Source organism: Eubacterium sp. (assembly GCF_057858645.1).
In genome coordinates, this window is the sequence record NZ_DBLZZO010000012.1 from 1 (window position 1) to 57,671 (window position 57,671).

Consider the following 57,671-nt stretch of genomic DNA (forward strand, 5'->3'; position numbering starts at 1 on the left):
GCAAATGTATGATGGCACGCCGTATGAGGCGAAAGTCTCACGTACGGTGTAGAGCAGGGGAAAAGGTGGAGATAATATCAAATCCTTACCTATTGCTATAGTATACACTTTATCGGCATCTATGTAATTATATGTGCTTTCTCCCAATAACGTTTTCAAAGCATTATCATCATTTGCTTTAGATCTTAACACAACATCTAAAATTTCCAGATACGTCACTTGGTCATCATTCAAAACAAATTGATTAGCGCCATCACTTATCATCGCCTTAGCATACGTAGCTATATTAGTAATTGTATTCTTAATATCCCTATATGTTGTTGTCATACCATATAAGACTTTCAATTGCTTACAAGCCAAATCTATCGATTGTGTAAATATATATCTATCCTTAAATGATTTAAACGGTTTATATTGCTCTAATATAAACCTCATAATTGTGGCCTTTTGTAAATCATTTCGTGCAGAAACCAGCAAATGTGATAGTAATGAATCACTTTTATACGATTGTGAAATACTATCAAAATACAAGAGTTCCATATTAACAGCCATTTTTATCGCATTCTGTGCCTGTTGTTCTGATATATCTGCGAATTCACTAATATATTGTATATCACAAATATCTTTTCCTGCCAAAGCAGCGTCAACAACACTAACAATATCCTCAGCTGTGGTAAGAACTATTTCATATTGCATAATTCCACCTACTCTCTATTCATTGATTGAATTTAATAATTGCTTGATTTTTTCACTAAGTTCATCTAACTGATCAACCGATGCATCGATATTTATATTTATATTTACAACAGTGCCATTTTTTATCTTCTTATCATCATATATTTTTACAATTTGCTCGGTGTCTTTAATTTGATTATTTTGTTCTATTTCTTCATTTGTATCAATAACATTTTCTTTTTCAACGGCCAAGATTTTTCCATCTTCTTCCCTAACCATTCCTGCATCCTTAAAAATTTCTATAATTGTATTTGCACCAACTTTTGATGCACTTGTAGTCGACCCCGCTGAATACAAAATATGATTAATGAGTGCTGTCTTATCCATACCATTTCTAATCTTAATAGCAGACATCATTCTTGTGAGAAACTCATTATTTTCAATCAACATTTTCCATATTTTTTGTACTTCTTCTCTTATATTTAGAGAATATGCCCTTCCTAAAGAAAAGCACTCACTAGTAGGTGTTTTCTTAGCGCCCTCCATCAACAATTGCATTTGTAATAAGAAGCCATTATTTCGGCTAACAATTGTCCTATCAATTCCTGATGCTTGGGCAATTGCATCTAATGGTTGAGCTTGCCCTTCTTTTCCACTTGAATATGCCTTAATTATTTTTATTATTTCTTCATATGAAGAACCTGGTAACTTAAAATTATCTGCCATCTTTTATCTTCCTTTCATAACACAATTTAATATTTATTGCTTTAACATTAATTTTACTACCGACTTTATACTTCAATTCTATTATTTATCTCATATATCCATCCGACATCACCTCCTTCAAACAACTCTATAAACCTTCCGAAATTGCTACCTCCTGTAATTGTATCGATTGTCTCCAATTTTTTCACTCGTCGACTCATATCTTTGTAATTCTCCGCAGTAACATGTTCCATAACTTTTTGAATCTGGTCTGCTCTTCCTTTGTAATTCTCCACCCCGGTATATTCCTTTATCAAGGGAGCATTCACTGGTTTTGCTGGAGATTTCAGATTTTCATCGGTCCAATGTTTAGATATAATCTGCATCGTACATGGATTACCAAATATAATCACTTCATTCGCAGCACTATCCACACCATGAAACTCATTAATTTTGCGTTTAATGTCCTCATACTGCTCGTGAGGTTTCTTTTCCGTATCACAGAACACAAGCACAAGTTCATCTGCCCCATTTTGATATCGGTCCTGATACCTCGCCGGGATATTTCCATTTCCACCAGCATTGACCAATGAAATATCATATTGCTCATTCCATACTTTTAAATTTTTTAATCGATTTAGATACTCATATTCCTCATTACCTTCACAGATAATACAGATTTTATGGTTATCCAAAAACTTAGGGAGCTTATTTGGCATCGGCATCATCCCCCTTTACACCACTTTTAATACTAAGCAATGAGTTAATCAATTCAGGATCAGGCAAAGCTCCAAGCGCACCTTTCCGATATTTTTCCATAACATCTGTCGTATCTCGTACGCCCTGCTGTGCTGTAAAATCTGCAAGTGAATATACATACACACCTTCTTCATCCTTATGAACAAACCAAATCTGCTCCTTTCGAAACATTCGCTTGCAATCCATAAGATTTATATCATGTACTGTAAATATCATCTGTGCACTTGTATTTAATTCATTATTAAACATCGCAACAATCGCCCTGGTAAGCTTAAAATGAATACTGCTATCCAACTCATCCACGACTAAAATCCTGCCTTGTTCAAGTGCTTCAATTACATAGCTGGCAATAGCTGCAATCTTCTTTGTTCCTGTGGAGTCAAACATCATACTTGGCACATGGACTCCCTTATAAGTAGAAACCAATCTGATTTGATCCATAATGTTCTCCGGAATATCAAGCACTTTCTCATCTGGCTTTTCGTCACCTTCACCAGTTTTCAGCTGTATCTTATCCATATCCACATATTCAAAATTATCCATATATAAGTCAGCATTTTTTATGAACTCAACAACCTTTTGCTGTAACTGATTCTTATTTTTCATAAGTTCAATCGTGTGCTGCATAGGTATGTTATTCATATTGATGATATCAATTTTTTCTGCAAATCCGACAAGAATCTGCTTCATCTCATTGATATGTTCGAATTTGCTTGTATCTACCACATAGCATAGCAAATTATTCTTCGATACAACTGAAATCATATTCTGAACAGCTTCATCAATACACTCATATATTTCACTAACAGTATCTTTTTTTAACCAACAAACTTCCTTTTCGTTGTTGTACTGATCTTTAAATATCTCCGAAAATGACTCATATATATATTCTTCTTTTTCTGAATCATACTTAAAATCATAAGAAAACTTTCTTCCAGATGCCATAAATGTAACACCTAACTCGCATACATCACTATCAGTAAATATATTTGGCATCAGTCCATTCTTCTTATTTAAAAGTACATTTCTTATTGCCCTAATGCACTTGATTAGACATGTTTTACCGGCATTGTTTGGTCCATATATTCCTACCGTTTTAAGGACATTAAAATTATTCTCTTTGTGAACATTTGCTCCAAATTTTTTATTTCGCATATCTGCTTTCATCGAAAATGTAATGTCATCCTCAAATGCATAACAGTTTTTTGCTCTTATCTCTATAATCATGGCTCATTCCTCCAAGTCACTTTTCTTCTTTACTTATCATTATTATATCATCAATTATTTTTTATGCAACTTTTTTTCACAAAAACTATAATTCAGAGATTAATTAAACTTAACATAGCAAAAAGGACAGCCTCCCAGGGAGCAGTGCGACTGCTCCGTTTTGTTATATGTCAAGTCTCTCTGGTACCAATTTTTTCCAATACATAGAAGGATGACGAGGATACAAGTAATAAGTTGTATTGTCGGCACATCCCTCTTTCACAATTTCATAAATACTATTATCGAGTTTTCCTAAGAAAATAACTATCTCTGGGTTAATTATTTCAACTTCTTTTACAATAAAATCTCTATACGTTTCAGCATACGTTTTAAGCCTATTCATGTCACACGTACTATCTCCACCCCGTTTGTTTATATTTATATATGCACATTCATCAATAGTTGATTTCAATTTCAAATCTTCCAAACATTTAATTGGAAGGTTATAGTACTCCGTACTTTTATTTTTCACAGCACATTCCTTTACCCAAAAGAATTTACCATTCTTCTCATCTTTACTTTTTTCCGTATCATAAATATGTGGCTCCCTGCAAACAAATAAAACCTTAGCCTTATCCTCATTGCCAAGAAAACCATCTTTAGAAAAGATATATTTCCTACTAACATCATAATTAAAATATGTTTTTTTAAAAGACTCATCACATTCGTCAATTTGGGCTTTTTTCCAAACTTTAAATAGTTGGTCCAAAGTATTACATCTATCAATTTCTTCTTTATACATTTTTCCTTCTAAATGAAAAACTAATCCCTATACTTTTTCCAAATATAGAAAAATATTTTCTCTGATTTTACAAATAACTCATAGGTTCTATTCTCGTCTCTTTGAAGTCTCTGTGCAATTTTTTGAAATTGTCTTTCGCTTTCTCTATTATTATTTATATATACAAAATCCAGATAACACTGATGGCACCAGTAATTCCTTATTTCTCTAATATCATCAATCAAATCATAATCATCGTCAGACAATTCTGGACGATCATCACTATAATCTAAATTTTCTAATTCTCTAGCTATTTTTCCAAGATTGCTTTTTTCTAATCTATTAAAATTATCATCAAAATTCCCCTCATGCATTGCGGCATAGGTTCTTCTTAGATTAAACTCAATACATTGTACTTGCTGTATCAATTCACTATGTATTAGTTTAAATGTATCTCTATCCATGCAATTATTCTCCAATTATTACTGTTTTCCTGTAAATAGAATCAAAATAGAATCACATTAATATAAAAACACCCCACAGTGCCTATAAATAAAGGCATTGTGGGATTGTAGTGTCTACTCAAACTCGGCTTGTATTAAGTTTAACTTAAACATATTTGTTTATGTTTTGTGTGTTTTTATCTGTTTATTTACCTATACTATATTATTTGTATTATCCTTCTGATTTCGTGTTGCCATAATGTTGCCACGGAAGTATTATAACATAAGTCAGATTTTATTTCATTAAGTTCTTTTAATGTCTATAAAAATATATTAAACATTTTCAAATTCATTGAATGTTTTTTCAACTATTTTTATATTTTTTCTCTTAAAAATAATAACAAATTTTTTTGAACTTCCTATTTTTTTCCAAGTGCCTTTCCCATCTTGTTGATTCAATGTTCTCTGGTATAATATATTCTTGTAATAATATTCTTTTATTTTAACTGGTCTATCTAGAAGTGTTTCAATGAAAGAATCTATAATTTCAAACATTTCCTGCTCACTACGATAGTCAAAGGAAAAATAAATATATTCAAAATTCCAACACATTATTACGATTTCATCTTCTAGGAATTCCACTTCTATGTTCTGCGTAATGCATAACTTCGATTTATTATTACATATTTTATACTTTTCAGATAACATTCTTTTTACAACGCAAATATCTATCATTTTCCTAACCACCACTCCTTAAAATAATTTCTACCATTTGTAAATCATCTTACTACGAAATGTATCGGTTTATTATGATGTGTGGTATGTATTTCAAACTGTACTTTACTCATAACTTTTATTCCCATATACACCCCATTACTTCTGAAAAAGTATAATACTGGCTTTAATGCTTTATTAATTGCATTTATTATACGAACTCCCCATATCATACCAACCACAACCCCAAATGCTACACACGCGACAGTAAAAGCAGTTAGTTTTTTTCCATTTAATCCGCATTTTTTTCCTATAGAATATGCAAGTGCTCCAAATATCACTCCACTAGCAGCTGCAATTGCAGCTCTAAAAAACCATTTTCCTGTTGGATCTATATTATTAACCGGATTTCCATTACAATAGCAATACAAATTATCTTTATACACACTATCACTTTCTATTTCTAATACACTGACATCATCTGCATTTATAAATCTTCCCACCTCTGCATCGTAATATCTGCTCTGCAGATAATAAAGATTTGTATCGCTTTCAGTATCAGTGAAGCTTCCGTCATAGTAGTATCCTCTGTACAATACATGATTTAACTCAAAGGGGACCTCATATCCTTCATAACAAAAACTCTTTTCTGTATCTGTGATGACATTTCCCCATGCATCATATGTATATGAAGCGATTTCTGCTCCCCCGTCATCAAGCAGACCTGTCACATCTCCCTGCAGGTTCTTTTCATAATAAAGTCATATTTATGTAGATTATATATTTTAGATTAAATTAAATTAAATTTAATCTAAATCTGTCACACTCCCTTCTTCATCTAAATAAATTCCAATTTGTGTAATATATATATTGACTCCAACAATTTTGAAATAACATTTATAATATACTTCTTTCTTCCCTTCACTAGTCTCAAGATAAACAGCTACTTTAACATGTTTATTAATCCAGTTTTCATTGTCATATGAACATTCTACTGATTTTACTATGTGATTTTTATCATCCCAATATATGTTATTTAGGATTTTTTTACTATCTTCTTCAGAAATATATTTGCTATTACAATTTTCAGTCAAAATTGTTTTAGTAAAAATATCTCCTATTTGATCTAAATAGAAAAATCTTACAGGATATACAATAACTATTGTTATTATTGATATTATTAATAACGTAACACATATTATCTTTTTTTTATTCATACAAACTTCCTCTCTCCTTTATGTGGCATATCTCAACATGATCGTAATAATCCCCTTGTAACGGTTCTCGAAGGTCCTTATTAAAATGACTGTCTGAATGTGCAGCATAATTAATTTTATCTGCTGTTACCGAAGAAATTATGGCTGTATGAGAATAACGTTTCTTTTTACTGGAATAAAAATATATCATATCACCAACTTTTGGATGAAATCTATTTATATAATTTTTCATTTGTTGTTTTGTTACTTTTTTTTACAATTTTAAATGATTTATTACTAAAGTATTTTTTTACATACTTTCTTTGTTCCACAACCGTTGTCCAACTCTTTGTGTATGCGAATCCAATTCCCTGTATACAAGGCATACAATACCAATTACTGGTCATGTTAATCCCTCCAGTCCACAAGCACTGTGATGCAAAATTTGCATTATTCAAACTCGCAAAGTCTGGTTTGATTCAGATTATTTCAATGTAGTTATCTATACTATTTTGTATTGATAGCTCATACCTTTTCCACACATTATTTTTCGTTTCACATATTTTTAGTACCAATCCAGTACCATTGCATTTTTTCATTATTGTGTGTAGTTCAGGTGGCTTGCAGGTTTCTTTTACTACTCACAGAATAATTTTCTGCTGGCTTGCTTGTCCACCTATGGAAATTATAATCTCCAGGCAATATTTCTGCAAGAAAAAGTTTTGTGGTACCAATGCTCTGTATCTGCAACTGCTTGAAATGCAGAAATCATTCACTATCATAATATCTATGTAATTATTTTATAATCGGATTCATTTTTATAAAACTGATTTCCGATTATTTATTTCGATGTAACTAGCTTGCTTTCATACACAATCTGATTCAAATCATCAATAACTAAAAATGAATCTTTTGATCTTAAATCAATATTATTCAACTTAATTAACTGCATTCGAACATTTTCTAGTAGCACACATTTTTCAATCACCTGTGAATATTTTTTTATAAATTGTCTAGAAGCATTGCGTAATGTTTTTATTTTAGTATTAAGTTTATCCTTTAACTCTTTATTTTTATTGCTTTTATATTTACCAACTAATCCATAACACTCTTTAATCAAACTGCAAATTTCAGTCCAACCATTTTGATACTCAATTCTATATTCTTTACCATTGGCTATAATCATCGATAGTTCTGTACTAATATATTTTTCTGCATTAATAACATCTCTATACTGTTCTACACTCGATTGAAACACACCCCTATGGGCATATCTATGTCTATTTCTGATAAGATCATCATATTTTGAAATTTCATCTCTATTTTTATTGATAATAAATTTAAAACTATCGCACAATTCATCTCTTATACTTTTTTCCAAAACAATATAGCTTACATTTGGAGAAAACTTCTCAATATCCAATTTTTTATTAATGAAATTTCTAGCATATAAATTTTCAGTTCTATCTTTTTCAAGTAATTCATAATAAAAATTTTTTACAAGTTGTTCTGCATAAGTATATACACCAATCAGTAATGCCCTTTCATATGCATCAATACAATCGCTCAATGCTGAAAATTCAACATTAACTTCTCGAGAAAATTTTCTATATTCTGCTGTATGATCAGCAAAACTATTTTTTATGAGTTCAACATTTTGCAGGGCAATCTCATTTTTCTGAATTTCATCTTCTACATCAAAGTCATATATTTTCATATTATCTGTATCCTAATATTCCCTCACATATTTCAAATCTTTTTCTTATTGACTGTAATGTTCCTGTACTTATGCTAAATGGATTTTCTTCTTCTCTCTTAAAAGATTTTTCCAATATACTATACATTGTATTTAAATACTGATTTTTTATAACTTCCGGATCAATATCTGTTAATGAAATTTTTTTCTCTATTATAACTCCCAACATCGCCTCAAGTATACTAACATTTAGATTTCCAACAAACCCCAATTCATCTTCATTTATTTTTTCTACCTTTCTAAAAATATTTTTGCTTTTTCCAAATATTGAATACATCATTTTTATTGCACTTGATAAGTCTTTTATATAGTTTTTACTTATTAACTTATTCTTGTTATCCTCACAATAACTATTCAAAATATTATTAATTCCAGATTTTTCAAACTTATATCCTCTATAAAAAACATCTGACATTACAATAACTCTAAGAAGAGCTTCCACATGAGCATCCTTTTTTATTGCATTATTTGAGAACAAACTTTTTAATTCTTTACACGAATCTGCCGTCTCATAAAGTGCATTTATAAATTCACCATATGCAAGCGATTTTCTTATCTGCATAGAATTTAGTTTGACAGATCCAGTATTTATTCTCTCAAATATTAAGTATTTAGAACTGTAATCGTTCGGTCCAATTTGCCTAAATTCTATTAAAGGTATAGTACTTCTCTTTATAATTCTTTGATATTCTGGTTCTAACTGATCAAAACTTTTTCCAACAAGTTCTTCCATTATTTTACCTGATAGTTTTGACTTTCTCTTCTTTTTTCCTTCCTCAACTGCATTCCACGGTTCTCCATTAACATAGTTTGTAACAGTTGTAAGTCTTTGAAAACCATCTATTAATTCATATTCATTATTTCCTACTTCCAATAAAAATAATGGTGGAATTGGAAGTCCTAAAATAATTGACTCAATTAATCTAGAACTCTTTTGAGCATCCCATATAAATTCCCTTTGCATAGCAGGTTTTTTTATTTCTCCACAATTAAACATATCAATTAATTCGCCAAATGATCTATTACTAACCCAATGTTTAATATTATAGGAAGTTAAAGACTCTTTATTAACTTCGCTTTCAAACAATTCACTTATTTTATTTTCGGTTTCTTCATCTATATTCCCTAGTTTTTCCAGTTCTATAAACATTTCATCTAATGAATTGGCTTCAACTTCTTCATTGCAAACATTATTTTCCTCAACATCTACATAATTAATAAAATTATTTTCAACACGAATATATAATTTCATATTTTTTCCTTTCTTCAAATCATATATCCTCCAAACTCTTTTTAAATAGGATATACAATTTATAGTAACATCATTCTTGTAAAATTAATATTTATTCTTACATTATTTACCCAAATATGCTATCAATTTTATTTATACTTTTTCAGCCTTAAACTTTTATTTTATATAAAGTGCATATTATTCAGGCAATAACCTTGCTAATCACATCTTGTACTTCCTCTGACCGTATCAGCATCCTCATCTTCTCATCCCCACCTTCAACCTCAGGCTTACCACACCTAACATTATCCGTATGCTCTGACACACAACAATCTTTATACCAGCATTCACCCATAAGAGTCCCTTTAACAGACCACTTTTCATTTTGTGTAAATTCACCAACCAATGACTTCATCACACGTTCTGTAGAATATCTCTTAAATCCAGCTATGTACTGTAATGTTTTCTTATCATCAATCCTTGATAAATCTATTCTGTGATTCTCAACTGCCGCCAAAACTTTATCACGGATTTTTATTTTATCGGTCTTTCCAGTGCCTGTCCATTCTACCAACTTATCAAATGCAAGAATCAGGTACTCAAAACAAATCATATCCAGAATTACAATCTTTCCTTCCGACTTATCTGTTATTGATTTCAACATACGATACTTATTGCGAATGTCTTGATTGTCAACCACATAATCAAATGCAATATAGTATTTATCGTCATCTTTAATATCCAAGTCTATTAATGCATCCAATAATCCCTGATTGCTCCCTTTACTCTCAACTACAAGTTCATTGTCAGAGAAAATCCGATTAACTAATTTCCAGAAGTGAAGTCCTGCACCAGTATCCTCTGTCCATAAATATCTCATATCACAACTCCTCTTCTAGTGTTATCCTATTATTATCAAACTTCAACACCTTAAAGCTCTTATCAGACACATTAAGTCCGTCACAATTTCGCAAGAAGAGCATATACTGATTTGATAACTCAAAATTAATAAATCTCCTAACATCATCATTAATCAAACAATCTGCATTATCTATCACAATAAAACTATCTCTGCACTGTTTGATTGCCACTAAAAAATCATCTGATTTATAATTAAACAGCTTGATAGCCTTGTATTCGTCTGTCAATCTTATATCTTCAAGCATTTCATAAAGTACTGTTTTCCCGGTACCACTGTCTCCACCAACAAGTGTAATTCTGTCATCAAATTCCAAATCGTATGAAAATGGATCAGCTTTGAATCTAACATTTTTATAAATCATCTGCCTCTCTCCTTTCATATTCATTACTCCACCATGCATTATAACCTCTGCCACCGATAACTATATCAGAATCATTAAATCTGATTTTGGCATCATCTGGAATATCAAAAAGCGTTGGTCTTGACATATAAATCTTAATATTATCCATAGTAAAAAGTATTCTAAGTACATTCGGTCCACATTCCTCAACATTTACCACTTTATCAGGATGCTTTATAATATTAAGTAATGTCTTGCAACCTGATGATAAATTTCGAATTGTACCCAAGCCATATTTTGTTTCTATATGCTTGTCTGGCGTCAGCTTAGCCGCATCCACTTGTTGAATCAAATCAATTTCTTTTTGTGACATCTCTTCATTGCCTGTATTCAGGTTAAAATATAGGTCATTCTGAAATATCCAATCCTTTAAATTCTTTTTTTCTGTATAGACGTTTATCATTGATATTACTCCTTCAATTTGCTATCAATTTTGTACCAATGTCTTTTCACCTGATTCCGAATACCACTCTCAAGCACCTTACTTTGACTAAATATCTCATCCGCTTTATATGCATATGTTAAGAAATTCCCATGATCCTTAGAATACTTACTTGCCCCTAAATGTGTATACGAATGATAAATTGCTTTCTTTCCAGCATTAAACGATTTTTCATCCGTGTTCTCTTTAATTCTTTTAATTTTTCTATATGCTCTACAATAAAACTTAAATAAACTTTTATCCCTTATATGAACAATTCTACCATCAAATGTAAATCCAAGATAATTTATAAGGTTACTTTGCCCCTTTATTTTTTCTATTTCCCCATTATTGTAAAAAAAATGCTCTGTTTTATCCTCATTTAATTTTAAATTAGGAATACCTTCTCTGGTATCATATATAAATTTTGAAATTTTCTCATTTCTTCCACAATTTATCTCGTTACGGGTCATCGGAATAACAACTATTATATCATCACAATACCTTCTATATATTCCTTTCTGAGAAGTAATAAAATCATTAATTCTTTTATCAAAATCTATCATATATACATTAGCATATACAGCACTTATAGATGAACCTTGCGGAATCTGATAATCTTTACTATTTTTATGAAGATGCTTCTTTTTAAAATCATGAAATTCATCTGTCTCAAAATATTTATCCAACTCACGCATATCTCTTCTAAATAACCCTTTTTCAGCCTCTATATCATCAGCTTCAACATATGTAAACTTTGTAATATTCTTATAAATTGCATAATCAGCTACATCCAACGACTTTTCACCAACCACACATTTAATTTTTTCCTTTAAATATCTATGATCAAGATTATCAAAAAATTTACTAAAATCACCAACAAAAATATAAGCTGATTCACATTTAGCAATATACTCAAACACTTCTTTTGCAAAATCAATATTGCATTTTCCTGGTGAGCAGTTTCTATATGCTGTTGAAACACGACCTATTCCTTTTGACTTAATATAATTATTATATTTGCTATTAAGACGATTTCCATAGTACTCATAAATAAATCTGTCAATGTGTGCTGCATAGTATATATCCCGATTTTTTTCTTTAATAAACTTATTTCCTTCTAAATCGTTTGTGTATTTGCTGCAATCCATTTGAAAGTGGATAAACGGATAAAAACCGTGCCTACTAACCCAATTAATATTTTGAACACTTTGCTCATAGTTAGTATGGTATTTCTTTTTATCAAAGTGAGTATAGAATTTATCTTTGTATATTTGTTTGCTCATTTTTTCTCCTAAAAGCTTACTGATTAACGACCGGTAGATATCAAATATCAGTAAGCATTAAAATCAATTGGACCTTGCTTTCGCAAGGAACTCTACCATCCTCCAAATACGATGTATTGTATAATATTATTAACAGCTACTTTAATTCACTGGTAATAGGAGGTCATACAATGGACAATATAATTCTTAATATCATCAACTGTATGCTATTAATTCTGGTCAAGAATATTCTTGACATAGAATACGTAAAACCCTTATAGCTATTTCTATAAGGCAAAAGCTATTATTAATCTGTCACTTGATAATAGTATAATACTACTTTTTATATCCATATGGAATAGACTCCTCAGCAACTCGCAACATACTATTTTCTGAAATATAATCATATATATGTCTATTAGAGCCTTTGTACTCTTTAATTGAAGCGGATACATCTGAATGTTCCTCAAAATTCTCCACATGCTCCATAACTTTCTTAAATACTTCCGGGCTATATTGTGGTGGATAACCATTCTTAACTAGACAAATCTTTATTTCCAATTTCAACTGGTCTCTTACATTTTGATTGTTAAGCCAATCAGCAAAGGAAGATTTTGTATCAATGATTTCCTTTACCTTTATTGCCAAGTTTTTGCACTTATCATTGATTACAATACCATCAACCTCTTTATCCGTTCCATACTCAAAATTATATTGGTCACGCATAGAAATCAAAATATCATAAAATACCTTTTCCTCAAAAGTAAGTCCTATTTTTCGGAAGCTTTCTCTATTTTCATTCATTGCTCTAAGAATAGCTAACGCCTGCTCTGTTGCAATTTTAATAATATCTTCTGAAACCTGTTCCTGTGCTTCACCTGCTTCTTCCGCAGAAAGATGTTTACGTCTCTCATGGTATTCTGCAATAGTCTTTTCCAACATTTCCTGATATGTCTTTGCAGCTAATCTGTTAACTTTCCCATACTCCTTAATCTGTTTACGAAGCATTTTAACAAGAAGTTCTAGCTTAGTCACCGGCATCTTAACATCGGATAGCTTTTCAAAATATTCTGGTGAAAAGATATCTTCTTCCTCACCACTTTCAAGGACACTCTCAACCTGATTATATTTTAACGCTTCCTCCACCATCTTAGAAACTGCACGATTCATACTGTCAGTATCTACTTCACTTGTCCCACTCATTTTACGGACAAAACCTGCTATTGCCATAAAGCATTGTGCCAAAGCAGATTCTTCTTCTCCAAGATACCCTGAAGGCTGACATATATCAAATGCCATTCTCATACGTTTAACAGTCTTCAGAAAATATGTTTTAAAAGATACTGTCTGAGGACCATTTTTTCCTTCTGACTGCAACTCCTGAATTGATACAAAAACATACTCTGCTGCTTTGGCAAGAAGCCTGTATCGGTCAATCGGATTGCATTCCATATTTATAAATGGTGTTAAATCATAGCCTATAAACATATTTTTTAGCACTTCCAATTCTTCCCTAAATACCGATGTAGCCTGCTCAACATCATCAGAAGTTGGTGCAACCGATGTATTTCCACCATATAATTTCATGGCTTCACGCATATTATCACGGATTCCAATATAATCAATCACCATACCATATTCTTTTCCCGGATACTTTCTGTTTACACGGCTTATGGTCTGTATTAACAAATGCTTTTTTAATGGTTTATCATTATATAAATATGTGAGACACGGAACATCAAACCCAGTAATCCACATATCTACAACAATGACTATACGGAAATTTGACTTTTCCTGCTTAAAAGCAGCATCTAACTCTTCGGAACGTTTATCATTCTTAACGCCACCAAGATAGTTATACATATCCTGCTCATCATTTTTTCCAACACTAGATACCATTGCAATAAGTGGCATAGGTTTCAATTCATTTAATTCTTCATCTGTTACATCAGTACCATCCGACACTTTCTTTTCTTCAAACCATTCAGGATACTTATCTTTAAATTTCGACAATAAAGCATAAGCAATCTTTCTATTAGAACAAACCACCATTGCTTTCTGTATTCTATTTGGATCTGCATCACAGGCTGAAACATAATGATTATGAATATCTGTAGCAAGGCGCTCTAATCTGGAAGGTTCCCCAAGAATTATTTCCATAGAACTCATTGCCTTCTTACTTGCTTCGACATCTTCAAAAGTAGCACCATCATCAGCACACTTTTTATAGTAGTCCTCAATCTCTTTTACCTTGTTTTTATCAAGTAATACTTTTGCAATACGAGGATGATATTTAATAGAAACAGTAAGTCCATCTGCAACAGCCTGATCCATCGTATATCTATCAATTTCATCACCAAAAGTCTGATATGTTTCTGCAATAGGTGTTCCTGTAAATCCTACAAATGTAGCCTGTGGAAATGCCTCTTTTAACACCTTTGCATATGGCTTTGATACCATAGCTTTCATATTCGCATCCGCATCTTTACTGAATTGAATTTTTTTAGAATGTTCAAGCTGAGTTCTATGTGCTTCATCAGAGAAGCATATAATATTCTGTCTGTCATTGATAAGACCTATTTTGTCATCTTCCCTATCACAAAACTTCTGAATAGTGCATATGTAGAATCCACCACTTTGTCTTGCTCCAAGTTCCTGTCTTAGTTGTGTTCTATTCTTAACAACAGAAACCTCTCCAAGATTAAGGAATTCTGTACTCTTTGTAAAAAGCTTCGCCCCCTGTTTTTGCAATTCATCTCTATCGACAATCAATATAATCGTTGGAGAACCTATCTCTGAGATATCTGTACAGCGTAATGCCAACTGACGTGCCAAAAATGCCATCGTATAAGTCTTACCACACCCCGTAGCCCCAAAATATGTACCGCCTCTTCCACTCTTGGTAACAACAGAATCTACAATGCTTTGCTTCAGAAGCCTCGCAGCAAAAAACTGTGGATAACGGCATACAATTTCCACTTCATCACTATCATAAATACTATCCTGAAAATAAATGTAATCTCTAAAGATTTCCAAAAAACGCTCAGGAGAATAAACACCCTTAATCATAGTTTCTGTTTCAGCAAATGGAAGTGTTGATACAGCATCTCCATCATTAACACGTCTCCAGGCATAAAAATGTTCATATGGTGTGCGAACTGTTCCTAATCTGGTTTTAACTCCATCAGAAATACAAGCTAAAGGACAGTAATGCAACAAATGAGGTATATCTCTCCAATAACGAATATTAATCTGCTCCCAAGCATCATAAATAGTCGCATTTGCATCAGCAGGGTTCTTCAATTCCATAATACATAATGGCATACCATTCACAAAAAGAATTACATCCGGTCTGCGGTTCTCTTTTTGACCATTATTTGTATATTCTACTGTAAACTGATTCACCACTCGAAAGACATTCTTAACACCATCCTTTTCAAAGTTAATCAGCGGTATCATTCTTGCAATACCATCTTTCGGAGTAAATTGGATACCATCCACCAACCAGTTGTATACCTTATGCAATGTTGCAAAATCACTCTCTGCACCCACAAGACGAACAGTATCATAAATCTGTGTCACTTCATCTTCTGTCAAATCAAGATTTCCATCTGCTATAAATTTCTTGAAATCATCCTCTATCAACACATCTCTTTTGGTAACACGAGAAAGCTTATTTCCAGAAGTATATTTCCATCCCTCTGTTTCTAAAAAGCCAATAAAGGCATATTCGTATTCTGATTCACAATAATGACCATTGTATTCTTTTAATCTAGCCATAGGCTTATGCCTCCTTTGCTTTTCTCGCCTCTTCTATAGAACCTTTAATTAGTATTGGGCAAATATCTTTTATCTGTTCTTTAAGTTTTTCGTTAATATCTCTGCGTTCATTATATGCGTTATATATTTGAACAATTGATTTTTGAACATTTAAATCCGGTACTGGTATTTCAATTTCATAAAAACGATCCATATCTAAATTTGTTCGTATACTTCCGTCACTCATAAACCAACCTAGTCGATCAACTTCTTTACGCAAAAACCACATCATTATATATTCCATCAAAACACTATTATCTTTTATTTCCAAGACCGTATATGCCGGTGAAATGATTACTGGTTCATCTTTATCAAAAAGTGCTATTCTAATACATTTATCTCTTCCTGTCTGCATTCCAGAAAAAACAAATTGCCCCTTTCTTACAATCTTATATTTAGATAAATCAACCCCATTTATATTTGCAACAGATGGCATAAATTGTTTAGTAATGTTTATTCCTTGAACGTCTTTTATCTCACTATTTATATTTCTACAATCAACTTCTTTAAAAACTTCACTCATCTTTTTCTTTTTCGATTTGTGTTTATACATATCAATCAATAGTTCAAAAGATAATTTTAAATCACTCATACAATATTCATAGTTCTTCTGATTCTCATACATAGTATTATAAATTTCAATGTACTTTTGCTGTACTGAAAGAGGTGGTAATTCCAATTCAATATCACAAAACACATCCCAATCAAGATTTGAACGAATGCTTCCATCACTACAAAACGCTCCATATCTATCCATTTCGTTAGATAGAAATTTAATAAAGAAATACAATGGATTAACAACATTCGTTGCTATCACTTCAAACATTGTATATGCTGGAGACACTAATATTGGAGCATCCCCATTATACATACTAACCCTTATACACTCATCTCTGCCTGTTTGCATGCCACTATAAACAAAACGATTCTTTCTAACCACTTTATACTTAGTTTCATCTAATCCTTCAGTATTTGCGACTGTCGGCATAAACTCTTTTTTTATATTAATTCCATAAAAATCTCTTATACCAAGATTATTTCTTTCATCAACTATTTCTATCAATTCTCCAATTTTATATTTAGTCAATTCCATAACCAATCTCCCTAAATGCCTCTTCCAGCATCTGCTGGGATTTCTTTTCCTGCTTTAATATATCTTTCATCTCAGATTGAATACGAGCCATTTCCTTTTCATAATCAATATCTAAATCATGGTCAATAAACTCAATATATTTGCTTGGTGTAAGTGCCCAACCTTTACTTTCTATTTCGTCAATACCTACACTACGATAAAGTTCCGGTATTTCATAATTTACGCCATCGGTACCTTCAGATTGCCACGTATGGTATATAGCAGCAGCCTTCTCAATCTGCTCTGTAACCAAACGAACTTTCTTTTTACTCTCGCCCTTTACTGGATTTTCTGTCCATTGGCGCAAATCCATAAACAAGATTTCGTACTCACGACTACGAAGTTTTCTGTCGTGATAGTTTCCACCTTTTTTATTCTGATTTAATATCCAAAGCGTTACGCTGATATCTGTAGTGATAAATAGTTCTCTTGGAAGAACTATAATTGCCTCCACTTTGTCATTCTGAATCAGTTTCTTACGGATTTCCAATGTATCGCTATCATTTAATGCTCCATTTGCAAGAAGAAATCCTGCTACTCCATCTGCCGGTTTTAAATGTGAAAGCATATGAAGAATCCAAGCATAATTTGCATTACTTTCTGGTGGTGTCTGGTAATTATTCCAACGAGGGTCATTTTTTAAATTATCGTTATACCAACCTTTAAGATTGAAAGGTGGATTTGCCATAATATAATTAAAGTACAGCCCCTTGTGCAAGTCATGGGTAAATGATGAATCTGCTTCCTCTCCAAGATTATGACTAATTCCACGCAGTGCTAAATTCATTTTTGCAAGGCGATATGTAGCCGGTTCTTTTTCCTGTCCATACACATTTATTCCATTTAGATTTCCCTGCTTTGATTTTACCAACTCAGCACTCTGAATAAACATTCCTCCTGAACCACAGCAAGGATCATATAAAGTTCCATCATATGGCTCAATCATTGTTGCAATAAGCTGTACTACATCATGAGGTGTATAGAATTCTCCCTCCTCTTTTGTAGCATTTACCGCAAACTCTTTAAGAAAATATTCATATACACGACCGATAAGATCCTTTTCCTCCCCAAATGCTTTATGACTAATTTTATTTACTTCATCAACAATCTTCTTTATATCATTCGCAGCTAGATTACGTGCTGTAAATGTACCTTTTACAAAACATCCTTTTAATTGTGGATCCTCTTCCTCAAGTCTTTGTAATGCTGTATCTAATGCAACATTTAACTTAGGAGCAGGTGTATTGATAATTGTTGACCATCTGGCTTCTGGCGGTAAATTATATGTACCATCTGCAAAAGTAGCATCATCAAAAAATGCTGCTCTTATGTTTTCATCCTCTGGGTCTAATCCCTGTTCTTTAAGTGTCTGCTTTAATTTTTCAACACCATCCTCATACTTTTCACCAATAAATCTTAAGAATACAAGTGTAAGCATCATATCCCTTTTCTCAAAAAATGAACCAGAGTTACGCGCTGCACGTAAATAATCTCTACAATTAAATAAAATACTATCTATGTTTAATGCCTTTTCAACATTTTTCTTCTTCGCCATATTATTTTTCTTCCCTTTCCTCGTCTGGAACAAATTCCATAATATCCTGTATATTGCAATGCAATACATTACATATTTTTTCCAGAACCTGTGTATTTACATGCTCATTCTTTCCTAATTTAGCCAAAGCATTTGTGGTAATTCCAGCCTTTTCTCTAAGGTCTATCTTCATCATATTTTCATCTATTAATTTTTTCCATAATCTGTTGTATCTGATTGCCATCGCTAATCCCTTTCGTATCATCACAACTATTTATTACTTTTTTAGTATATCATTTGAATCATTTTGATTCAATCTTAAATTGATTTTTTCAATTTGTTATACATCTGACTATATCTAACCCATATTTATAGAATAAGCAGAGGAATCATCTTCCTCTGCCCCTATTCCACATCTTATCTTCCGCCTTATCCTTACAGGCATCTCTATCGACACTCTCATCATAAATCCTCTGAAACTCCTCATAAAGCCCATCACCATCCAGCTTTATTCCAGGTTTTTTCATCACATCCGAGAACAACCTTATGCTGCCACTTACATCAGCAATACCGAATCCAAATATATCAGCCTTAACAGAATCACTGATATTCTCATAACCACCAATCTCTGATATTTTCCCGACAATCCAACCAACTTTATCCACAGGTTCAGTTTCTCTAGTTTCCACAAATTCATTTTTATCTGTTACATCAGTCATACTTTCGCCAACTCTTGTCACATTCACATCAGGCGAATTATGAGGCTCTGGTATTCCTATGCCATCTAAATCAGTCTGTTGTTTTATCGCACTATCAGTTTGCTCTTTTTGTCTGCCTATTTCATTCTGATTATTGTCTGGATTCACTACCTCAACATTCGTCTTCGACTCAACAGCCACATTTTTCTCTGACACAACCTCCTTTTCCATCCCCGGTATCTCAACATCCCTGTCAGCAACAATCTCCTCGTCCTCTGACACCGCATAATAAGCCGTATACAAATCTTCCTTCATAATGCTGCCATCAGCAAGCTGTATCTGCCTCTTAAGCTCCCTTTTTTCCTGCTTCAGCTTATCCAATTCTTCCTGCACTTCCACATGCCATATCTGATATTCCCTATATTGTGCTTCTGTGTTAATCTTCCGTTTTCGACTAGAACTTTCTATATATATCTCCTTCTGTCTGTCCTCAATCTGCTGGATCTTTTCTTCCTGCTCACCTATGAAATCCACAAGATCCACAACACTTAACACATACCCCCATCTGTTTCCACATAAACAGCAGGAGCTTGTGCATAGTCTAGAATCATTGCAGGCAACAGATTCGTCAACACCAGAGCCACCATCTGATAACCCTCTGCTTGAAGCAGCAGGTATCACCTGTGAAGTATCTCAGACTCAGAACAACGGCTCAGATGTAACAATCCGACCTCAGTTCGGACCTGCGTTAGTACCACCAAATACCGCATCAGGGAAAATCATCCAGATGCCACAAAGAAAGATCATATAGAAGAAATCCCGCAGTCATCAGGGTTTCTTGCTATTAAAGTTAATAATAACCATATGAAGACGATAGAAAAAAGAGTAGTTGCTATTAGTAGCAAATTAGTAGCAGAGCAAAAGAAAAAGTCTCGGAAGCCGCTTGTTTAGCGGGTTCCAAGACTTGTAGCTCTTATTCAAACTCCTACTCACAAAAATTTACTCCTTTATAAAGCAGGATATTTATTGTATTTAGTAGTTCATTTCTGTACTGTTTTAATTTTTTTGCGTATACTTTAAGACGAAAATATTGTCATTTTATTGTCATAAGTCAATATTCTACAAACCTTCCTATTCTTTAAGAACTTAAACACAATTACACATTTTTCTTAATTAATTTACATTCTATTTTTTCAAAAAAGTCATTCCAATATTTCATATCCACCACTATAATTTCTTCATGTGATATTGTATATAAAACACAGTTTTCTTTTGCAAAGAAGGCAATGTCCATCTGATCTTCATACTGAAAGAAATCTGAATACCTTTTCAATATATCTATACTAGTCTTTGAGCATTTATAAAAATGTTGAATTGCCTCTTTGTTTTTGCTTCTTACTTTAATCTTTGTTCCCGGCCAGACACATGTTCTTTTTCTTTCAATTAGAAACTTTTCCAATTCTCCTTTAGGTTCTGGAAGGACGTCTGGAAAATCTTTTGTGTCCGCAATTGGCTCTACTAAACAGAACCTATCACTTAAATTGCACAATTTATCTAACATTAATTTATACTTGGTATTTTCTATTTCAAATACATAATATTCAGTCATAATTATCTCCTAACTTTAATGTGTTTTTTCGATATGATTATTAATACCACAATTTTTGTTACAACAATTTGCTACTCAATACTTTTGTTGATTTTTTATGATAAAGTTACTTCTTTTAAAACTAATAATATTATTAAGTGTATTGGATATATCAAATAATTAACATATCTTATTCTCCAACTAATTTTTGTATATCTAGGGCTTTTATTTTGAACAAAAGCAATAAACATTAATGCAATCAAAGAAACATACTGTACCATAGAAATTCCAAATATGTAACAAGATATTGCTAAAACAATTATCTGAGATACAACAATATCTTTCATCGGTCTATTGCTAAAATAATAAAACGCAAAAATTACACAAATTCCATATACTCCATAATCAAAGCCTATAACCATAGCTATCACAAAAACACTCATTATCAGAAAATATCTCTTAGTTCTTAAAATATTACTCTCATAAATAATTATTACTAATAGTCCTGCTGATAAAGTAAAACATATATTTAATTCGTGCGATATAAGACTATAATAGACCCACTGCGACATAATTGCCGATATCAAAATTCTCAATAAATATTTCTTTTTATTACTTGTTCTTTTGGCTCCAACAGCAAGCAAATACGCATAAATAACAAAAGATATTCTACCAATTATTCTAAAAATCAAATCATGTGGGTAAAAAATTATACCCACATGATCAATAATCATTGTTAGTATAGCAATAAATTCTAGCATTTAAATAAACCAGCAGTGTGCATGTGATTGCACTTTATTCTTTATCATCGGATGATAATGATAATAATTTTTTCCTTCACCCGAATGTTTTTGCTTTGACGATACTTTTTTTATAGGACTAGCAGATTTACATGCATCATATGCATATCCCGAACTAATTGCAAACACATTTCCTCCTACTGCTAAATATCGTGCAGCTGCTGATTTTGAGCTTAGTTTTGGTCCAATATACACATCATCACCGTAACTTAAATATGCCATATAATAATGAACTTTTGGTTGCTTTCGGCTCAATGTACGAGCAACACTTTTTGCTGCATAATACACAATTCCCGCTACAACAACAGATGCAACAATAGATAACAAGGCCTCCAATAAAGCTTCTAGGGCCCATCCAAGTCCTACTCCAATTACCATGGCAGCCTGTGCAACCACTTCTGTTTGATATACAGACACAGCATCCGAATCATCTTCTGTATTTACAGCCTCGGCTACAATGCAATCATTTGTCGTGTCTTTTACTTCAACATCATATTCTTTCTCTTCTGGTATTCCCACTCCAACTCCCAACACAGTTGTAGGATATTCTTTTTCTAGTAATGTAAAATCTCCATCTTCTTTATCCAAAGACAAAGTATATGTAACACCATCAATGTCTGTGGACACAACTGCCTCATTATCATTGTTTGCGACAATATCTATGGTATGTCCATCAACCTCCACTGTCTTATTATCTGAAGCATATGCCCTCGAATAAGATAGATTTGTTACTAAACAAACTACCATTACACAACATATAATCATTTTTAATTTCTTCTTCATTCTCTTTCAAGCCTCCTAAATTACCAATAATTTTTTTATAATATTTACATCATAGTTTTCTTTATTTGCCTTGTACTCAGACACTATTAACGCCACACATCCTGTCACATATGCAGTGGCTACCGAATTTCCATTAACTTTTTCATACCCCCCTTCCCTATTCGTTGTTACAATGTCATATCCAGGTGCATAGCAAATCTCTTCTTTAATGTAAATTTTGTCAACTTTTTTCTCTGCTTTTACCCCTATAACATTCTCGTATTGAGCGGGATAACTGCTTCTATTCTTTTTGTTATCATAACTTGCTACTACAAAAATTCCTTTTTTTATTGCTTCACTAATTGCTTTTTCCAAATTTTTATCATTTTTTTTAGTTGAAAAACTAACGTTAATTATATCTATGTTCTCTTTAATGCACCAATATATTGCATCAACGACATCAGATATCTTCCCCTTGCCCATATCATCTAACACAATTAATGGGTATATTTCCGCATTAGGTGCGACTCCACAAATTCCTATGTTGTTATCACAAGCACCAATTATTCCCGTAATCCACGTTCCGTGTCCATACTTATCACTAATCTTTTCCTGATTATTAATAAAATCATAGCCTGATTTTATATTGCCTGAAAAATCTCGATGGTTTAAATTTACTCCACTATCTAGGATTGCAATTTTAACTTTTTCTCCGCCATTATTATATTTGTCAAATAGGGTAATATTTGTTTCATTTGAAACTTGAGTGAATTTTAATATATTAAGACATTCAATAAAATAATAGTAACCAGTTGCACTAGAAAGCAATACAATTATCATTAAGAAAATAACTATTTTATATACTCTTTTTTTCATCTTCTTCCCCCTCATTTGCCTTTAATATCTTAAGGAAATATTTTTTGTATAAAAACTTATCAAATCTACCATAGCTTATTCTACATAAATTAGTCAAGTTCTCAATATGGATTGTTAAATTGTTAAATTGTTAAATATTTTAAATATACTTAGCATTTACACAACAAGTTTGTATATATTTTGTTTTCTATAAATAACAAAATACAATTATTTATGTTTAAAATTATCTTTTGTATATTTTTTATTTTCTTTTTCACCTTCCATAAATGCCTTCACCTCTACTTCCAGCATTTCTTTAGCATCCTCTGCCCTGTCAACAGAGTTTTTATACGCATCCATTTCCATTCTCATTCGATTAAATTTTCTTATAACCTCATCCACACTGTCACCATTTAATTTTTTCAACAATCTGCTCTCTAAACTCCTTGCCTTTTTCTCCTGCTTTTCCAACTGTACAATTTCATCCTTTAACTTTTTCTTTCCTCCAAATATCCTGTGTTCTTTTCGGTCCATTTGGTATTTTGCCTCTCTTATTGCCATATGCACTCTGTTTAATACTCTATGATTTTCCAATAATTCATCTACCTTTTTTGCATATTGCTTGTACTCCTTAACCGGTTGTGGTGGCTTTGGTGCAATTGCTCCTCTAAATATCTTAATCAGTCCCTTTAAACAATCACACGCCATTCCAACAGCCTTTTCAAAAACTCCGGCAAATATTCCTACACCTGCACTTTCCCTTGATGACTTGTTTTTCCTTAATCCACCAACTGTCTTTGTTTCCGTCTTTCCAAATTTATTTACATTCTTAAGTATCTTTTCCTCTTTAATGGTTCTGATGTGTTTTCTTGGAACCTGATAAAACAGTGCTTCATCAACTGTACTGTTCCACCTCATTCTCACCTGATTGTTTCTTCTTATCTGCTCTGCTTTTGGATTATTCTTTCCAATCTTTTTTGTTGGCAGATAAATATCTTTATTGTTAAACACCTGCAGTTTGTCCTTATCATTTAAGAATGAATTAATGTGCTCAGTGTACAGTGTTTTCACACCCTTTAGAAATGACCTTGCCTTAAACTCCACTTTCTTTTTTGAAAATCTGTTGTACTCATAAACCTGACCTTTTCTTATGATGTTACAGCCTTTTCTCACATTCCCACTATCATCCAGTATCTCCTTTTTGGTCCTTACATGCTTTCCTGTTTCGTCATAAAACATGTTTCTTGTGGCAATTTTCTTTATGTCGTTTTTTAATTCCTCTCTTTCCGAAAATATCAAATGAATGTGTAAGTTTGTTTTTGTCTTGTTGTGATGCATTGCTGCAATGCAGTTTACTCCGTAAGTTCTTCTAAACAGCTCAGTAAAATCTTTCAATACTTTCTGTTTGTCCGTGTTGCAGAATGGTTCAGGCAATGCAATAATCAGTTCTCTTGATTCGATACACTTTCCGGCACTTCCGCTTTTCTTAAATTCCAATCTATTACACCTTGCAAGTTCATGCCAAAATGTATCGTCTGTTGTATTGTAAACTGCGTACAGATTTTCCTGCCTTTTGGGATTTGTAATGTAATCTATGCGCCCCTTTAAATTGCCTAACTTGCTTATCTGAATAAATGAATTTCTTGCCATATGTTTGTTCCTCCTATTCTTTAAATCTTTATGTTTAAGTAAAATAAAAAGCCCCCTGCAAGGGCGAAATGCAAACCCTTAAGAGCATAAAATCGTAAGATTTTGTGCGATGGGTGTATTTCGCTCTCAATCGCCGAGGGCTAATCCTCTTTTCTTTTTCCTTTAGTTTTTCCGTTGCTACCGCATATATTATTTCCGACTTGTCTGCTCTACCACCTGCAAGTGCCACTTGCAGGTCATTAACATTAAGCAGAAATTTACCAACGGAAATCCTCCGGGATTTTCTTTCTGTCAAGATAATCTTTTCTTGCATTTTCTCTTTCCTCTACCGATTCGGCAGTCTTGCTTTCTGTATAAATGTTTCTCAAAATCATCTTATCCATCTTATCTTTAAGACCTGCCTTAATCAGTTCCGTTTCGTCCTCACGACCATATATAAAATACTGATAAATCATCCTAAATAAGTCCTCATCTATTTTTATCTGTTTAACCTTTTCAACCATACAAATCTCCTTCCGTAAATTGAAAATGTAAATCGGCTTTAAAAAACTTTATTTTTTAATTTTATTTAGCCAATTTACAATTTACGATTTACAAATTTCAAAACATCCCATAAATAAAGGGATTGAAGCCATCTAGATGTAAATTGGCTCTTTTTTTTACGTCATTTCCAATTTACAACTCCATCATTCTGATTTACAAACCAGCCAATTTACATAACAAATTTACATTTTTAAAAGTAAATGACATGATGTCACTTACTTTTTCCTGTCATTTTATTAGATTCAGTTTTAAGATTTTCCAATGTTTCCTGCTTAAAAGGAATGTCCTCATCCCTCTCTATTTTCTCAAAACCCTTTGACTCTTTTCTCTTCCATGCAAGTTGGGTTCCATATCCTTCCTTAATGAATCTGTGACTTTTCACCTCTTCCCACTGCTCTGCGAATTTAAGCCTCATGATACTCGTAATCTCTCTGGATTCGTACTGTTTTGGCTTGCAGTTTTCATGGTGCAGCGCTCTCTCATAAATCATCTGAACGCACACAAACTCCTCATCCGTCATTTCAAGAAACATTTCAATGATGCCCACAAGAGTATCCTGTGGCATACATTCCTTCTGAAATTCAATAAGTTTCTTTTCCAAATCCTTATTAAATACAAGCTTTGTGTCAATGCCCTTTTTATACATGCTCATAATTTCAGCCCAACACTGCTCTATATATGCCCTTGTTTCTTCCTCATTCTCTAGTGGATGATGCAACGCTTTTTCCTTATTTACCATTACCGGTACAAATCTTCTGTTACCTGTACGGTCAAACGGCAGGAAGTCAGCATTATTGGAAGAACCCACAAATATGCACTGTCTTGGTCTGTCCTCAGGATGGGTTTCATAAGGTACCTTGTAAGTTTCACTCTGACGACTTAAAAATGACTTAATGTCCTCAACGCTTCTTGCGTTACAGGTTGCAAGCATTTCCGCCATTTCAATAATCCAATGTCCCTGAATCTTACGAAACACGTTGTCATCATCAAGTTTTCTTAAATCATCCGAAAACCACTCATTTTCCATTGCAAGAAGTCTTAAGAAACTTGACTTTCCTGCACCCTGCCCGCCTACCAGGCAAACCATGTATTCAAACTTGCACCCGGGATTGTAAACCCTGTGCACCGCTCCCATCATCATTATTCTTGTTGCTTCAAATATGTAATCACTTTCATCTGTTCCAAGGTATCTCGGTAACAGATATCTAAGCCTTGATTTTCCGTCCCACTCCAGACTTTCCAGCCTGTCTATAATAGGATGATAATGGTTATTGTTGCCTACAATGTCAATTGCACGCTTAATGTTTTTATCTCTTGTAATACCGTAGAACTTCTCCATTCTAAGCATTATGTTGTTAAAATCCGTGTCGGTAAAAGTCTTTGAACGTCTTCTCCAGTCCATCTTCTTAACAATGTCTGTCTTACAGGAAAGTTCATTACGCCTTATTGCATCCTTTAACATTGGGTCATTATTTAAAACCTCAATTACATTTTCAATGGTTTGTCTCGGACTTCCATCAGGACGTTTTTTTAGACTATCTCTTATAGCCTCGATTTCTTTATTGTCTGTGTCCTCCACATTGGAGGATATATTTATTGCTGTGTTATTCATTTTTCCTCCGTTATTTAAAAATTTTGTTGTTATTGGAGGTAACCCCTGCTATAATTTAATTGGTGATAAAAGTAGCGGGGACAACCTCCTTGTTACCTTGTAAGTCTTAAGCTTATTGCTTAGGGCTTTTTTCTTTCTTCAAATCCATCTAATATATCCAACATTGTTCTAATTGGGACAAATACCTCTTCATCAATTTTTCCACCAGCCTCAATCCTCTTTAACTGTGCTATTATTTCTTGGAGATATTTTCTGAAACTAAGCATCATTAGCGGATTTCCCACAGTTCTTATTTTGGTATAAAGTAATGATTGAACAATAAATTCCTGCTTTGTCTGAAATCCACTTAGTTTTGCCCTCATATTTATTTCTTCGTTTTCTTCTGGTGACACCCTAAAGGCAACTGTTACATTTCTCCATCTGCCTTTTGCATCATTATTCTTCGCACTCATCTAATAAAGCCTCTCTTTCTGCATCCATAGTTTTTGCCATATCTGTTTGTACAGTTGGAAATAGATGTGCATATTTATAAGTGATGTCTACAGCCTCGTGACCTAGTCTGTCGGCTATGGCAAGTGCTGTATAGCCTTTGTTAATCAAATATGATACATGGGAATGTCTTAAATCATGTATTCTTATTCTTTTAACTCCTGCAGCTTTTGAGCCTCTTATCATTTCATGGCGAAAATAGCTTTTTGAATTTTGAAATATTCTGTCATTTTCTTTGATGCCATATATACTTGCCAAATATTCCTTAATTTCTTCTGCCAAAAATTCAGGAATTACTATATCCCTTATGCTTTTAGGTGTCTTTGGGTCCGTTACAATATCTTTACCTTTAACTTTTTTATATGACTTTGTTATTTTCAAAACATTGTTTTCAAAATCAAAATCTTTCGGTGTTAAGGCAAGAAGTTCACCAATTCTAAGCCCACACCAATAAAGTATTTCAAATCCATAAAATGATTGTGGTTTATCTGTTACCTGTTCAATAAATTTCTGGTATTCCTTTTGCGTCCAGAAATCAACATTTCTATCTCTTGCACTGCCCATGTTCCCAGCCTTGCTTGCGACATTCCATTTAAGCCCATAATATCTGACTGCATGGTTAAGCATTGCACTTAGCTGATTATGAATTGTTCCAAGATATGATTTTGAAAAACTCTTACCATTTTGAGTTGTTAAGCTCTGAATTTCTCTTTGCCACTCAAAAATGTCCGTTACCTTTAATTCATTTATTTTTCTCTTGCCAAGATAAGGAAGAATTTTTGTTAAAATTATGTACTCCTTTTCTTCCCAAGTGTTTGGTCTTACCTTATGACTTACATCTCTTTTATATAATTCAAAGAAATCTTCAATGGTCATATCCAGGTCCTGGTGGTCTTGCAGTTTGAAATGTCTTTCCCAATCGAGAGCTTCAGATTTTGTTCTGAAGCCTCTTTTGGTTTTCTGTTTTCGCTCACCTTTATAATTTTTGTAATAACACCTAACTTCCCATTTATCTGTTTTGGGATTCTTAAAAACCATTTATTTCACCTCCTATTTAGTCTTAATTCCATAGATTCGTTCTTCAAAATACTGTCTGCTAAGTCTCTCCTGAACAGTTACAAACCCCTGCTCTTTAAGTTCATTATTAAGTTTTCTAATAATCTTATAAGCCATAGCCTCTGAAACTCCCATTTCCTTTGCTACATCGCTTGCTCTAACAAAAAGTGTATCTGCCATAATATCACCTCCTACCTATTTAAATTTCATTACTTTGCACAGTACATTTATGAACTGTGTTATACTCATTTTATCAGTTCACTTTTGTACTGTCAAGTAAAATATTTCACTTCTGAACTGTTTCGTATTCTTTATATTTCACAAATGAACTGTTTATGATATAATAAAATCAGTTATAAAATGATATGGAAGGATATGTTTTATGGAAAAAAATAAAAGAGAATTTTCTTTAAATGCTAAAAATCTTGCCTCAGCAAATTTAGGACAAAAGATTAGATTTTACAGACAAATTGCCGGCATGACACAAAAAGAATTGGGAACTGCCTGTGATGTAAATGAATCAACTATAAGAAATTATGAACTTGGAAATCGCTATCCGGATTCAGACACTATATTTGAGATTTCAAATGCTTTGGAGATTTCTCCATATGTGCTTGCAACTCCTGATCCTATTTCAGCTGCAAGTTCTCTACAATACTTATTCAGTATGGAAAAAACTTTGGATTTGACTCCAACAACTATAGATGGAAAAGTTTATTTAGAGGTATCTTCTGACATAGACGTAAACGATGCTACTATTGCTCCTCTTTCAAATCTTAAAAGAATGTTTAACCATTGGGCAACAATGTATGAGAAATTTATCAATGAAGAAATTGACGAGGAAACCTACCTATTATGGCAGGCAAAGTATTTAAGCTTTGGAAACGATTCAGCTGACTTCTTATTGGATGCAGAAAACGAAACAGCTATTGAAGTAGACAAGAATATCTCTGATGCAAAGAAGAGATTTAGGAAAGCTAATTTGAAGGATTAAATTTATATGTTTATTTAAGAGAGATGATAAAATGGAAAAAAATATCAACGAATATATCAATAAATTTATTGATAGTTACCATAACGATAAAAACGGAAGATATAGATCATATGATCACTGTAGAGAAAGTTTCTTAAAATATAAAAATGATGAAACCATGTACAATTATATAACATTAAATTTATATGCCTACCTAGCTAGTTGGGGTATGCTACGAAATTCTTTTTTAATGCAAAAAGATTATTTATTTAGTAAGCCTGTTGTCAAAATACTTTGTAAGGATAAATATTCAAATTTAATAAGTTTTAATCCTTTTAAAGAGAATATTATCACAGATCTTGAAACTATAATGAGTTTAAGAGATGAAATAAAAGAGTACTATATGGGTCAAACTTATATAGAAGATGGTACTAACAAAACAAAAACAATTTCCAATGTAACAGATACATTAATTACTAAAATCATATTAGGAACTCTTGGATGCGTTCCAGCATATGACCAATATTTTGTAAAAGCGCTACGTCGGAACAAAATAAATGGGGTTTTCAATTTAAATAGTATGAAGCAAATAATTCAATACGCCAAAGACAACAAAGAGGAAATCGAAAAAGCTTGTAATAAACTTGGTAATTTGTACACCCCTATGAAAATTATAGATATGTATTTCTGGGAAGTTGGAATTGAAAAATAGAATATTGGTATTTCAGTCATAACCAACCCTGCGGTGTCACTGCAGGGTCTTTTTATTTTATAAAGGAAAAATATGTAATTTTATCAGTTCATAAATGTACGCTTTTGAACGTTTTTTATAAAAAATAGCAAAAAATATTGTCATTTTATTGTCACTCTAAAAAAGAAAAAACCTACAAACCCTTTATTTATGGGGTTTGTAGGCATATAGAATTTATTTTTGCATTATTCAAACTCGGCTTGCACCGAGTTAAGCTTAAACATATTTGTTTAGGTTTCGTGTGCTTTTATCTGTTAATTTACCTATATTATATTATTTGTATTATCCTTCTGATTTCGTGTTGCCATAGTGTTGCCACGGAAGTATTATAACATAAGTCAGATTTTATTTCATTAAGTTATTTTAACGCCTATAAAAAATACGTTTCAAATTTAATGAACTATCATTCTTCATAATGACATTTTATACACAATACTTTATTTTTTAGTGCTAGTGCATAAAATAATCTAATTGCAAATCAATAATTTTCATTACACTATATATTATAATGTATATAGTACAATATATGACTATTTACGTCATATAAAAATACACTGTAATTATCATTATTTGACCCTGCTCTCAGGCTATAATAGTCTCCTTCATTTATATTATCTGTTTCAAAGTCATACTTATTGCTATCCTCCATACTTTCATAAGGGAACTTATCAAAATAACTCTTTATATCATCTATATTTTCTTTTGTTACAATAGAATAATAACTGTTCTCCTCAAATTTTTTATCCTCGCTTTCCTTATAGAAATATTTGCAATAATCTATATAATCTTGAAATCCATCACTGTAATATTCTTCACAGTTACTATACCCTTCAATAATCTCATTACTTTTGGAACTGCATGCACTCAGTAATATCATACACAATATAATACATAATATATTTCTCCTCATACATATCTCCTCTCTATCGCACCTTCACTTGTTGCTTGGTAGTATAAATAGTAATGAAAGTATTATTTCACACTATTCTTATACAATATTAAATCTTGAACTATGCACATCGTTATATTTTATGTTTACTTTATATGGTTTCAATTCTCCACACTTTTGCAAATAATAACCTACATTGTTTGCAATACCAGCAAAACTAGACCAACTTCTTACTTCTGTAAAATCATAAACGTCACTCACATTAATTTCTGTTTTCCATATATTACCTTTCTGCTTTACCGCATGAACAACTACTTTCACATGTTGTAATGAATAATATAAATCTCTATCACCAGTAAATTCATATGAGTTCTTTACAATATAAACATTTGTATATCCTTTTTTTTGTAACAACTTCAAACAATTAGACACATATTTTGTAAATGCAAATGATTTTTTCATTTTCTTAATAGCAATTTTCTTTGTTTTATCTGATAATCCTTTTCCTCTACCATATAACGCATGCTTAAACATCGCCTTTGCTAAATTGTAACCTTTATAAGTTAAAAATGTACTTGCTGCTAACCATACCGCCCCTTTTAAAATTTTTAATGGCATCTTAGGATTAACTACAATCAATCTTCCATCTTTATCAATACATGTACAAGGATTATTTGCACAATATACATATATATTAGCATAAAATATATTTCCATTATTTAGTTCTTCTAAACTAGTGTCATCTGCATTTAAAAATCTTCCTATCTCTGAATCATAGTATCTGTTTTGTAGATAATAAAATTTGCTCTCATCATCCTGATAATAGCTACGATAAGTGATATGATTTAATGCATACGGTGTCTCATAGCCCTCATAGCACATCTTGCTTGTCACATTTCCCCATGCATCATAAGCATACTTTGCAATTTCTGCCCCTCTAGAATCAAGTAAACCAATGACATCTCCTTGGAGATTCTTTTCATAATATATTCTTATTTTCTTCAAATTATTATCCATACTGGATATTTCAGAATACTCAAAGCCTGCCACTTGATTATTTGCATCAAAGAAATACCACACATCATACTTCTTTCCTGTTACTTTATAAGTAACAATTTCTCTTATCAGCCTATTCTCATCCCATTCATAATCTGTTGATATTTTTTCTGTTTCCTTATGAGTTCTGAAACCGTCCTTATTATATGTATATATTACTTCCGAATTATCATCTAGCGTAATTTTTTCTAACTGTCTTCCATTTTCCCATTGGAATTGCATTCCATTCCAATAAGTGATAGGATTTCCAACCTCATCGTACGTAATACTATTTCCATCATAAGATGTCAGTTGATCAGGCCATTGTACATTCTCATATTCTGAGTACCTCACACTTCCTTGTTTAGATGTCTTACTTCCACTTTCATCAAGTAGATATGTCCAATCTGCCTGAATATTTCCCGTCGTATTATAAATATACTCATGGCATTGATTTATCATATAATCCTTCTGTTCTGTCAGTCTTCCATGAGCATCGTAGCTATACTCATACAACTTATTTCCACTCTCTTTAATACTTATAATGTTCCCGGATAAATCATAATTATATTCATATGACTTGTCTTCTTTATATATATCCACATTAAACGTGGTTTTTGTATTCGATACTTCTTTTGCATCAATTTTTAAGATGTTCTTTTTATAAAGTTTTGAATACAAGCTTGTTGAAGCACTTTTTTCATCATCCATTGTTTCTGTAATATATTTATCCCCATTAAATAATGTATTAGATATAATTGACTTACCCTCATCTGATGCATCCATCTTGTAAACAGATGTATATGTTGCGTTACTATTTTTTAAATTTTTATATGTATAAGCTGTGCTTATTGTTGATACACTTCCATCCGCATTCTCTGATGTTGATACTTCTTTTACAAACCCATCATTCCGTGTAATCTTTGTTGTCTTATCATTATAACTGTAATTATATGTAATCTCTCTTGAAGCATCAGTACTATCCGTCATTTTAAGTACTTTTCCCTCATTATTATACTCTACAACGTAACTTACATCATTACTTCCATTATAATAAATTTCATCTTTTGCAGCCACGGATATTATATCCTCTTTTTTCCTTTTATAGGTTGTAGTTTTTGTTTTGATACATTGCCCATTTCCATAAGTAGTGTTGTTTTCTTTTACATCTATAATGTCACCATCTTGAATGTCTGATGTATTTCCATCTTCCCCAGCATTATTCATTATTATACTTTTCCCATATTTTATCAGGCTGTTATTCCCTACTTTCAGTTCTGTCATTTCACCATCTTCATAGGTCATTGTATACTTTGTGGACTGATCACAGATGAATATTACATTTCCATCCATATCAAAAGTATAAGTAATACAGATAGTTTTCGTACCTTTTGGATCAAAATTTTCATCATACGACTCAATAATTGCTGTATTGTTTCCTTTTTCATCATAGAAATATTTCATTATTTTATTTAATGATGTGTCTCCATAATCAATTGTTTTCTGTCTAATATTTCCACGATATATATTTGTAATATATGTAGTTGTTGCTCCACCTTCTGTCTCGGAAAATTCTTTGTCATATAACCCCTTATGAACCTGTGCTGTAGCTGCTTCTGTCTGTTTTGTATGTCCTGCGGTTTTCCTCGGACTAATATCACCTTTATCACTTGTACCGTCAAAATCTGAATCCTTTAACCACGGATCTGTTCCTTTCTGATACTCTGTAATGTCACTCCATCCATCTCCATCACTGTCTTTATTCTCTTCATTTGCTACTGTTGGGTCTGTTCCTAAAGTAAATACCTCATATCCATCTGGAAATCCGTCATCATCGCTATCTAAATCATATATTTTATTATACTCTGTACTATCACTTGTTTCCGTATTCCATAAAGTTTTAAAATCCCAAATTTCATAACCATCTTCTAACCCATCGCTATCTGTGTCTATCGTTGTTTGCTCATAACTAACTGTGTTTTCTTGTCCGTCTTCGTTAATTTCCTCCATTTTTCTTAAGGTTACAATGTTTGAAACCTTTACCGTACCGTCTGAATATAATATAGCTGCTCTAATGTCTATGCATTCATCCACGTTGGATGCATTTATTTCTGCCTTTTCTGAAATGTCTGTTCCCTTATACTTTGCGCTAAATTTTAATGCATTATCTTTTCTTGTAAATATCTTGTATCCTGTTACCGATACCCCTTCCTTAAGTTTATTATCATCTTCTATGGAAGTAATAATGCTGTTACTCTGTTTATCATATTTAGCACTTATGTTTATGGAAGCATCATATGGTTCAAAATCTCTGTATGTTAAATAGATTGACATGTGTCTTGATTCACTGTTCTTTCCATTTTCGTCCTGTATGTAATGTGCTTCAGGGCCATAAAACAATGCTGCTCCGCCTTTTTTTGCCGTAAACACCAGTCCGTTGTTTTCTATCTGTTCATCGGCTATATCCTGCACCCATTTCGTTATGTCAAGGCAATGTCTTGTGCCCTCAACTCCCGTAAACTTTTCTTCAAGAAGTACTTCTTCAGAAGCCCCCGGTTTATTGTTCCACGTGATTGTATCAGGATTCCATGAGTCCTTTGCCGTACGAAGCTCCAGTGTTCCCACCTTATACGGCGCACGGTAACTGCTTTCATACAGATTTAATGATGCAGATTCAATGTATTTTCCCCTTATGTTCAGTCCACTGCCCACCAACGCACTTCCTGTTAACAGATTTGAAGTATCCAAATATACATGTTCCTCTGAATTGTATGGATAACTTGATATCATGTTGTTCATGGCACCCAGATAATGATTATGCATGTTCACATTTTGCTGAAAATCAACAGACCAAACTGATGCAGTAGTTAGGTAGTCAAACATCCATACCATTGTAGGATCGATTGTAACCGGATACTTTGTGGCTTCGTTTTCAAAATAATCATTACTTACAATTACTTTTAATGCTTCATTTTCACCATCTTTTTCTAATTTGTATTCTACACTTTTGTAATCTTCTTTTCCGTCTGCATCAACTAAGAATGGGGCTTCTATTGTTCCTATGATTTTATTGGTATTTTTGTCATACACCAACAGACCTTTATCATTTTCCTGTTTTTTCAAATAGAGATTCTTTGTTTCAATTTTATATTCAAATATATTTGTTTCAGGCTTTTCATTTAGTACAATATTCTCTTTCACGCCACAGTTGTTTACGGAATATTGATATTCCATGTTTTTTGATTCCGATATATATTTTAATTCATTTGATTCCTCATTTTTTATGCATTCAAACTCATTATTTTCATTTGATTGAGATGTATTTTTATCATCTTTGTTTATGTCATCATTTTCTTCTTCGATAACAGGTGTCATCTTTAAAATGTACTTCCCATGGCTTAACATTATGCCGTCTTCAATGTCATCTGAAAAATATGCCTTGTTATCACTGGATTTGTTTACATATTTGTATGAAGATTTGTCACCCGAACCATAGGTACTTATAGACTTTTTTCCTTTTTTTCCAATGTCAACAATTTCATTTTCATAATCTTTCAATTGTCCGTCTTTTTCATATCTGATGTTTGATAAGAATATTTCTGTTTTCTTAGATCCGTCAGACAACAGATACGTGTTTGAATTTTCTGTCCGCTCATCTGTCAGTTCCTTGACTACTGTTACCTTGTTATCATCTGATTTTTGTGAATTCTTGCCATCATTAACGGAATTGGCTAACGCATTAATTCCCGAACCTGTTCCAATTATCGCTATTGTTAATGCAAGCGACACCATTTTTTTGCTTATGTTTCTTATTCTCATACTACCTCTGTTACTCCTTCCTAAATAATTAGCAGTAAATTTCCGTACAATAAGAATAATCTTCCTGCATTAATTATCCTTACCCATCCTTCTCTTCCATCATAACATGTTTTTCCAATATGCACACTAACAAAAATCTTTTGTAACATTTTTATTTTGATTTTACTATTGTTTGTATTTACTCCACTGTATTTCACTTGTTTTATCTCTGTCTGTGTCTTGTTTTTTCGTTGTCTTTGCCCATTTCAATTACCTTATTGTAATCCTCCCTCTTCAGGAATTTCTTAAAATATCCAAGTTTTTTCCTGTCATCATACAGTCCGTCAATCTCTTTTTCCTGCTCATCAATGCTTTCTCTTAGCCTGCTATTTTGTTCCCTTAGCATTTCATTTACTTCAAGCTGTTCATTATATTTTTCTGTCAGTTCCTTAAGTTTTGCAAAACATCCCTTTGCAAAATTAACTACATTTTTAAATGCTTCATACATTTTATCTATAAATGGAACGACAACCTTTTCCCGATAATTCTTGGCAGACATGATTCCCTTTGGATTATCCGGTCCTTTTCTAACCATGGTTTCAAGTTTTTTCACATTTTTTCCTAAGTCAGCCACATTTTCAACTATTTTTAATTCCTCATACATGTCTGCTAATTCTTTTTCAGCCACTATCTGCTTAATCATCGTTTCCTTAAGTTCCTGTTCAGATTCAGCATTTTCCCTGGCTAACTGATTTGCTTTTTTTGTTTCTGCCAGAGTTTTATATTCTGCAACTTGTAAATCATTATTTCTGCCTTTTTCTTTTCCTTTCAGGAACTCTCCAATCCATGTGAATGACCTGTCCTCTGCATATTCTCTTATTCTGCCCTGCAGTACTTTTTCAAGAAATTCCTTTGTACAAACTTTTCTCTTTGACACTTGCCTTGACATTCCCTTTTTAAATCCGTCAGCTACGGGAACTGCCACCACGTGCATGTGTGGACTTGCCTCATCATAATGTATTACTGCATTTGCCACAACAAGATTTGGTGCTTCCTTCTGTAACATATTAAGCATTTCCTTAAATGCAACATCCATCTTTCTTCTCTTGTCAGGGTTCTTATCCCAGAACTCCTTGTCTCCTATCTGAAAAATAAGTTCCACTGCCATGTCCTTGTTTGACTTTGCTGTCTTTTCAAAATAATCATCAATCTTTCTGTCATCCCTTGTCTGCTTTTTGTTGTATTCCCTGACTGCTTCGTCAAACTGTTCCTTATATACTTTTTTTACATCCTGCACTAATTTATCCGTACCCCATAAAATTACAATGTTCTCCTTATCGTATTCCAAGGAGCGGTACTTTCGTAAATTGTGCTTTGCAACACCTGAGAGTTTCGCCTTGCTGTTAATGGCACTGTTCTTCTGACTCAGGTGTGCTGAATATGATAATCCTGCCATAATCTCACTCCTTTTTTTCTTTTATTGTTTTGATACGTGCGGTGACACCTGCACGTTGTTAGTCTTTAGTAGTCTGCCCGAGGCTGTTGAAAACGGGTGGTTCTTATCAATTTGGCTCTGCCATAATTGATAACCCCCTAGCAGTTCTGTCATAGACACAACTGCGGGGGCTCTGCCGAGGGCTTATATAGCTGCTATCAATGCTTTACTCATAACCTGTCAAATGGCATTTAGTGGTTGCTGTAATTGTAATGGCAGCTATATTATGTTTAACCTCGGGACTCCGGGTCCCGCGGTTCTTAGTGACATGATGTCACTAACTTTTAACTGTAACCAATCCTTTTTGGTTCTCCCTGATTATTCTTTAACCTGCAAGTGTCACTTGCAGGTATTGATATTATCAACAGGAACTCTATTTATGTTGCAAGCTGTTACTACCATCTAAAGTCCCGGTGCATTCCAACGGCTTCAAGATATTTCTGTCTGTACTCTTCCCTCTCTTCTTTTGTAGGTGCCATTTTACTTTTTGTGTAATCCTCGTGCCTTGACATCTTGCTTAGTTTTTCTTCCAACTCAGAAATTATAAGATTATTAATTTCTTCATTATTTTTCATGTCTAATACATGATACTTAATCAAAGCCATCATTAATTCATTGCTTATCATTCTGTTTTTGCTCATTTTTAAACCTCACTGTTTTGTAATCAATCTTGTTCCGTGACGATGCGTGACGGTTGTGACGATGATTTACGTGCCATAAAACATCGTCACCATCGACACCATCGTCACGCTTTACTCTTTTTCATATTCCAATGTTATGATTCTGCCATCGTGACAACGCTTATTGTCATATCTGATGCCATAATCCTCATACAGCCTTCCTGCCTTAATGTTCAACTGTCTGGTCAGCTGATTCGGAACTAAATTAATCTCCTGTATCTTATCCATCAGTTCACTTGCCGTTCCCTGAAAACATCCTGCTTCCATCAGATATGTATTAACAGCAGAAAGTACTTTATCTTCCGGCTCTTTCCACAGCTCTGTTTCAGCCTTTTCAAATTTCCACAAACACAACTCAGGTTCAAACTTAAGATAAAGTTTCTGGTCCTGTTGGTCTCTTCCTGTTATGTCAACGGTAGCCTTTAGGTCAGTTCTTTTTTCCTTCTGCATGATGAAAGCTCCGTCAGCTGCACCAAGCAGTCCGTTTGTTCCCGATATCATTTCAAAGGCATCTGATGAATCCATCTTTCTTGTGTGATGAACCACCAGAATGCAAATGTTATGTTCATCAGCAAAGTGTTTTAGCTTTGTAATGATGTCATAATCGTTTGCGTAACTGAATTTGTCTCCACTTATTTCCTTGATTTTCTGAAGTGTGTCAATTATTACAAGTCTTGTATCAGCATGCGCCACAAGAAACTCTTTAAGCTGTTCTTCCAGACCTTCATTGAGATTTTTGGAACGTGTGGCGAAGTAAAAATGCTCTGCCACATCAATTCCAAACATTCTTGAAAGTCTCTGTTGAAGTCTTGCATAATCATCTTCCAATGCCAGATACAGCACTGTTCCCTGATTGGTCTTATGCCCCCAAAGGTCAATTCCTACACTTACACAGAAACCTATTTCAGCCATTAAGAACGACTTTCCAACCTTTGGTGCACCGACAAACAGATACACTCCGTTGTAAATCAGATCCTCAACCAAAGGTTTCTTAATCGGATATACCGTGTCATAAAGTTCTTCCATTGATACTGTTTCCAGATTTTCACCCACCGGGGTACCGGTGGATTGCAAATTGCGAACACAATTATTATCTGTTATACTGTTACTGTGTTTGGTAACACTTGGTGACTGCCCGTTATCTGCGCCAACAGATACGTTAAGGGTAGTCACTGTTGTTTTATTATTCATTATTCTTATCCTCCTTCATTCCGTTCATGGTAACACCGATTAGTTCAATTACCTCTAACAAAACATCATCAACCTCACCTGCACCTGTAATTCTTTTTAACTCCTCATACACGTCATTAAGTCTGTTTTTTAAGGCAATGTAAACCTTTGGATTTCCATTTACCACAATTTCCTTTTCACACAGCCTGCGGATAATGTATTCCTGCTTTGTCAGTCCTGACAGGGCAACCCTGTCATCAATGATTCTTGCCTCTTCCTCAGAAACCCTGAAGGCTACTATCTTCTTTCTCCAACGACCGTGACTGTCCAATGATTTTTCCATTATTCCTAACTCCTTTCCTCTTCAAGTTTTCTTGCCATTTCATCCTGCTTGTTTGGATACATGTGGGCATATTTGTAAGTAATGCTGATTGCTTCATGCCCTACCCTTTCAGCTATGTCAAGTGCTGAAAATCCTCTGTCCATAAGCAGTGAAATGTGTGAATGTCTAAGGGCGTGTATGTTGATTCTCTTAATTCCTGCCTTCTTGGAACCTCTTGTTATTTCGTGTCCAAGATACCCTTTTGACTTAAAGAAAAGTCTCTGGTCAGGTTTCAGGTCATAAAAGCATTTCATGTAATCCTTAATCTCATCTGCCAGAAACTGTGGAATCTTCACCACCCTGTTACTCTTTTTTGTCTTTGGAGAAGTAATGATTTCACGTCCCTTTACCTTCTGATAATTCTTGTTAATTCTCATTGTGTTATTTTCAAAATCAAAATCTGCCGGAGTAAGTGCCAGTAGTTCTCCTTCCCTGACACCTGTCCAGTACAATACTTCAAATGCATAAAACGATAATGGCTTGTCCATGACTGCTTCCGAAAACTTCAGGTATTCTTCCTTTGTCCAGATTTCCACTTCCTTTTCAACGTCATTTTTCATTGTCCCGACTATTGCCGCAGGATTTGTGGATAGCCCATAATATCTTTTTGCGAAATTAAATATTGCGCTAAGCTGTGCGTGAATTGTTCTTAGGTAACCTGATGAATAAGGCTCTCCCTTTTCATTCCTGTAATTAAGCAGTTCATTCTGCCACTCCATTACATCCTTTGGTTTAATCTCATCCATTCTTCTGTCCTTAAAGTAAGGAAGGATTTTGTCTCTTACCACATATGATTTTGTCTCAAAGGTGGTTTCCTTTACCCTTGCCTTCTTGTCTCTTTCGTAGATTTCATAAAAACTTCCAAATGTCATGTTCAATTGTCCGTTTTCGGCTTTCTTCTTATTTTCAAGCCAAAACTCCGCTTCTCTTTTTGTGTTGAAGCCTCTTTTCTGTGTCTGTCTTCTTTTTCCGGTAAAGTCAGTATAGCGATAAACAGCTCTCCATTTTTTCTTATTATTTGCCATGTAAGAATAAACGCTCATGTTCATCACCTTCCTTTTATAAATATTTTCTAATCACCGCTGTACATTACTTTTTTTCTGAAATAAGAAGTACAGACACGTCCTGCTACCGTGATGATGCCTTTTTCTTCCAGTTCCTTATTAAGCTGTCTTACAATCTTGTAAGCCTTGGACTTTGAAACAGAAAGTTCTTCTGCAACATCGTCGACTGTCATAAAGTTCTTTTCCATGATTTTTTCCTCCTTCATTATATTTCTTAAACATATTTGTTTAAGATAATGTGCATTATATTAAACTTTTTAGTTTAAGTCAATAGAAAAATTAACTTTTTTTGTTTAAGTTTTTCTTGATATACATTTTTACCTATGTTATACTGACATTAGCGAATTTGTTTAAGTTATCCCGCATTGGGAATTTTTATGTTAAATTGGAGGTTTGTTATGGCAATTGGTGAAAGAATTAGAACTTTTCGCAAGCGTAAAGGTTTAACTCAAAAGGAATTGGGAGTTCAGTTAGGTTTTAAGGAAAGTACTGCTGATATCCGCATGGCTCAATATGAAGCAGAGAAACGTGTTCCCAAGGATGATTTGATTGAAACTCTTTCTTCCATTTTGGAAGTTTCTCCTGCGGCCATTAATGTTCCTGACATTGATACTCATGTGGGAATTATGCAGCTTCTGTTCACTCTTGAAGATATTTATGGTATATCCGTCAGACAGGAAGGAAGTCATGTTACCCTTGATTTAGGTGCCATCCACGACGCTTTAGGTCATGAGGCAAAGTCCTGGGCAAAGATGAAGTCCAAGCTTGATACCGGAGAAATCTCCAAGGAAGAATACGATAATTGGAGATACAACTATCCGGCTAATACTCACGGATATCATAAACTAATTGATTTATAAAAGAGCATAAAAAAACCTTACTGACTCCTCAAAATCAGTAAGGTTTTTTCATTTATACATATGGGTAAATTGTTTTAGTGTTGCCATATCGTTGCCACGATATAATCACTACCTCTCACAATGCCCATAAATAAAGGCATTGTGGGATTGTAGTGTCTATTCAAACTCGCAGAGTCTGGTTTGATTTTGGTTATTTCAATGCATTTATCTATACTTTTTCGTATTGATAACTCATATCTTTTCCACACGTTATTTTTCGTTTCACATATTTTAGTACCAATCCAGTACCATTGCATTTTTTCATTATTGTGTGTAGTTCCGGTGGCTTGCAAGTTCGTTTACTATTCGTAGAATAAATTTCTTCCGGTTTGCTTATCCACCTATGGGAATTATAAGCTCCAACCAACATTTCCGCAAGAAAAAGTTTTGTGGTACTAATGGCTGTACCAGCTTCATTTAACTTTTCCACACTTTGCTCATAAATATATGACCAAAGCAGAAACAATATACATAACTTCTTTTAACCATCTAATTTATTATAAAATTATATCTTCCCAAGTATAATCAACAAGTGAAAGTCCTTGAAGCTCTACAAGGCAACTTTTTTGTTTAGCATAACCCCATTGATTTAATCCTGTATTAACTGTTAAGAATACATTTTTCTTAGCTCTAGTTACAGCAACATAAAATACGCTAATCTCCTCCTTAAATGCCTTTTCCATTGAAATTCCAAATGAAAATTGGCAATAATCAAACCCATTATCACAACTATAATCATTCCTACAAGGTCCACACATATGTCCTGTAGGGAATGCATAAGCATTCATCCTCGGAATAATAACATATTCCCACTCTAATCCTTTAGAAGCATGTATTGTTGTTAAAACCACTTTTTCTTCTATGTATTCCATCATATGTTTTAAACCTTTGCCACCTAAGATGAAATCAATATTTTCGTATCTATCTTTTGATGTTCCTTCCCACTTCTTTGATTCTTCAAAAAGCACTTCCAGCAATTTATACATAGCGTCATATACAAATTTTCTTCTATCATTAGAATAAATTTCATTTTTCCTTTGACTAACTGCTTCTAGACAACTTTGCAAGTCTCTTTGAAGGGCTTTTCCAGAGCCACCTGTCGCATTATGAAATTCATCAATCGCAACTTCATAAAACTTTAGAAATTCAACATCTGTATCTCTGAACAAAGCATTAAAATACACTATTCCTTTCCTTTTTAATTTCACTGCTATTGATTCGCCTTGATTACCTGCACGCACTAATACAGCAACTTTATCATTTGAATTAGCAATTATCTTTTCAATTCCCTCGACAATAAAATTGTCTTCTTCTGTATCATTACTAAGCTGTTTCAAATTAATAGAAGCTGTAAATTCTGAAGGAGCATACGAGTTACCATAAGATCTGATTAGCTTATCTAATTCCTTCATACTATCATTGGTTCTAAATCTATAATTATTACAGAATTTTATTTCCTTAATAGGATACTTTTCTTTATATTTTTCAAATATCCCATTGACGGCTCCCAAAAATCCATAAATCTTTTGTATATCATCACCTAAGAAAATTACAGTATTATCTCCTATCAATTTATTTACAAGCCAATATCCCAGCATATTTGTATCTTGAAATTCATCAATGATAACCATTTGATAATATTCCTTGTAAAAACTTGATACCTGTCCTTTTCTAAGTAACCTTATTGCAGAAACTAATAATCCATTATATGTAATAATATGATTCGGAATAAGTTTTGTATTCAAAACATTCCAATAATCATCAATTACATTTCTCATCTCTTCTTCATCAGAAGCCTTCAATGCGTCGTCCAATGCTTTTAATTTATCGCTGTCAGAACTTGTAATGTGATTATTAAGAACATCATTTCCCTCATCCACTATAATAAAGTCACCTAAATGAATAAATTCTGGATTAATAGAATAGCCATGTTTATACAATAGCTTCATTGCAAAGTTATGATAATTAGCCACATCTACTTTTGAAATATATTGTTCGCTATTCTCAACAAGTTCTGGCAATAATGATTTTAAAGAATCTTTTATCTTCATTGCCGCATTAACACTAAATGTCATTGCAAGCACTTTTTTATTTGATGATATATTTCCTTTTCCCAGCTCCCATGCAATTTTACTAACCATTGCCGTAGTTTTTCCACAACCAGCAGGTGCTGTTACAATTATTTTCTTTTTTTCTGAGAAAATAAACTCCAAATGTTCATTGTCCCCGGAATGTTTATCTCTGATAATATCCTCCAGTCCCATTATTTCACCTCTTTTTTCAATTTTTTTATAACTTTTTGAAATGATTCAGGAACCGTTGTAACACATTCAGCCAATAATGATGCCTTAGATGCATTTTTTGTCTTTCTTAATTCAACTAATTCATTAGACTTTATATCATGTATTATCTGTTGTTGCAAAGTATCATCAATTGTACATCTCTCTGGGTCTGCTATATATGAAGAAACATTCAAAACAATTCCATATGGTCGTAAAATTCTAACAAATGCACTTATTTTTCCTATACAATTATTATATTTCATATAATCTATAAGCGTAAAATTGTCGTAAACATCCTCTTCAAAATCATCTCCTTTTGTGAAGAAGACATCTGCCATATGAGCATACTTATCTTTTTTGTCTTTATCAATTATGGCAATAGCTTTTATTTTGAATTCATTATATAACTTCATGCAATTTTCAACGCTATCTGCTCCATCTAATTTTACTACACCAATACCTTTTTCGTCGAAATCAAAATTCATTCTTTTAGCAAAGACAGGCATAGCACCATTTTCTGTATCTCCTTCAACAAAAACAATACATCTACTAAACATTGCTTCTTTTAAATACAAAAAACTACGCAATAAATGTTTATATAATGTATCATCAAGCGTTAAGTTGCTTCCAGATATAATTTCAATCTCTTGCCCTGTTGAATGATAAATTCTAATAAACTGCTTGTAATTATTCAATAAAATATTCGGTGAATGCGTCGCAATAAAAATCTGTCCAACAAGTCCATCAATATCAAATAATTCATTTAGTAAGTTCACAAATATCTGATTTTCATTTTTCATCAATGCGTCAATTTTTTTAATAAGACTTCTTTGCCTGTAAGGATGTTGGTGTATTTCTGGCTCATCTAATATAAGAAACAGCGGAAATAATTTTTTCCCATTCTTTTCTATAAGTCTCTCTGTAAAATCTTCTGCTTTCCTTGTTGTTTTTACATTATGTATAATTTCAATAATCTGTAATAAAATATTAAATGCATACTGAATGCCTTCCCCAAGTTCATTTAATTCTCTTCCATTCTCATCTCCAAGTCCTAACATCCTACAAACAATTTTATCTGCCTCTGTATCAAGATATGCACTAACCTTATCTCCTGTAATAGAATTAAGACTTTCTATCTGCTTATTTACATCACTTAATATCCCTTTTAATTTTGTCTTCTTCAATATATCCTTTTCTTCTATCCCTGATGATTCTAAACTATGCTGGATCAAATAATTAAGAACTTTTCCAGAACCGCTTGTTTTTCTAAAATCAACTTCTTTAGAAGGCATACGTTGGGCATAATAATATAAAATATTCATTTTTCTAATTACTGCCGAATTAATTTTCGTTTGAACAGGAGTATCATGATAATAGCTAATTCTTTCATCCACAGAATCTTGCTTTGCAATTAAAGTAATTGCATTACTATTATCAATATCAAAATTATCTTCAAAAAATCCAACCTCATCCTCATCATATTCAATTTTTATTTTCACAAGTATAGGTTGCAAAATATCCTTGAAATCTGACTCTGCAAACTTTCCTGTACACAAAAAAATATGTATCAGCTCTAGTATGTTTGTTTTTCCTATATTATTTTCTCCAATCAGAAAATTTATTGTCTTATCAAATTTAATTGTTCGCCCCGAAAGGTTTCTATAATTTTCAATTTCTAAAATCTCACTAATGTACATACATACACCTCTCCCTTCATTACTAATATTTCTCGCTTGTCCTCAAAGCAATCCTGTAAGATAACTTTCAAAATTATTTCTTCCTAAAACATTTTTAAAGCTCTATTATTCGCCATCTACTCTTCAAATTCTATACTATCAAAGATTGTCTCTTCCACAACCTTCACACACTCATCCGTATGTTTCTTTATATCTTCACCCCAGAACCGGATTACAGTCCAGCCCTCAAAGTCCAATTTCTTATTTATCTCATCATCCCGCTCTTTATTGCGGGATATCTTGTTAATCCAGTACTTACTATTGTTACTCTTTTCAAGTCTCTTTTTTAAAGTATCCCAGTCTTTTCCATGAAAAAATTCTCCATCACAAAAAATAGCTATCTTATACTTTGTCAGCACGATATCTGGACTTCCCGGAAGTTTTTTATAATTCTTGCGATACCGATACCCTTTGTTCCATAAAGCCTTTCTTAATATAACTTCTATTTTTGTATCCTTCCCATGAATATTTTTCATATTTTTATGCCGCTGCTCTTTTGTTAAATCATCTGCCACAAAATCACCTCAACAATCTGTTTTCCCCCAACTTTTCCAGTTCTTTTCTCATTTGCTTTTTATCTGGCATTTATTCTTTAACTGTACATTAGCTGCACGCTATAAATACACATCTCTAACAAGTTCCATTATTTTATCTGTCAGCATATCAAGCGACTTTCCATCCGCCATAGATTTAATATCTGATTTACTTTCAATGCATTTTTTTAGTACTACTTTAAGTACTTTTTCATCTCTAAGTTCCGCTTCTGATAAATCTTTTATAATTCCTTCTATCTCAATAGAGGCATCCGCAATCTGGCTACAGCGATTATATGAATCTCCCATATCCTCTGCCACCATACTTTCATGGTCTTCTTTTTCATACGGATTAAATCCATAAAAAGCATTACTTGCAACAGGGCATATAGCATCATATATAATTTTTGCACCCAATTCTCTTTTTATCTGTTTCGGATATATAAGCCTGCCTTTGTCAGATTTCATTTCCAGTTTCTTCTCTGCCAGTTTGCTGGCAGTCGTGATTCTCGTAAGATATGCTATCATCCTATTTGCAAAGTTTTGACTATCTACTTCATGTCGTCCAATTACTGGAATATATTTGTCCATCTCATTTTCACTAAGTATATGATCTGCTAAATATAAAGAATACATTTCTGATGCACAAAGCTTTACAACTGCCACATTCTCTAGTTTTTTATCTCCGATTTGATGAAGCATATCCATCTGCACCCATCCATATTCTTTATCTCCAGATTCATCAGGACATAAAAACATATTCTGCACATATTTGTATCCTTGCTTTGTTATAAAATCATCGTACGCAAGTTGATATAAATACTGCTTTGTAACATCTGCCACTCCAGGCTGTCCTATAACTTTGTATTCTGACGCATTCTTATGAAAATTAATGTTATAATACTTTGCATCATATATGCCAAAACAATATTCTCCACTATCACCACACTCATAAATACTAATCAAATCTGGTCGTAGTGTATCTGACTTTTCATCACTAATATTATCTGAAGTCTTATGCCATACTGGTCTGTCAATTATTTCTATTAAAGTACTATCTTTACTTTCTTTATAATCATCACAAACTCCAAGTGGCAACTCTGATAATTTTACATTTAAAACATTTCCAAAATTCTGTGCACACACTTTTTCCCATACTAAGTTAAAGCTGTTGGTACCATATATGCTAAAACTATCAATGTTATTAAAGCTTGCTTTTTGTGCTATATACGCATACATCGCCTTCAACACCAGTTGTTTTCTTGTGTTGTACTGCACATTAAGTTCATTTTGTATCCTATATAAAATATAATCTTCATCCCCAAAATCTTCCAGTTGTTCTTCCGACAGCTCTACTGTCACAATATTAAATAACTCTGGCAGATCGGATTCTTCAAGTTCCTTTGAAAATTTAGTCAATACACATGCATGTAAGCGTCTTATAAAATCATATTCATCTGAAGTCCGCTTTTTTGTCTGTAATTCAGTATAATATGGCCTGTTATTTGATATATATGAAAATGTTTCATTGATTGTTCTGTCCCACAGTATTTCTCCTGTGCCATTAGTCTCAACAATATCAACGTCATTAGCATATATTCCATTATCATAATAATCCTGTAGCAAATACAGCATTACTGCCAATAAGTTAAACGATCCTCCATCATCACTTTCATTATATAGTTTTATTACCTGCTCTTTTGAATTATATTTTTCCAAAACACGCATAATCTGCTTCATCTGCGCTATTGGACTGCCGCAAGAGCTAATATATTTAGGATAACACTTTAATACCCATCCATATACAACAATTACTCCAACAAATGAAAACACATAATATAATTCCCGCTCTCCACTTTCGATATCTGTTACTCTGATATCTTCCTCAACTAAGTCAGAGAGCATACTTTGCCTATTACTTTTTTTAACATTTTTAACAATTCCATACTCTTTTAACTTTCTTATAATCTGCACTGTTTCATCAGCAGTGCATTCAAATATTTTTCTAAGTTCATCTTGAGTATACCGCTTCTGCTCTTTGACATATTTAGAAATCATTTAGTAACATTCCCTTCTCATTCTAATTCACTCAAATATTCTTTCTTGATTTTGTCTCGGATTTCTTTACAGAAAATATCTATGCCTCTTTTATCAAATTCCTCGCAAATTGCTGAATATTGATTTCTTATATCCTCATCACAGCCTCCAAACAACATATGCCTTCTCTGCTTTGCTGCATCTTCAAATAAGTACATAATAATTTTGCTCTTAAAAGTCTCTCTAAATGCTTCTTCATTGTCTAAAATACTTTTAGATACAAAAAATGGTCCCATAAGCTTGTCTTCATTTATCTTATAATCTCTTGAGGCAAGTGTTGTATTTATAGCCTTCCTAAGCTCATTCCAGTCAACTCTATATGGCACCTGTGCTTTATCACACACTAAATATGTATCTTTAATTTTTTCTTCCTTATGGTTAATGCCTATATATTCAAAATTCCATCTTCTTTTAAATGCTGTATCCATTGGGAATACACCCTGATCTGCACTATTCATCGTTGACCAAATATACATATTATCTGGTATCTTTATTTCATCATACTGCTCTGGCTTTCCACCAAGTTCTTTTGCCAAATATGCCTTTATATCTTCAGAAGGTTTTACTGGGTATTGACTTGCATTTCTATCGTCTCGATCTAAAAGCTGAAATACCTCTCCAAATACAGCTGTAACATTTGCTCTATTAATTTCCTCTATAAGAAGCAGAAATGGTTTTACATCTTCCTTATTCCCCAACTGTCCATTTTCTATTGCCTTTACATATGTCCGCATAAATGGTCCTGGAACATACTCATATGATATTCCATTTTTTGTAGGTACCGGCTTATATGTTCCAACAAAATTAGCATATGAATAATCTGGATGGAATGTAACCCTTTCGTACTCTCCACCTTCTGAAATGAGATCCTTCTGCTCGTCATTCAGCTTAAAACTTTTTCCTGTTCCTGGTGCTCCAAATACAATTCTATTGTGTGCATATACACTCCCCGTATCCTTATTTTTACGTGAACACCCTGTATAATAATCAGGTTCAATATATGGCTTAGATTCCATTTCTTCCTCCTCAGAGCCTTCATTCTCTATGCTCATTTCTTCCTGAATAGAATTTACTGCATCCTCTTTGCTTTCTCCAAATTTTACAGATGTTGGTATCATTACAGTAACTGCTCCAAGCACCCTGTCCATAAATTCTCTGTCAAAAATTCCCTTAAATTTTTCAAGCATTTCCGGGAATTCATCAAGTACTGCACGTATAACCGCAACCGCCTTTACCATATCCAAAGTACTTAATGCCTGTGACGGATCTCTTGATAACTCTGGTCCTATATATGGAGCATCGTATGCTTCTCTATAGCTTAAAAAATCTTCCCTTTTAAATGGCTTTTCAAAAACACAGTCAACTTCTATATCAAACTTAAAGTATTTTTCCTTACCATTATATCCAAAATCATAAGGCTCTCTAATTACATGTGCTACTCCTATAAACCCTGGAACCCAATCAACCTCTGATTTTCCTGTGTCTCCTCCCAATGTAACAAATACATGCTTTCCAATATTCAATTCCTCTTTCAGAGTATAAACGCCATCAACTGTTATATCTTTGTTTCCATTGAGAATGTTATGTACTGTATCTGGAAAACCACATTTCATAGATACAAATGTTGGCTCTTCATTCTCATATCCATGAATAATCTCCGCTACAGCTTTTTCCAATTGGTCGGTAGAATAATCCTTATACAGCTCAAATACTTCCTGATACGCATGTCCTCGTCTTCTTAAATCTCTATCATCACTCCAGCCTTTTCTTCCATTGTTAGGAAAATAAAAATCAAAAGCATCCTTTGCATGTTTATATGTTGTTTTCTTTGTTCCAAATCTCTTTTCTAACACTTCCCAATCATGCATTCTCTGCTTATATCTTGCGTCTGTTTTAGGAAGCATAGCATAATACATGCAGACTAACGCCTGTTTTTGCAAATCGTCTAAATTATTGATATTGATCTTCTGCTCCATATTGTTCTCTCCTTAATGCCAGAATTAGTACTCCAAAGTATATATGCCATCTTCATACTTTTTAAACAAAACCTTTGTTTTTCCATATTGATCTAACATTTGTTTCGTAATATATGTACCATCCGGCACTCCAAGTTTATGCCTTATCCATTCTCCTATTATCGCATTACTTTCTGGAGTTTCTAATGCCTTTCCCTTTGCTTGTGCCTGTCTCATATAAAAAGCATCATATTCCTTTGTTACAACCTTAAACACTGGATACGTTCCATCAGCATTTACATCTGGGAAAAATCCATCTTTATGATCTGCCACATTATATGGAATATACGCCTGGTTTCTATTTCTCTTATAGCCATTTTTACGTATTCCCCAATTTACGCCAGAACCATATCCCGTATCGCTGCCATCAGCTTTCAGTAAAGAAACTTCTAATGTATCTACCGGCTCAATAGTCTGATAATTCTCCCAAGATAAATTTTCCAAATTAGTATCCGCAACATCATCTTCCACATTTTTCTTGCTAGAAAATGAAACCTTATCTTTTATCTGCCCATCAAAGCAATTTATCGTATCAGGTAATAGACTGTTGAAATAATGGTTTGCCTCTTTAGGATTACATACATCCATGCATTCTCTTCTTGCAAAAAATGCATTCATGGTATAATTAGCTGAACCATTAAAAGCTTCTATTGCCTTTCGCCCCCTGCACCATACATACACCTTTGAATGTACCTGTTTACCTTCCACAATATAATTGCATGATATCTGAGGCATTCCAGATACACTATTCAATCTTTTTATCAATGAACATATCTTGTCATGTTTCTTTTGTGTCAGCCCCGTACCCTTTGTCATTCCAAGTATAATGTCCACCTTTATTCCAGACACATATTCTTTATTCCTGCCATCAAATAGTTTTATCAAGTGACTTGATATTCTCTCAACATCGGTAAATGCTGTAACAATTTTCAAATGATTACATGCTTCGCCATCTTTTCTCGCTGGTATAAACAATATTTCTTCTTCAAAATTATCAGTATACATACCTTACTCCTTTATACTTGGTTCTACACTTTCGTAGTCAATTCCCGCAAATGTTCTTAAAATAGCTTCAAAGATAATTTTAGCTCCTTTTGCAGGTACCGCCATACCGATTTGTTTTCTAACAGACTCTTTAGATCCCTCAAAAATGTAATTATCAGGAAATGTCTGTAATCTTGCCCTCTCTCTATTAGTCAATGCTCTTGGCTCCGAATAATGATACATATGCGTTCCACCGCCACCAGAACCAGTTACTGTATATGCAGGTTTATCTGGATCTAACCTCTTATAAATCTGACTTATCTTTGCCCCTTTCACTTTAAGCTGCAATTCTTCTGGCAAATCCGCAGTAAACGCATTTTCTCCCGGTTTAATATATTTCAATCGTTTTACAACTATTTCGGATTGCTTTGTTAACTCGTTATTATAAGCTTCTTTTCCGATTGGAGGATTCTCTATTGCATTCTTACAAGTAACATCAACATTTTTATATGGTTTTGGACTAGGTATTTTAAATTCATATGGCAGATCCTCCCTGATACCAACAATTATCACCCTATGTCTTGCCTGCGGCACCCCATATTCCTCAAATTTATATAAATTAGGATATATTCTATATCCAGCATTCTTCAAATCTTCCTGTATCTTCTGAAATGCCTTTCCATCATTAGCACTCTTTAATCCGCCAACATTTTCTGCTAAAAACCACAAAGGCTCATATTTCTTTAATACTTTTACCCCATATGTATATAACGGACCATATACACCATCAAATCCCTTTTGCTCACCTACAACAGAAAAATCATTGCATGGAAATCCAAAAGCTAATGCATCTATATCTCCAAGACTGTCAATATCAAGTTTTCTTACATCTCCACAAATAACACTCTCTCCATCATCTGGGCAGATATTTCTCGTATATGTATTACATGTGTCTTTATCATAATCATTTGCCCATTTATGAATAATCTTATAATCTGAATCTTCAATCTTCGCTGTCGTTGCTCCCAGTGCCAATCCGCCAGGACCACAAAATAATTCTCCAAGTTTAAATTCTTTTACAATATTCTTCATCAAACTTTATCTCCATTTGCTAATATAAATTCTCTGTTAAATTCGACACCCAATACATCTGCAATTTTCTCTAAATCTTCTACTGTAAAACTTTCTCTTTTCATTTTCGAATTAAAGCTTTGTGGCGATTTTCCCAGCCGCCTTGCCAGTTCTGCTTCACTTACACCACATCTCACACACAATACTTTTATTTGTTCTGATATTGTCATGCACCAATCCTCCTGCTTACTATCTGTTTTTATATTATAAACATATTTTTTGATAATGTCAAAATAATTTTTAAGCATATAAAACTCAATGAATCAATATTTTTCTACCTAATACATAACTGGAAGAGACAGAGGAATTACCTTCCTCTGCCCCTATTCCACATCTTATCTTCTGCTTTATCTTTACCAGCATCTCTACCAACACTCTCATCATACATTCTCTGGAATTCCTCATACATTTCGTCGCCATCCAGCTTTATCCCCAGCCTTTTCATTACATCCGAGAACAACCATATGCTTCCACTAACATCAGCAATATCAATTCCGAATATATCAGCCTTAACAGAATCACTAATATTCTCATAACCACCAAACTCTAATATCCTCCTGACAATCCAGCCAGCTTTGTCCACAGACACTTTTTCTTCAGATTCCATAAATTCACTTTTACCTGTTACATCATTAATATCTTCATCCATTCTTGCCATATTTACATCAGACACATTACGAATATCTGGCATTACAGACGTATCGTTCTGATTATTGTCTGGATTCATTACCACAACATTCGTCTCCGGCTCAACAGCCACATCTTCCTCAAACACAGCCTCCTCTTCCATCCTTGGTATCTCAATATCCCTGTCTGCAACTATTTCTTCATTCCCCGCCACCGCATAATAAGCCGTATACAAGTCTTCTTTTATAATGCCATCAGCAAGCTGTATCTGCCTCTTAATCTTTCTTTTCTCCTGCTTCAATTCGTCCAGTTCTTCCTGCACTTCCACATGCCATATCTGATACTCACGATACTGCTCCTCGTTCTTAATATTCCGTTTCCGACTTGAGCTTTCTCTGTATATTTCATGCTGTCTGTCCTCAATCTGCTGAATCTTTTCTTCCTGCTCACTTATGAAATCCACAAGCTCCACAATACTTTTAATGTCATTATTCACAAGTAGCAGATATTCATCCTGTAACTGATGAAACCTCTTCAAATCCTCTGCATACTTTGCTCCACCAACTACAAAACGCTTCTGTTCTACAACCCTTAATCTGTATAGCTTTGCATAAAACTTCTTCTGGAATGGTGACAGCTTCGCCCTGTGTAGTCCCCTGATATCCGACGAATAAAAATAAGGCTTTGCCATCCAGGGCATATCCACATAATGCCGTAACATATCTTGTGAAAACATCTCGTCCAGCTTTGCCAGTTTATGATAATACCGAAATCCCGGTGCCTGCACCTCCATCCATGCGTCTTTCTTAAATACATATCCAAGTCTTTTCATCAGATATTTAAAATGCTCCACATTCCCGGCTGCATATGCACACATCTTGGCATCCCTTAGAATTATTTCTTTCATTGACATTTCCTTTTCCCACTTATCCCTGCTGATATTTTTCGGATTCCTGCTGTACTCTGCCGGCATGATGGAAAATCCAAGTTCATCACAATATTTATTTGTAATTGGCTGGAGATGATTTTTCCAGTTGCTTTTCGGTGAATTGTATTTCTTGCCGGTTGTCATGCTTACACTGTTCCAGATCAGATGCCCATGCATATGTTCCCTGTCAGTATGGACTGCATACACCGCCTCATAATCATCACCAAGCACATCCTTTGCGAAATGCTCGAGGACATACATTGCCTGCTCTGCCGTTACTTTTTCCTCCGGCGAAAACGATATAATCACATGATAGCCCTGCCTTTTACCTGTCTTATGAAATATATTCTTTGTCTCTTCCATCTGCTCAAATGCTGTATCCGGCAGGCAGTTAATACCGCCCACCAGTACACATTCTTCTGTCTTATCCGGATTCTGAATATATTCCAAAGCATTCTTCAGGTGCGATGCCGGATTTCTACCTTCCGATTCCATGATATTCAGGATCTTTGTAATCGCCATATTTCCAGCACCTCCCCAAATGTTTTCTTTACATCATCCAGACTGCTCTGCAGTTTATCAATATCGCTGTAATATAACTTTCCCTGTGAATTGCCAAGCTTTACCGCCTGATTAATATTATTTGCAATACCGGCAATAACACGGATTACTCTTGCCCTGTCCTCTGGATAATTTGTATCAATGTTGCCGCCTGTCCGGATCAATTCTCTTATATATGCACTTGCTGTCATTCCTGTTCGTTTAAGTGCTGCTTTTAGAATATCCATATCTTTCTCTGACAGCTTCACAGATACCTTATAATCTTTCCTGTCAGACTTGTATCTTCTCTTTCCATCTGCCATACGTTTCTCCCCTTTCGTAGTTTTCTAATGCTGTATCAAACCAATCTCTTTTTATCTGTACCATTGCTTTTTCAACCTCTCTTAAAATTGTGTTCATAGGTTTTGCAAGATGCGGAAAAGGTCGGACCTTTTCCCGAAAAAATATAAACGCCATCAGCGTTTACATAATTTCTCGTCTTGGCAGGAGCACCTGCACCCTGTATATGATATGTGGTGGTTAATATTCCACCACAATTACTGATATGGTGGCGCTTTTTGCCGTCACTTTACTGTTTTGGGGGCGCTTTTTGCCCCCACTTTTGCATTTTGACGGCACTTTTTGCCCCCACACTAATGAAACTGCATCACTACATCCATAATAACGATTTCCTCTGCCATCATCCTGGTCTGTGTTCTTAGCTGTAACTGTTCTGTAAAGGAATTTGGGTTCTTTGGCTTATGCTTTTTCAGCCACTTAGCTTCAATATCATCGAGCAGCTCATATGCTGTATCATTGACTTCATCTGCTCGCTCTTCAAGCTCCCCGAACCGCACCAGACTCTTATATCTCATTGGATATTCTTCCTTGATATATTTAATCCACATTCGCCCATACTTTCCTACTTCTATATCTGCCTTCTCTGTCCCTGCGACAAGAACCGGATAGAAGATTCCATCCCTTTCTTCATATGGGATACCTAGCTTTTCAAATGTTGTCTTACTCATAATGATTACCGCCTTTCTCATCACTTTGCAGAATATCAAGCACATGCTTTAATGGAACCAGCAGTTCTTCAACATCTATACCTCTGTCTGCTTCATCTAATGTCTGTAATTCTTCCAGTATCGTATCAAGATGCACCTGTACTTTCTTTGCCACCTTCATTCCACCAACAACCCTGATTTCATGCTTCAGAAGACATTGGATGATATAATCCTGTTTTGAAAGTCCGCTGAGTGAAACCTTCACATTCAGCTCCTGTGCTTCCTCCGGTGACATACGAAACGCTACTACAACATTTCTCCATCTGTTCTTGGCATCCAGCCTTTTCTCGCTCATAATAATCTGCTCCTTCCGATATAAAATCTATTCTTTTAATTTCAGCTTCGTATATCCAGCAAAACTTGTACCCGCATTATCAGACTGCCTTGTACTTATCAATGCTTATAATCTTTTCCGAAGCCGCATCCATATCAATCATAGGTGCTGTTTCCTCTGTCTGCATGATTTCTACATCATCATCCTGCTCTTCACAATCCTCAAAGCTTGCATTGACAGCATCAAGTCTGTCCGCCATTGCCACCTGCTTTGACGGAAACAGATGCGAATAACGATATGTGATATCAATGCTCTCATGACCAACCCTGTCAGCTATTGCAACTGCGGAAAACCCGAGGTCGATCAGATGTGAAATGTGCGAATGCCTTAGATCATGGATTCTGATTTTCTTCACACCGGATAATTTGCAGCCACGCTCCATCTCATGATGAAGGAAGCTCTTTGTTACCAGAAAAATCCTGTCTGTTGGTTTCTGGTCATATAACATTGCAAAATATTCCTGCATTTCTTCTGCAAGGAACTTTGGCAGCTTGATTGTCCTGTTGCTCTTAGATGTTTTCGGTGTTGTAATAACATCCTGCCCCTGCAGCCGCTGATACGATTTATTTATTCTGACTGTGTTCTTTTCAAAGTCAAAATCTTCCATTGTAAGAGCAAGCAGCTCACCTAATCTCATTCCTGTCCAGTACAGCATTTCAAATGAATAAAATGAAACCGGCTTGTCAATCACCGCTTCTGAAAACTTCTTATATTCCTCAGTTGTCCAGAAAAGCATTTCCTTCTTTTCTTCCCTGCCCATATTTCCGGCCTGTCTTGCCGGATTTGATTTCAGATTATAAAACCTGCATGCATGATTGAATATCGCACTTAAAATGTTGTGCATTGTCTTTTTGTAAGTCTGGGAATAACTCTTCCCATTCTCATTACGGAATGCAACCATCTCATTCTGCCACTTGCGTACATCTCCCGGTGTAATCTCATTCATCTTAATATTCTTAAAATATGGAAGTATCTTTGTATCCACAATGTGTTCTTTGGTAAGCCATGTGTTGAGTTTGACATAATTTTTCACATCCTCTGTATACAGCTTCCAGAACTCTCCAAATGTCATATCCAGATTATTCTCCTGCCGTATTTTGTAATTACGCTCATAATCCAATGCTTCTCTTTTTGTTGCAAATCCTCTCTTCTTTATCTGTTTATTTTCCCCAGTCCAGTCCTTACAATAGAATTTGACGAACCAGGTGCCTGTCTTACTGTCTTTATAAGCTGGCATATTCATCATCTC

57 protein-coding genes and 1 pseudogene are annotated in these 57,671 nt (G+C 33.7%); 3 read left to right on the plus strand and 55 right to left on the minus strand.

Annotation, left to right across the window (positions count from 1 at the left end):
* The 32 genes from ACZM4J_RS05410 to ACZM4J_RS05565 form a co-directional block, all read right to left on the minus strand.
* Positions 1–696: hypothetical protein (locus ACZM4J_RS05410; protein WP_489485732.1), on the minus strand; the 696-nt coding region annotated here is incomplete at its 3' end.
* Between the two features lie 15 nt (positions 697–711).
* Positions 712–1,401 carry a hypothetical protein gene (locus ACZM4J_RS05415; RefSeq protein WP_428245167.1) on the minus strand — a complete coding sequence of 230 codons (690 nt, stop codon included), beginning with the start codon at positions 1,399–1,401 and terminating at the stop codon, positions 712–714.
* Between the two features lie 65 nt (positions 1,402–1,466).
* A complete protein-coding gene (locus tag ACZM4J_RS05420) occupies positions 1,467–2,099 on the minus strand; it encodes a hypothetical protein (RefSeq protein WP_428245166.1) in 633 nt (210 codons plus the stop codon).
* Positions 2,089–3,366 (minus strand): AAA family ATPase, encoded by a 1,278-nt coding sequence (locus tag ACZM4J_RS05425; protein ID WP_428245165.1) that lies wholly within the window; start codon positions 3,364–3,366, stop codon positions 2,089–2,091. The genes ACZM4J_RS05420 and ACZM4J_RS05425 overlap by 11 nt, the downstream gene beginning before the upstream one ends.
* 163 nt (positions 3,367–3,529) lie before the next feature.
* A complete protein-coding gene (locus ACZM4J_RS05430; RefSeq protein ID WP_412654189.1) occupies positions 3,530–4,147 on the minus strand; it encodes a hypothetical protein in 618 nt (205 codons plus the stop codon).
* Between the two features lie 20 nt (positions 4,148–4,167).
* Positions 4,168–4,590 carry a hypothetical protein gene (locus tag ACZM4J_RS05435; RefSeq protein WP_428245164.1) on the minus strand — a complete coding sequence of 141 codons (423 nt, stop codon included), beginning with the start codon at positions 4,588–4,590 and terminating at the stop codon, positions 4,168–4,170.
* Positions 4,591–4,902: 312 nt separating this feature from the next.
* Complete coding sequence (locus ACZM4J_RS05440; RefSeq protein ID WP_302690130.1) at positions 4,903–5,304, minus strand: hypothetical protein; 402 nt, start codon at positions 5,302–5,304, stop codon at positions 4,903–4,905.
* A 44-nt stretch (positions 5,305–5,348) separates the two neighbouring features.
* On the minus strand, positions 5,349–6,014 hold the full coding sequence (locus ACZM4J_RS05445; protein ID WP_428245163.1) for an RHS repeat-associated core domain-containing protein: 666 nt from the start codon (positions 6,012–6,014) through the stop codon (positions 5,349–5,351).
* Positions 6,015–6,089: 75 nt separating this feature from the next.
* Positions 6,090–6,500 carry a hypothetical protein gene (locus tag ACZM4J_RS05450; RefSeq protein WP_428245162.1) on the minus strand — a complete coding sequence of 137 codons (411 nt, stop codon included), beginning with the start codon at positions 6,498–6,500 and terminating at the stop codon, positions 6,090–6,092.
* Entirely contained in the window at positions 6,493–6,732 is a 240-nt protein-coding gene (locus ACZM4J_RS05455; RefSeq protein WP_489485736.1) for a CHAP domain-containing protein, read from the minus strand. Before ACZM4J_RS05455 ends, ACZM4J_RS05450 begins: the two co-directional genes overlap by 8 nt.
* On the minus strand, positions 6,713–6,937 hold the full coding sequence (locus ACZM4J_RS05460) for a hypothetical protein (protein ID WP_489485737.1): 225 nt from the start codon (positions 6,935–6,937) through the stop codon (positions 6,713–6,715). The genes ACZM4J_RS05455 and ACZM4J_RS05460 overlap by 20 nt, the downstream gene beginning before the upstream one ends.
* Before the next feature lie 383 nt (positions 6,938–7,320).
* Positions 7,321–8,196: a hypothetical protein gene (locus ACZM4J_RS05465; protein WP_428245160.1), complete on the minus strand. Its 876-nt coding sequence runs from the start codon at positions 8,194–8,196 to the stop codon at positions 7,321–7,323.
* Between the two features lies 1 nt (position 8,197).
* On the minus strand, positions 8,198–9,505 hold the full coding sequence (locus ACZM4J_RS05470) for a DUF262 domain-containing protein (protein WP_118351272.1): 1,308 nt from the start codon (positions 9,503–9,505) through the stop codon (positions 8,198–8,200).
* Between the two features lie 163 nt (positions 9,506–9,668).
* Positions 9,669–10,346 carry a hypothetical protein gene (locus ACZM4J_RS05475; protein WP_428245159.1) on the minus strand — a complete coding sequence of 226 codons (678 nt, stop codon included), beginning with the start codon at positions 10,344–10,346 and terminating at the stop codon, positions 9,669–9,671.
* 1 nt (position 10,347) lies between these two features.
* On the minus strand, positions 10,348–10,749 hold the full coding sequence (locus ACZM4J_RS05480) for an ATPase (RefSeq protein WP_118351276.1): 402 nt from the start codon (positions 10,747–10,749) through the stop codon (positions 10,348–10,350).
* Positions 10,739–11,191: a DUF4869 domain-containing protein gene (locus ACZM4J_RS05485; protein ID WP_118667086.1), complete on the minus strand. Its 453-nt coding sequence runs from the start codon at positions 11,189–11,191 to the stop codon at positions 10,739–10,741. Before ACZM4J_RS05485 ends, ACZM4J_RS05480 begins: the two co-directional genes overlap by 11 nt.
* A gap of 5 nt (positions 11,192–11,196) precedes the next feature.
* Positions 11,197–12,495: a reverse transcriptase domain-containing protein gene (locus ACZM4J_RS05490; RefSeq protein ID WP_428245158.1), complete on the minus strand. Its 1,299-nt coding sequence runs from the start codon at positions 12,493–12,495 to the stop codon at positions 11,197–11,199.
* 315 nt (positions 12,496–12,810) lie between these two features.
* Positions 12,811–16,254 carry a type I restriction endonuclease subunit R gene (locus ACZM4J_RS05495; RefSeq protein WP_428245157.1) on the minus strand — a complete coding sequence of 1,148 codons (3,444 nt, stop codon included), beginning with the start codon at positions 16,252–16,254 and terminating at the stop codon, positions 12,811–12,813.
* A gap of 4 nt (positions 16,255–16,258) precedes the next feature.
* On the minus strand, positions 16,259–17,386 hold the full coding sequence (locus ACZM4J_RS05500) for a restriction endonuclease subunit S (protein WP_428245156.1): 1,128 nt from the start codon (positions 17,384–17,386) through the stop codon (positions 16,259–16,261).
* Positions 17,373–18,980, minus strand: coding sequence for an N-6 DNA methylase (locus ACZM4J_RS05505; RefSeq protein ID WP_428245155.1), 1,608 nt, complete (start codon positions 18,978–18,980; stop codon positions 17,373–17,375). Before ACZM4J_RS05505 ends, ACZM4J_RS05500 begins: the two co-directional genes overlap by 14 nt.
* 1 nt (position 18,981) lies before the next feature.
* Positions 18,982–19,203, minus strand: coding sequence for a helix-turn-helix domain-containing protein (locus ACZM4J_RS05510; RefSeq protein ID WP_118351286.1), 222 nt, complete (start codon positions 19,201–19,203; stop codon positions 18,982–18,984).
* Positions 19,204–19,348: 145 nt separating this feature from the next.
* Entirely contained in the window at positions 19,349–20,338 is a 990-nt protein-coding gene (locus tag ACZM4J_RS05515; RefSeq protein ID WP_489485742.1) for a hypothetical protein, read from the minus strand.
* Between the two features lie 475 nt (positions 20,339–20,813).
* Positions 20,814–21,266, minus strand: a complete 453-nt coding sequence (locus ACZM4J_RS05520; protein ID WP_302630542.1) for a hypothetical protein — start codon at positions 21,264–21,266, stop codon at positions 20,814–20,816.
* Between the two features lie 95 nt (positions 21,267–21,361).
* A complete protein-coding gene (locus ACZM4J_RS05525; protein WP_428245152.1) occupies positions 21,362–22,006 on the minus strand; it encodes a TraX family protein in 645 nt (214 codons plus the stop codon).
* Positions 22,007–22,828: a hypothetical protein gene (locus tag ACZM4J_RS05530; RefSeq protein WP_489485744.1), complete on the minus strand. Its 822-nt coding sequence runs from the start codon at positions 22,826–22,828 to the stop codon at positions 22,007–22,009.
* A gap of 15 nt (positions 22,829–22,843) precedes the next feature.
* Positions 22,844–23,683, minus strand: coding sequence for a S8 family peptidase (locus tag ACZM4J_RS05535; RefSeq protein ID WP_302630539.1), 840 nt, complete (start codon positions 23,681–23,683; stop codon positions 22,844–22,846).
* A gap of 207 nt (positions 23,684–23,890) precedes the next feature.
* Entirely contained in the window at positions 23,891–25,312 is a 1,422-nt protein-coding gene (locus ACZM4J_RS05540) for a MobA/MobL family protein (protein ID WP_302630538.1), read from the minus strand.
* Positions 25,313–25,569: 257 nt separating this feature from the next.
* Positions 25,570–25,815, minus strand: coding sequence for a complexin-2 (locus ACZM4J_RS05545; RefSeq protein ID WP_117908223.1), 246 nt, complete (start codon positions 25,813–25,815; stop codon positions 25,570–25,572).
* 251 nt (positions 25,816–26,066) lie between these two features.
* Complete coding sequence (locus ACZM4J_RS05550; RefSeq protein WP_428245150.1) at positions 26,067–27,467, minus strand: virulence-associated E family protein; 1,401 nt, start codon at positions 27,465–27,467, stop codon at positions 26,067–26,069.
* A 119-nt stretch (positions 27,468–27,586) separates the two neighbouring features.
* Positions 27,587–27,919 carry a plasmid mobilization protein gene (locus tag ACZM4J_RS05555; protein WP_302630535.1) on the minus strand — a complete coding sequence of 111 codons (333 nt, stop codon included), beginning with the start codon at positions 27,917–27,919 and terminating at the stop codon, positions 27,587–27,589.
* Entirely contained in the window at positions 27,903–28,994 is a 1,092-nt protein-coding gene (locus ACZM4J_RS05560; protein WP_302630534.1) for a site-specific integrase, read from the minus strand. The genes ACZM4J_RS05555 and ACZM4J_RS05560 overlap by 17 nt, the downstream gene beginning before the upstream one ends.
* A 12-nt stretch (positions 28,995–29,006) precedes the next feature.
* Positions 29,007–29,192: a helix-turn-helix domain-containing protein gene (locus ACZM4J_RS05565; protein WP_428245149.1), complete on the minus strand. Its 186-nt coding sequence runs from the start codon at positions 29,190–29,192 to the stop codon at positions 29,007–29,009.
* Between the two features lie 202 nt (positions 29,193–29,394).
* Between ACZM4J_RS05565 and ACZM4J_RS05570 the strand changes: the two genes are divergently transcribed.
* Both ACZM4J_RS05570 and ACZM4J_RS05575 read left to right on the plus strand, forming a co-directional pair.
* Entirely contained in the window at positions 29,395–30,006 is a 612-nt protein-coding gene (locus tag ACZM4J_RS05570; RefSeq protein ID WP_302630533.1) for a helix-turn-helix domain-containing protein, read from the plus strand.
* Positions 30,007–30,037: 31 nt separating this feature from the next.
* Positions 30,038–30,697 (plus strand): hypothetical protein, encoded by a 660-nt coding sequence (locus ACZM4J_RS05575; RefSeq protein WP_302630532.1) that lies wholly within the window; start codon positions 30,038–30,040, stop codon positions 30,695–30,697.
* A gap of 535 nt (positions 30,698–31,232) precedes the next feature.
* Here ACZM4J_RS05575 and ACZM4J_RS05580 read toward each other — a convergent pair.
* From ACZM4J_RS05580 to ACZM4J_RS05620, 9 genes are all read right to left on the minus strand, one after another.
* Positions 31,233–31,646 (minus strand): hypothetical protein, encoded by a 414-nt coding sequence (locus tag ACZM4J_RS05580; RefSeq protein ID WP_040447230.1) that lies wholly within the window; start codon positions 31,644–31,646, stop codon positions 31,233–31,235.
* Positions 31,647–31,724: 78 nt separating this feature from the next.
* Positions 31,725–36,479 carry an RHS repeat-associated core domain-containing protein gene (locus ACZM4J_RS05585; protein WP_489485748.1) on the minus strand — a complete coding sequence of 1,585 codons (4,755 nt, stop codon included), beginning with the start codon at positions 36,477–36,479 and terminating at the stop codon, positions 31,725–31,727.
* A 20-nt stretch (positions 36,480–36,499) separates the two neighbouring features.
* Positions 36,500–36,676: a hypothetical protein gene (locus tag ACZM4J_RS05590; RefSeq protein ID WP_178062412.1), complete on the minus strand. Its 177-nt coding sequence runs from the start codon at positions 36,674–36,676 to the stop codon at positions 36,500–36,502.
* Between the two features lie 5 nt (positions 36,677–36,681).
* Positions 36,682–37,914: a plasmid recombination protein gene (locus ACZM4J_RS05595; protein ID WP_489485750.1), complete on the minus strand. Its 1,233-nt coding sequence runs from the start codon at positions 37,912–37,914 to the stop codon at positions 36,682–36,684.
* A 434-nt stretch (positions 37,915–38,348) separates the two neighbouring features.
* Positions 38,349–38,594: a complexin-2 gene (locus ACZM4J_RS05600; protein WP_299119360.1), complete on the minus strand. Its 246-nt coding sequence runs from the start codon at positions 38,592–38,594 to the stop codon at positions 38,349–38,351.
* 111 nt (positions 38,595–38,705) lie between these two features.
* Positions 38,706–39,824 carry an AAA family ATPase gene (locus ACZM4J_RS05605; RefSeq protein ID WP_489485752.1) on the minus strand — a complete coding sequence of 373 codons (1,119 nt, stop codon included), beginning with the start codon at positions 39,822–39,824 and terminating at the stop codon, positions 38,706–38,708.
* Positions 39,817–40,146, minus strand: coding sequence for a plasmid mobilization protein (locus ACZM4J_RS05610; protein WP_489485753.1), 330 nt, complete (start codon positions 40,144–40,146; stop codon positions 39,817–39,819). The genes ACZM4J_RS05605 and ACZM4J_RS05610 overlap by 8 nt, the downstream gene beginning before the upstream one ends.
* A 5-nt stretch (positions 40,147–40,151) precedes the next feature.
* Positions 40,152–41,228: a site-specific integrase gene (locus tag ACZM4J_RS05615; protein ID WP_302623909.1), complete on the minus strand. Its 1,077-nt coding sequence runs from the start codon at positions 41,226–41,228 to the stop codon at positions 40,152–40,154.
* Positions 41,229–41,257: 29 nt separating this feature from the next.
* Positions 41,258–41,437: a helix-turn-helix domain-containing protein gene (locus ACZM4J_RS05620; protein WP_021952314.1), complete on the minus strand. Its 180-nt coding sequence runs from the start codon at positions 41,435–41,437 to the stop codon at positions 41,258–41,260.
* A gap of 210 nt (positions 41,438–41,647) precedes the next feature.
* Here ACZM4J_RS05620 and ACZM4J_RS05625 point away from each other — a divergent pair, with 210 nt between their 5' ends.
* Positions 41,648–42,109: a helix-turn-helix domain-containing protein gene (locus tag ACZM4J_RS05625; protein WP_021952313.1), complete on the plus strand. Its 462-nt coding sequence runs from the start codon at positions 41,648–41,650 to the stop codon at positions 42,107–42,109.
* A gap of 208 nt (positions 42,110–42,317) precedes the next feature.
* Here the strand turns inward: ACZM4J_RS05625 and ACZM4J_RS05630 are convergent, their stop codons facing one another.
* From ACZM4J_RS05630 to ACZM4J_RS05695, 14 genes and pseudogenes are all read right to left on the minus strand, one after another.
* Positions 42,318–42,578, minus strand: coding sequence for a hypothetical protein (locus ACZM4J_RS05630; RefSeq protein WP_489485754.1), 261 nt, complete (start codon positions 42,576–42,578; stop codon positions 42,318–42,320).
* Between the two features lie 67 nt (positions 42,579–42,645).
* Positions 42,646–44,412, minus strand: coding sequence for a UvrD-helicase domain-containing protein (locus ACZM4J_RS05635; RefSeq protein WP_489485755.1), 1,767 nt, complete (start codon positions 44,410–44,412; stop codon positions 42,646–42,648).
* Complete coding sequence (locus ACZM4J_RS05640; protein WP_489485756.1) at positions 44,412–46,127, minus strand: ATP-dependent nuclease; 1,716 nt, start codon at positions 46,125–46,127, stop codon at positions 44,412–44,414. The genes ACZM4J_RS05635 and ACZM4J_RS05640 overlap by 1 nt, the downstream gene beginning before the upstream one ends.
* Before the next feature lie 116 nt (positions 46,128–46,243).
* A complete protein-coding gene (locus ACZM4J_RS05645) occupies positions 46,244–46,681 on the minus strand; it encodes a very short patch repair endonuclease (protein ID WP_475686668.1) in 438 nt (145 codons plus the stop codon).
* Between the two features lie 99 nt (positions 46,682–46,780).
* Positions 46,781–48,757 carry an LlaJI family restriction endonuclease gene (locus tag ACZM4J_RS05650; protein WP_489485758.1) on the minus strand — a complete coding sequence of 659 codons (1,977 nt, stop codon included), beginning with the start codon at positions 48,755–48,757 and terminating at the stop codon, positions 46,781–46,783.
* Positions 48,758–48,774: 17 nt separating this feature from the next.
* The gene (locus tag ACZM4J_RS05655) at positions 48,775–50,772 is read right to left on the minus strand and encodes an AAA family ATPase (RefSeq protein ID WP_489485759.1); all 1,998 of its coding nucleotides are present in this window, start codon (positions 50,770–50,772) and stop codon (positions 48,775–48,777) included.
* A gap of 24 nt (positions 50,773–50,796) precedes the next feature.
* Positions 50,797–51,816 carry a restriction endonuclease PLD domain-containing protein gene (locus ACZM4J_RS05660; protein WP_412336221.1) on the minus strand — a complete coding sequence of 340 codons (1,020 nt, stop codon included), beginning with the start codon at positions 51,814–51,816 and terminating at the stop codon, positions 50,797–50,799.
* Between the two features lie 3 nt (positions 51,817–51,819).
* A complete protein-coding gene (locus ACZM4J_RS05665) occupies positions 51,820–52,887 on the minus strand; it encodes a DNA cytosine methyltransferase (RefSeq protein ID WP_118364127.1) in 1,068 nt (355 codons plus the stop codon).
* A complete protein-coding gene (locus ACZM4J_RS05670) occupies positions 52,887–53,096 on the minus strand; it encodes a helix-turn-helix domain-containing protein (RefSeq protein WP_118341405.1) in 210 nt (69 codons plus the stop codon). Before ACZM4J_RS05670 ends, ACZM4J_RS05665 begins: the two co-directional genes overlap by 1 nt.
* A 137-nt stretch (positions 53,097–53,233) precedes the next feature.
* A complete protein-coding gene (locus tag ACZM4J_RS05675; RefSeq protein WP_475686665.1) occupies positions 53,234–55,003 on the minus strand; it encodes a relaxase/mobilization nuclease domain-containing protein in 1,770 nt (589 codons plus the stop codon).
* Positions 54,982–55,344 carry a plasmid mobilization protein gene (locus ACZM4J_RS05680; protein ID WP_475686664.1) on the minus strand — a complete coding sequence of 121 codons (363 nt, stop codon included), beginning with the start codon at positions 55,342–55,344 and terminating at the stop codon, positions 54,982–54,984. The genes ACZM4J_RS05675 and ACZM4J_RS05680 overlap by 22 nt, the downstream gene beginning before the upstream one ends.
* 330 nt (positions 55,345–55,674) lie before the next feature.
* Entirely contained in the window at positions 55,675–56,049 is a 375-nt protein-coding gene (locus ACZM4J_RS05685; RefSeq protein WP_340262288.1) for a TnpV protein, read from the minus strand.
* Positions 56,042–56,383, minus strand: a complete 342-nt coding sequence (locus tag ACZM4J_RS05690; protein WP_116444106.1) for a plasmid mobilization protein — start codon at positions 56,381–56,383, stop codon at positions 56,042–56,044. Before ACZM4J_RS05690 ends, ACZM4J_RS05685 begins: the two co-directional genes overlap by 8 nt.
* Before the next feature lie 220 nt (positions 56,384–56,603).
* Positions 56,604–57,659, minus strand: a pseudogene (locus tag ACZM4J_RS05695) (site-specific integrase); the annotation flags it as partial.
* Between the last annotated feature and the right edge of the window lie 12 nt (positions 57,660–57,671).

Bases quoted from the DNA above. Each gene is read 5' to 3' on its own strand.
- ACZM4J_RS05535 (WP_302630539.1), bottom strand. From the start codon at position 23,683: ATGAAAAAAAGAGTATATAAAATAGTTATTTTCTTAATGATAATTGTA.
- ACZM4J_RS05555 (WP_302630535.1), bottom strand. From the start codon at position 27,919: ATGAGTGCGAAGAATAATGATGCAAAAGGCAGATGGAGAAATGTAACA.
- ACZM4J_RS05575 (WP_302630532.1), top strand. From the start codon at position 30,038: ATGGAAAAAAATATCAACGAATATATCAATAAATTTATTGATAGTTAC.
- ACZM4J_RS05550 (WP_428245150.1), bottom strand. From the start codon at position 27,467: ATGAATAACACAGCAATAAATATATCCTCCAATGTGGAGGACACAGAC.
- ACZM4J_RS05670 (WP_118341405.1), bottom strand. From the start codon at position 53,096: ATGACAATATCAGAACAAATAAAAGTATTGTGTGTGAGATGTGGTGTA.
- ACZM4J_RS05450 (WP_428245162.1), bottom strand. From the start codon at position 6,500: ATGAATAAAAAAAAGATAATATGTGTTACGTTATTAATAATATCAATA.
- ACZM4J_RS05595 (WP_489485750.1), bottom strand. From the start codon at position 37,914: ATGGCAGGATTATCATATTCAGCACACCTGAGTCAGAAGAACAGTGCC.
- ACZM4J_RS05615 (WP_302623909.1), bottom strand. From the start codon at position 41,228: ATGAGCGTTTATTCTTACATGGCAAATAATAAGAAAAAATGGAGAGCT.
- ACZM4J_RS05565 (WP_428245149.1), bottom strand. From the start codon at position 29,192: ATGGCAGATACACTTTTTGTTAGAGCAAGCGATGTAGCAAAGGAAATG.
- ACZM4J_RS05430 (WP_412654189.1), bottom strand. From the start codon at position 4,147: ATGTATAAAGAAGAAATTGATAGATGTAATACTTTGGACCAACTATTT.
- ACZM4J_RS05510 (WP_118351286.1), bottom strand. From the start codon at position 19,203: ATGGCAATCAGATACAACAGATTATGGAAAAAATTAATAGATGAAAAT.
- ACZM4J_RS05485 (WP_118667086.1), bottom strand. From the start codon at position 11,191: ATGATAAACGTCTATACAGAAAAAAAGAATTTAAAGGATTGGATATTT.
- ACZM4J_RS05520 (WP_302630542.1), bottom strand. From the start codon at position 21,266: ATGACTGAATATTATGTATTTGAAATAGAAAATACCAAGTATAAATTA.
- ACZM4J_RS05570 (WP_302630533.1), top strand. From the start codon at position 29,395: ATGGAAAAAAATAAAAGAGAATTTTCTTTAAATGCTAAAAATCTTGCC.
- ACZM4J_RS05685 (WP_340262288.1), bottom strand. From the start codon at position 56,049: ATGAGTAAGACAACATTTGAAAAGCTAGGTATCCCATATGAAGAAAGG.
- ACZM4J_RS05675 (WP_475686665.1), bottom strand. From the start codon at position 55,003: ATGGCGATTACAAAGATCCTGAATATCATGGAATCGGAAGGTAGAAAT.
- ACZM4J_RS05505 (WP_428245155.1), bottom strand. From the start codon at position 18,980: ATGGCGAAGAAGAAAAATGTTGAAAAGGCATTAAACATAGATAGTATT.
- ACZM4J_RS05435 (WP_428245164.1), bottom strand. From the start codon at position 4,590: ATGGATAGAGATACATTTAAACTAATACATAGTGAATTGATACAGCAA.
- ACZM4J_RS05455 (WP_489485736.1), bottom strand. From the start codon at position 6,732: ATGAAAAATTATATAAATAGATTTCATCCAAAAGTTGGTGATATGATA.
- ACZM4J_RS05420 (WP_428245166.1), bottom strand. From the start codon at position 2,099: ATGCCAAATAAGCTCCCTAAGTTTTTGGATAACCATAAAATCTGTATT.
- ACZM4J_RS05540 (WP_302630538.1), bottom strand. From the start codon at position 25,312: ATGGCAAGAAATTCATTTATTCAGATAAGCAAGTTAGGCAATTTAAAG.
- ACZM4J_RS05465 (WP_428245160.1), bottom strand. From the start codon at position 8,196: ATGAAAATATATGACTTTGATGTAGAAGATGAAATTCAGAAAAATGAG.
- ACZM4J_RS05680 (WP_475686664.1), bottom strand. From the start codon at position 55,344: ATGGCAGATGGAAAGAGAAGATACAAGTCTGACAGGAAAGATTATAAG.
- ACZM4J_RS05530 (WP_489485744.1), bottom strand. From the start codon at position 22,828: ATGAAGAAGAAATTAAAAATGATTATATGTTGTGTAATGGTAGTTTGT.
- ACZM4J_RS05620 (WP_021952314.1), bottom strand. From the start codon at position 41,437: ATGGAAAAGAACTTTATGACAGTCGACGATGTTGCAGAAGAACTTTCT.
- ACZM4J_RS05585 (WP_489485748.1), bottom strand. From the start codon at position 36,479: ATGAGAATAAGAAACATAAGCAAAAAAATGGTGTCGCTTGCATTAACA.
- ACZM4J_RS05525 (WP_428245152.1), bottom strand. From the start codon at position 22,006: ATGCTAGAATTTATTGCTATACTAACAATGATTATTGATCATGTGGGT.
- ACZM4J_RS05610 (WP_489485753.1), bottom strand. From the start codon at position 40,146: ATGGAAAAATCATTGGACAGTCACGGTCGTTGGAGAAAGAAGATAGTA.
- ACZM4J_RS05500 (WP_428245156.1), bottom strand. From the start codon at position 17,386: ATGGAATTGACTAAATATAAAATTGGAGAATTGATAGAAATAGTTGAT.
- ACZM4J_RS05605 (WP_489485752.1), bottom strand. From the start codon at position 39,824: ATGAATAATAAAACAACAGTGACTACCCTTAACGTATCTGTTGGCGCA.
- ACZM4J_RS05480 (WP_118351276.1), bottom strand. From the start codon at position 10,749: ATGATTTATAAAAATGTTAGATTCAAAGCTGATCCATTTTCATACGAT.
- ACZM4J_RS05545 (WP_117908223.1), bottom strand. From the start codon at position 25,815: ATGGTTGAAAAGGTTAAACAGATAAAAATAGATGAGGACTTATTTAGG.
- ACZM4J_RS05425 (WP_428245165.1), bottom strand. From the start codon at position 3,366: ATGATTATAGAGATAAGAGCAAAAAACTGTTATGCATTTGAGGATGAC.
- ACZM4J_RS05490 (WP_428245158.1), bottom strand. From the start codon at position 12,495: ATGAGCAAACAAATATACAAAGATAAATTCTATACTCACTTTGATAAA.
- ACZM4J_RS05640 (WP_489485756.1), bottom strand. From the start codon at position 46,127: ATGTACATTAGTGAGATTTTAGAAATTGAAAATTATAGAAACCTTTCG.
- ACZM4J_RS05665 (WP_118364127.1), bottom strand. From the start codon at position 52,887: ATGAAGAATATTGTAAAAGAATTTAAACTTGGAGAATTATTTTGTGGT.
- ACZM4J_RS05625 (WP_021952313.1), top strand. From the start codon at position 41,648: ATGGCAATTGGTGAAAGAATTAGAACTTTTCGCAAGCGTAAAGGTTTA.
- ACZM4J_RS05655 (WP_489485759.1), bottom strand. From the start codon at position 50,772: ATGGAGCAGAAGATCAATATCAATAATTTAGACGATTTGCAAAAACAG.
- ACZM4J_RS05580 (WP_040447230.1), bottom strand. From the start codon at position 31,646: ATGAGGAGAAATATATTATGTATTATATTGTGTATGATATTACTGAGT.
- ACZM4J_RS05475 (WP_428245159.1), bottom strand. From the start codon at position 10,346: ATGAGATATTTATGGACAGAGGATACTGGTGCAGGACTTCACTTCTGG.
- ACZM4J_RS05560 (WP_302630534.1), bottom strand. From the start codon at position 28,994: ATGGTTTTTAAGAATCCCAAAACAGATAAATGGGAAGTTAGGTGTTAT.
- ACZM4J_RS05495 (WP_428245157.1), bottom strand. From the start codon at position 16,254: ATGGCTAGATTAAAAGAATACAATGGTCATTATTGTGAATCAGAATAC.
- ACZM4J_RS05660 (WP_412336221.1), bottom strand. From the start codon at position 51,816: ATGTATACTGATAATTTTGAAGAAGAAATATTGTTTATACCAGCGAGA.
- ACZM4J_RS05600 (WP_299119360.1), bottom strand. From the start codon at position 38,594: ATGAGCAAAAACAGAATGATAAGCAATGAATTAATGATGGCTTTGATT.
- ACZM4J_RS05415 (WP_428245167.1), bottom strand. From the start codon at position 1,401: ATGGCAGATAATTTTAAGTTACCAGGTTCTTCATATGAAGAAATAATA.
- ACZM4J_RS05650 (WP_489485758.1), bottom strand. From the start codon at position 48,757: ATGATTTCTAAATATGTCAAAGAGCAGAAGCGGTATACTCAAGATGAA.
- ACZM4J_RS05440 (WP_302690130.1), bottom strand. From the start codon at position 5,304: ATGATAGATATTTGCGTTGTAAAAAGAATGTTATCTGAAAAGTATAAA.
- ACZM4J_RS05690 (WP_116444106.1), bottom strand. From the start codon at position 56,383: ATGAGCGAGAAAAGGCTGGATGCCAAGAACAGATGGAGAAATGTTGTA.
- ACZM4J_RS05635 (WP_489485755.1), bottom strand. From the start codon at position 44,412: ATGGGACTGGAGGATATTATCAGAGATAAACATTCCGGGGACAATGAA.